Source organism: Psychrobacter coccoides (genome assembly GCF_017498085.1).
GTDB lineage: Bacteria > Pseudomonadota > Gammaproteobacteria > Pseudomonadales > Moraxellaceae > Psychrobacter > Psychrobacter coccoides.
In genome coordinates, this window is the sequence record NZ_JAGBKM010000024.1 from 1 (window position 1) to 49,225 (window position 49,225).

Annotated in this window: 44 protein-coding genes and 2 tRNA genes; 23 read left to right on the plus strand and 23 right to left on the minus strand. The window is 44.6% G+C overall.

Annotated elements, in window-relative coordinates; genetic code table 11:
- The 15 genes from J3492_RS11375 to tpiA all read right to left on the minus strand — a co-directional run.
- On the minus strand, positions 1–612 hold a 612-nt coding region (locus J3492_RS11375), incomplete at its 3' end, for a hypothetical protein (RefSeq protein ID WP_207992174.1).
- Between the two features lie 463 nt (positions 613–1,075).
- A complete protein-coding gene (pnp, locus tag J3492_RS11380) occupies positions 1,076–3,184 on the minus strand; it encodes a polyribonucleotide nucleotidyltransferase (protein WP_207992212.1) in 2,109 nt (702 codons plus the stop codon).
- Between the two features lie 841 nt (positions 3,185–4,025).
- Positions 4,026–4,292: a 30S ribosomal protein S15 gene (gene rpsO, locus J3492_RS11385; RefSeq protein ID WP_207992175.1), complete on the minus strand. Its 267-nt coding sequence runs from the start codon at positions 4,290–4,292 to the stop codon at positions 4,026–4,028.
- Positions 4,293–4,572: 280 nt separating this feature from the next.
- Positions 4,573–4,746: a hypothetical protein gene (locus tag J3492_RS11390; RefSeq protein ID WP_207992176.1), complete on the minus strand. Its 174-nt coding sequence runs from the start codon at positions 4,744–4,746 to the stop codon at positions 4,573–4,575.
- A 154-nt stretch (positions 4,747–4,900) separates the two neighbouring features.
- Positions 4,901–5,062 (minus strand): hypothetical protein, encoded by a 162-nt coding sequence (locus J3492_RS11395; protein WP_207992177.1) that lies wholly within the window; start codon positions 5,060–5,062, stop codon positions 4,901–4,903.
- Positions 5,063–5,105: 43 nt separating this feature from the next.
- Positions 5,106–5,630: a type 1 glutamine amidotransferase domain-containing protein gene (locus J3492_RS11400; RefSeq protein ID WP_207992178.1), complete on the minus strand. Its 525-nt coding sequence runs from the start codon at positions 5,628–5,630 to the stop codon at positions 5,106–5,108.
- A 424-nt stretch (positions 5,631–6,054) separates the two neighbouring features.
- Positions 6,055–7,059: a tRNA pseudouridine(55) synthase TruB gene (gene truB, locus J3492_RS11405; protein ID WP_207992179.1), complete on the minus strand. Its 1,005-nt coding sequence runs from the start codon at positions 7,057–7,059 to the stop codon at positions 6,055–6,057.
- A 9-nt stretch (positions 7,060–7,068) separates the two neighbouring features.
- The gene (locus tag J3492_RS11410; protein ID WP_207992180.1) at positions 7,069–7,458 is read right to left on the minus strand and encodes a ribosome-binding factor A; all 390 of its coding nucleotides are present in this window, start codon (positions 7,456–7,458) and stop codon (positions 7,069–7,071) included.
- Between the two features lie 162 nt (positions 7,459–7,620).
- Positions 7,621–10,341 (minus strand): translation initiation factor IF-2, encoded by a 2,721-nt coding sequence (gene infB, locus J3492_RS11415; RefSeq protein ID WP_207992181.1) that lies wholly within the window; start codon positions 10,339–10,341, stop codon positions 7,621–7,623.
- Between the two features lie 189 nt (positions 10,342–10,530).
- Positions 10,531–12,015 carry a transcription termination factor NusA gene (gene nusA / locus J3492_RS11420; protein ID WP_207992182.1) on the minus strand — a complete coding sequence of 495 codons (1,485 nt, stop codon included), beginning with the start codon at positions 12,013–12,015 and terminating at the stop codon, positions 10,531–10,533.
- Between the two features lie 276 nt (positions 12,016–12,291).
- On the minus strand, positions 12,292–12,792 hold the full coding sequence (rimP, locus tag J3492_RS11425) for a ribosome maturation factor RimP (protein WP_207992183.1): 501 nt from the start codon (positions 12,790–12,792) through the stop codon (positions 12,292–12,294).
- A gap of 416 nt (positions 12,793–13,208) precedes the next feature.
- Positions 13,209–13,285: transfer RNA gene (locus J3492_RS11430), tRNA-Met, on the minus strand.
- 135 nt (positions 13,286–13,420) lie between these two features.
- Positions 13,421–13,505: transfer RNA gene (locus J3492_RS11435), tRNA-Leu, on the minus strand.
- Between the two features lie 195 nt (positions 13,506–13,700).
- Positions 13,701–14,009: a preprotein translocase subunit SecG gene (gene secG, locus J3492_RS11440; protein WP_207992184.1), complete on the minus strand. Its 309-nt coding sequence runs from the start codon at positions 14,007–14,009 to the stop codon at positions 13,701–13,703.
- A gap of 288 nt (positions 14,010–14,297) precedes the next feature.
- On the minus strand, positions 14,298–15,098 hold the full coding sequence (tpiA, locus tag J3492_RS11445) for a triose-phosphate isomerase (protein WP_207992185.1): 801 nt from the start codon (positions 15,096–15,098) through the stop codon (positions 14,298–14,300).
- A 288-nt stretch (positions 15,099–15,386) separates the two neighbouring features.
- On the opposite strand from tpiA, the gene pilB reads away from it, so the two are divergent.
- The 4 genes from pilB (at position 15,387) to coaE (ending at position 20,184) form a co-directional block, all read left to right on the plus strand.
- Positions 15,387–17,096 (plus strand): type IV-A pilus assembly ATPase PilB, encoded by a 1,710-nt coding sequence (gene pilB / locus J3492_RS11450; protein ID WP_207992186.1) that lies wholly within the window; start codon positions 15,387–15,389, stop codon positions 17,094–17,096.
- A 109-nt stretch (positions 17,097–17,205) separates the two neighbouring features.
- Entirely contained in the window at positions 17,206–18,429 is a 1,224-nt protein-coding gene (locus J3492_RS11455) for a type II secretion system F family protein (protein WP_207992187.1), read from the plus strand.
- A 17-nt stretch (positions 18,430–18,446) separates the two neighbouring features.
- Entirely contained in the window at positions 18,447–19,346 is a 900-nt protein-coding gene (locus J3492_RS11460) for a prepilin peptidase (protein ID WP_207992213.1), read from the plus strand.
- 118 nt (positions 19,347–19,464) lie between these two features.
- Positions 19,465–20,184 (plus strand): dephospho-CoA kinase, encoded by a 720-nt coding sequence (gene coaE / locus J3492_RS11465; protein WP_207992188.1) that lies wholly within the window; start codon positions 19,465–19,467, stop codon positions 20,182–20,184.
- Here coaE and rlmB read toward each other — a convergent pair.
- Together rlmB and ppnP are read right to left on the minus strand one after the other, a co-directional pair.
- Positions 20,147–20,917 carry a 23S rRNA (guanosine(2251)-2'-O)-methyltransferase RlmB gene (rlmB, locus tag J3492_RS11470; RefSeq protein WP_207992189.1) on the minus strand — a complete coding sequence of 257 codons (771 nt, stop codon included), beginning with the start codon at positions 20,915–20,917 and terminating at the stop codon, positions 20,147–20,149. The two genes, coaE and rlmB, sit on opposite strands and share 38 nt — an antisense overlap.
- 223 nt (positions 20,918–21,140) lie before the next feature.
- Positions 21,141–21,476: a pyrimidine/purine nucleoside phosphorylase gene (gene ppnP / locus J3492_RS11475; RefSeq protein ID WP_207992190.1), complete on the minus strand. Its 336-nt coding sequence runs from the start codon at positions 21,474–21,476 to the stop codon at positions 21,141–21,143.
- A 519-nt stretch (positions 21,477–21,995) separates the two neighbouring features.
- Here ppnP and recN point away from each other — a divergent pair.
- The 8 genes from recN to J3492_RS11515 all read left to right on the plus strand — a co-directional run bounded on the left by recN (position 21,996) and on the right by J3492_RS11515 (position 29,045).
- Entirely contained in the window at positions 21,996–23,675 is a 1,680-nt protein-coding gene (gene recN, locus J3492_RS11480) for a DNA repair protein RecN (RefSeq protein WP_207992191.1), read from the plus strand.
- 83 nt (positions 23,676–23,758) lie between these two features.
- Positions 23,759–24,322, plus strand: coding sequence for a YqgE/AlgH family protein (locus J3492_RS11485; RefSeq protein WP_207992192.1), 564 nt, complete (start codon positions 23,759–23,761; stop codon positions 24,320–24,322).
- A gap of 168 nt (positions 24,323–24,490) precedes the next feature.
- Entirely contained in the window at positions 24,491–25,000 is a 510-nt protein-coding gene (gene ruvX / locus J3492_RS11490; protein WP_207992214.1) for a Holliday junction resolvase RuvX, read from the plus strand.
- A gap of 68 nt (positions 25,001–25,068) precedes the next feature.
- Entirely contained in the window at positions 25,069–25,560 is a 492-nt protein-coding gene (locus tag J3492_RS11495; RefSeq protein ID WP_207992193.1) for a hypothetical protein, read from the plus strand.
- Between the two features lie 71 nt (positions 25,561–25,631).
- The gene (gene tusA, locus J3492_RS11500; RefSeq protein ID WP_207992194.1) at positions 25,632–25,958 is read left to right on the plus strand and encodes a sulfurtransferase TusA; all 327 of its coding nucleotides are present in this window, start codon (positions 25,632–25,634) and stop codon (positions 25,956–25,958) included.
- Positions 25,959–26,095: 137 nt separating this feature from the next.
- Positions 26,096–27,280: a methyltransferase gene (locus tag J3492_RS11505; protein ID WP_207992195.1), complete on the plus strand. Its 1,185-nt coding sequence runs from the start codon at positions 26,096–26,098 to the stop codon at positions 27,278–27,280.
- A gap of 24 nt (positions 27,281–27,304) precedes the next feature.
- The gene (gene xerD, locus J3492_RS11510) at positions 27,305–28,243 is read left to right on the plus strand and encodes a site-specific tyrosine recombinase XerD (protein WP_207992196.1); all 939 of its coding nucleotides are present in this window, start codon (positions 27,305–27,307) and stop codon (positions 28,241–28,243) included.
- A 181-nt stretch (positions 28,244–28,424) separates the two neighbouring features.
- Positions 28,425–29,045 (plus strand): class I SAM-dependent methyltransferase, encoded by a 621-nt coding sequence (locus J3492_RS11515; protein ID WP_207992197.1) that lies wholly within the window; start codon positions 28,425–28,427, stop codon positions 29,043–29,045.
- A 121-nt stretch (positions 29,046–29,166) separates the two neighbouring features.
- Here the strand turns inward: J3492_RS11515 and lptG are convergent, their stop codons facing one another.
- Together lptG and J3492_RS11525 are read right to left on the minus strand one after the other, a co-directional pair.
- On the minus strand, positions 29,167–30,381 hold the full coding sequence (gene lptG, locus J3492_RS11520; RefSeq protein WP_207992198.1) for an LPS export ABC transporter permease LptG: 1,215 nt from the start codon (positions 30,379–30,381) through the stop codon (positions 29,167–29,169).
- The gene (locus J3492_RS11525) at positions 30,381–31,670 is read right to left on the minus strand and encodes an LPS export ABC transporter permease LptF (RefSeq protein WP_207992199.1); all 1,290 of its coding nucleotides are present in this window, start codon (positions 31,668–31,670) and stop codon (positions 30,381–30,383) included. The genes lptG and J3492_RS11525 overlap by 1 nt, the downstream gene beginning before the upstream one ends.
- A 560-nt stretch (positions 31,671–32,230) precedes the next feature.
- On the opposite strand from J3492_RS11525, the gene J3492_RS11530 reads away from it, so the two are divergent.
- The 3 genes from J3492_RS11530 (at position 32,231) to sstT (ending at position 36,021) form a co-directional block, all read left to right on the plus strand.
- On the plus strand, positions 32,231–33,865 hold the full coding sequence (locus J3492_RS11530; protein ID WP_207992200.1) for a leucyl aminopeptidase: 1,635 nt from the start codon (positions 32,231–32,233) through the stop codon (positions 33,863–33,865).
- Positions 33,866–33,975: 110 nt separating this feature from the next.
- Positions 33,976–34,497: a DNA polymerase III subunit chi gene (locus tag J3492_RS11535; protein WP_207992201.1), complete on the plus strand. Its 522-nt coding sequence runs from the start codon at positions 33,976–33,978 to the stop codon at positions 34,495–34,497.
- 321 nt (positions 34,498–34,818) lie between these two features.
- Positions 34,819–36,021 carry a serine/threonine transporter SstT gene (gene sstT / locus J3492_RS11540; RefSeq protein WP_207992202.1) on the plus strand — a complete coding sequence of 401 codons (1,203 nt, stop codon included), beginning with the start codon at positions 34,819–34,821 and terminating at the stop codon, positions 36,019–36,021.
- Between the two features lie 223 nt (positions 36,022–36,244).
- Here the strand turns inward: sstT and J3492_RS11545 are convergent, their stop codons facing one another.
- Complete coding sequence (locus J3492_RS11545; RefSeq protein ID WP_207992203.1) at positions 36,245–36,568, minus strand: chaperone modulator CbpM; 324 nt, start codon at positions 36,566–36,568, stop codon at positions 36,245–36,247.
- Between the two features lie 80 nt (positions 36,569–36,648).
- Positions 36,649–37,665, minus strand: a complete 1,017-nt coding sequence (locus J3492_RS11550) for a J domain-containing protein (protein ID WP_207992204.1) — start codon at positions 37,663–37,665, stop codon at positions 36,649–36,651.
- 244 nt (positions 37,666–37,909) lie between these two features.
- On the opposite strand from J3492_RS11550, the gene J3492_RS11555 reads away from it, so the two are divergent.
- Positions 37,910–38,272 carry a septal ring lytic transglycosylase RlpA family protein gene (locus J3492_RS11555; protein WP_207992205.1) on the plus strand — a complete coding sequence of 121 codons (363 nt, stop codon included), beginning with the start codon at positions 37,910–37,912 and terminating at the stop codon, positions 38,270–38,272.
- Between the two features lie 73 nt (positions 38,273–38,345).
- Here the strand turns inward: J3492_RS11555 and J3492_RS11560 are convergent, their stop codons facing one another.
- Entirely contained in the window at positions 38,346–40,334 is a 1,989-nt protein-coding gene (locus J3492_RS11560; protein WP_207992206.1) for an ATP-binding cassette domain-containing protein, read from the minus strand.
- 481 nt (positions 40,335–40,815) lie between these two features.
- Between J3492_RS11560 and erpA the strand changes: the two genes are divergently transcribed.
- The 7 genes from erpA (at position 40,816) to J3492_RS11595 (ending at position 47,961) form a co-directional block, all read left to right on the plus strand.
- A complete protein-coding gene (erpA, locus tag J3492_RS11565; protein WP_207992207.1) occupies positions 40,816–41,196 on the plus strand; it encodes an iron-sulfur cluster insertion protein ErpA in 381 nt (126 codons plus the stop codon).
- A gap of 370 nt (positions 41,197–41,566) precedes the next feature.
- A complete protein-coding gene (locus tag J3492_RS11570) occupies positions 41,567–41,923 on the plus strand; it encodes a roadblock/LC7 domain-containing protein (protein WP_201576381.1) in 357 nt (118 codons plus the stop codon).
- A 345-nt stretch (positions 41,924–42,268) separates the two neighbouring features.
- Entirely contained in the window at positions 42,269–43,831 is a 1,563-nt protein-coding gene (gene gshA, locus J3492_RS11575) for a glutamate--cysteine ligase (RefSeq protein ID WP_207992208.1), read from the plus strand.
- Positions 43,832–43,920: 89 nt separating this feature from the next.
- Positions 43,921–44,445, plus strand: a complete 525-nt coding sequence (locus J3492_RS11580) for a disulfide bond formation protein B (RefSeq protein ID WP_207992209.1) — start codon at positions 43,921–43,923, stop codon at positions 44,443–44,445.
- Positions 44,446–44,978: 533 nt separating this feature from the next.
- Positions 44,979–45,515, plus strand: coding sequence for a copper resistance protein NlpE N-terminal domain-containing protein (locus J3492_RS13460; protein WP_341534132.1), 537 nt, complete (start codon positions 44,979–44,981; stop codon positions 45,513–45,515).
- 194 nt (positions 45,516–45,709) lie between these two features.
- The gene (mpl, locus tag J3492_RS11590) at positions 45,710–47,218 is read left to right on the plus strand and encodes a UDP-N-acetylmuramate:L-alanyl-gamma-D-glutamyl-meso-diaminopimelate ligase (RefSeq protein WP_207992210.1); all 1,509 of its coding nucleotides are present in this window, start codon (positions 45,710–45,712) and stop codon (positions 47,216–47,218) included.
- Positions 47,219–47,706: 488 nt separating this feature from the next.
- A complete protein-coding gene (locus J3492_RS11595; protein ID WP_207992211.1) occupies positions 47,707–47,961 on the plus strand; it encodes a GlsB/YeaQ/YmgE family stress response membrane protein in 255 nt (84 codons plus the stop codon).
- A gap of 117 nt (positions 47,962–48,078) precedes the next feature.
- Here the strand turns inward: J3492_RS11595 and J3492_RS11600 are convergent.
- A protein-coding gene (locus J3492_RS11600) for an IS3 family transposase (protein ID WP_424108382.1) occupies positions 48,079–49,154 on the minus strand; the annotation gives its coding sequence in 2 pieces (ribosomal slippage) (positions 48,079–48,905 and positions 48,905–49,154; 1,077 coding nt in all).
- Positions 49,155–49,225 lie beyond the last annotated feature (71 nt).

Below are 49,225 nucleotides of genomic sequence, written 5' to 3' on the forward strand. Positions count from 1 at the left end.
ATTGTCTTTTAATGCATAAGTTAATTCGTCACCATCGGCATCAGTAGCCGCTTCTAATTGACCTGTCGCTACAGTGTCTTCGGTGGCTTCGATGATTGAATCTTTGGAAACTGGTAATTTATTAGCAGGCGGTTTTGGTGAACTATCACTTGAACCACTACTTATAGCTGCTACCCCTAATGCAGCAGCACCAATTGAGCCCAATAAGGCACCATTGCTGATACCTGCAATTAATGAAGTATCACCTAACATTTCCGATACAAGCGTTGTATAAGAAGTTTCTGAAGCTATTTGTGTAGTCACGCCTGTTTCAGCACTTACATAATCAAACTCAACAAAACCTGAATCACTAACTGTACCAATCTCAATATTATCAGTTAGATAATAATCCTCGATAGTAAGTAATGCCTCACCATTTTCATCTGCAATCAGCAAATCATCGGCCACTTTCTTAGCTTTTAATTTTTTAGCGGGTTGACCTGTCTTAGCATCTACTAAACTAATCTGCATACCTTCTTCAGCAGCTATTATAGTAGGTTGGTTACTGTTTAATACTTGACTAATCAAGTTAACATTGTCTTTTTGCAAAATTATTTGAGTTGCTTGTGCCATCATATATCCTTATAAAGCCTTCTCGATAAGCTAAGAAGGCTTGTCTATTTAGAGAAGTTTTTTCTATTTAGAGAAGGTTTTGTTTTAATTAGGTAACACTAACTAACACTAATATAACCTATATTGTTTTAATTTGGTAGTAGAGAATACTAGCAATCTTCGTTTTCTAGCTAATTGCGTGATGATGGTTTAATAAGGAGCAGTTATAGAAATTAGTAACTATGAAGAGAATTAACAGCTGATTTTACTTATTACTTATGATATGTAGTCAAGTATTCAAGTTTTAATTAGGGTACCCCATTTTTTTCCATAAGAGAGATTATATTAGAGAGTCCATAATCTATGATAAAACCTACGATACCTAACACTACAGTTTAAAAACGACCGCTCAACTAATTCAAAAAACAAAAAAACCACCTTGAGTATCAACCCAAGGCGGTTTTTATATTAAGCTTTAGGCTACTTATTCAGCAGCGGCATCCTGTTCAATACCTTTCATAGTCAGCTTAATACGACCACGGTTATCAACATCTTGTACCAAGACTTTGACTGTCTGACCCTCTTTTAGATAATCAGAGACATTCTCGACACGCTCTTCAGCGATTTGTGAGATATGCACGAGACCATCAGTGTTTGGCAAGACGTTAACAAACGCACCAAAATCTACGATACGAGCAACGGTACCTTCATAAGTTTTGCCCACTTCGACTTCTGCCGTTAAGGCTTCAATTCTACCGATAGCAGCTTTAGTTGCGGCTTTGTTCTCACCAAAGATGCGAATCGTACCAGCATCATCGATATCGATGACCGCGCCCGTCTCTTCCGTCAACTGACGAATCATCGCCCCACCTTTACCAATGACGTCACGGATTTTGTCCGGGTTGATCTCAATCACTGCGTAGTTCGGCGCATGGGCATTGATTTCAGTACGGCTCTCAGGCAGTACTTTATTCATCGCATCTAGAATATGGATACGACCGGCATGGGCTTGCTTTAGCGCTTGCTCCATGATGTCTGGGGTGATGCCTTCGATTTTGATATCCATCTGTAGCGCTGTGATACCATCTTTAGAGCCAGCAACTTTAAAGTCCATGTCGCCCAAATGATCTTCATCGCCTAAGATGTCAGATAAGACAGCAAAGCGCTCACCTTCTTTGACCAGACCCATCGCAATACCAGCGACTGGTGCTTTTAGCGGTACACCAGCGTCCATCAGCGCCAAGCTTGCGCCACAAACAGATGCCATAGATGATGAACCATTTGACTCAGTGATCTCAGATACCACACGAATCACATACGGAAAGCGCTCGCTGTCAGGTAGCATCGCTTGCACACCACGGCGTGCTAGACGACCATGACCGATCTCACGGCGCTTTGGAATACCTTCACGGCCGGTCTCACCGACTGAGAAATGCGGGAAGTTATAATGCAGCATGAAATGATCACGAATCGTGCCAGCGAGTGAGTCAATCATATTGACATCACGGCTGTTGCCTAGTGTCGTCGTTACCAATGCTTGTGTTTCACCACGTGTAAATAACGCTGAGCCATGAGTGTAAGGCAATACACCAACCTGTACATCTAGGGCACGGACCGTATCTAAATCACGACCATCAATACGTGGCTTACCTGACAAGATATTGTCACGAACCGTACGGTACTTAAGATCGTTGTAGATCTCTTTTAGCTCAGAGACTTTATCATCATAGTCTTCTGCTTCAGGATCGCCGGCCAGCGCTGCGATAGCGGCATCCTTGACTTCATCAAGCTTAGCATAGCGATCTTGCTTGTCACTAATACTATATGCATCAGCAATTTGTGCACCAAACTGCTCTTTCATACTATTTTCGAGTGTTTCATCATGCTTGGGTGCAGTGAACTCCTGCTTTGCCGTGCCCACTTCTTCGGCTAATGAAACAATATTATCAATGACGATCTGCTGCTGTTCATGACCGTATAGCACAGCACCTAACATCTGATCTTCTGACAGCTCTGCTGCTTCAGATTCAACCATCAATACGGCAGACTTGGTCCCTGCTACCACCAAGTCCAAATCACTGCCTTCTAACTGCTCAATCGTTGGGTTTAGAACGTACTCACCACCAATAAAGCCAACACGAGCACCTGCTACAGGACCATTAAATGGCGCATCTGAGATGGCCAATGCTGCTGACGCACCAATCATCGCTGCGATATCTGCATGTTGTGTTTTGTCTGATGATACTACGGTTGCGGTGATTTGAATTTCGTTGACATACCCTTCAGGGAACAGCGGACGAATTGGACGGTCGATCAAGCGTGAAGTTAAGGTTTCAAACTCACTGGCACGGCCTTCACGCTTACCATAAGCACCTGGAATCTTACCCGCTGCATACATTTTTTCTTGATAGTTTACGGTCAATGGAAAGAAGTTTTGACCTTCTTTGGCTTCAGATTTGACCACGGCTGCAACCAGCACAGTAACGCCGCCCATATGAACCATAATAGAGTTGGCTTGGCGAGCGACACGGCCGGTTTCTAACACCACTTTTTGGTCACCGTACTGAAATTCACGCTTAATGGTATTGAACATTGTTGGAGCTGTCATATAAGTTTCCTAATAATGAATGACGAGATTGATATCAGCAATATAAAGCATGATATCTGTCGTTAAAAATTCTGTTGTGCACTTGATGTGTGCCAATTCCAAAGTAAAACAAAAAACCTGTGTCCTTTGCTACCTATCGCAAACCAAACAAATTTGACACCGGTAATCACAGTCTTTGGATTTGGTAATCATAAATAAGCCTTATTTGTAAGGCCTATAAACACACCTTATTTATCGGTATTACTATTGCATCTTCTTGAGTATACAAATTCGGTTTTATAGATTGGAGCGTCTGCAGCGACTTTGTGCGTTTAATTGAGCCAACGCTTATCACTTTTGTCACGCACCCTAGCATAAACGTCGTAACAGATCTGACAACTATAAAATTCACAATGCACTATTTTACAGGGATTTATAGACGTTGACCAATTAATTACATCTTGACTGTAAACACTTCTGCTTTCTGACGTACTAAACCCCATAACGTTCTAAACCCTTTGTAATCGAAAAAAGTATAATCTACGCCATATAGTCAGCTGAATGTAAAACTGTTATGGATTTAAACGCGCTACTGGTATAAATTTTACTTGCGTGCTGCTCTCCCTAGAGGCTGCGCAACCTATATTATGAACAGAAAGCATCCCAGTAGCGCTATGACATTTTTAGAGTGTATCGACTATAGTCTAAAACAGTGAATAGATAGTTTGCACAAAAAAACGGTGTGAAGTTATTCCACACCGTTTTAATTAAAGCTAAGCCATTAGATAAATATGAGAGGTCTAGTTATCAGACTGCTACTTATTATCTATACCTTACAATCGTTAAATTAACGACGTAGACCCAACTGGCTAATGATTGCGCTGTAGCGACCAAGGTCTTTAGCTTTTAAGTAATCAAGCAATTTACGACGTGTGTTAACCATACGGATAAGACCGCGGCGGCTGTGATGATCTGCTTTATGAGCTTTGAAATGGTCCTGTAGATCATTGATACGTGCGCTTAGTAGAGCGATTTGGACCTCAGGTGAGCCTGTGTCATTTTCGCTACGCTTGTATTGGGCAATGATTTGTTCACGATCAGTATTGGTTAGCATAAGATTTCTCCGGCAATGCTAAAGATTTCAATAGAAGCGTAAAACATCAAACGCTTTTGAAATCAAAAGATAAAGTAAAATAGCCCACGTATCATTCGGGACAACCCTGCATTACTAGAGTTGACCTAGTGAACAGTGAGCTTAATAGATTGTTAGCAATTTCTTGCTATTGACAAGCTGACGATTATAACAAAAAAACACCAAACAAACAGTAATTATCGCTGTTTGTTTTAACAAAATAGCTTAGAGGACTGCTTTAACCATCTTATAGAAATCTGTTTTATTTTTTAGCATCATCTTCAGTAGCATTGCCACCAAGTGCATCATCATCTAATGGCACTGTAGTAGCTTCAGCCACACTATCGGGCACTGTGTCTTCACTAGGGTTAATATCTTCTGCGAGCTCTGCTATTTTTTGCTCTTGTGCATCCATGTTTTGCTTCGAGTTATCCACGATATCCTCCTGTCTTTTTACGCCTATTTTTTTATACTTATTTATACTCAAACCGAGACAGTGTTAACAAAGGTAGAACCTAGCAACATTTTCGCTAGCTTCTACTTTGGAAGTATAAAACTAAAATCATTTAATAAAGGTTCATCATATGATTTTATTGGTCTTTTTTGGCTTCCTCTAAGTTGTCAGCGATACGCTCTGCTGCAGCATCTGTGTCTTTTTCGTAGTTGTCTTCAGTCTGATTCTTTAGCGATGAGACTTCTGATTCAGACTTTTGTTGTTCAAACTTAGTGTCGTTTGGATTAGGCTGTGTCATGATATTATCCTTATTTATTGTGATGAGTAGTGAATTATTAGCATTATGACAAGGCAGTATCAATTGCCTCAACAAAGTTATCAATGTCATCTGGATTGCGTGAAGTGATCAAGTTGCCATCCACTTGTACCGTTTTATCTACAAAAGTAGCCCCCGCATTTTCTAGATCCAACTGTAAGGAATGATAAGCGGTAAGCGTTTTATCTTTAGCAATATCTGTATTGATAAGCACCCAAGGAGCGTGGCAAATAACCGCTAACGGTTTGCCGGCCTCATAGACCGCATTGATTATCTTATGTGCCTCTTTATTCCCTCGTATGGTATCAGCATTCACTGTACCACCGGGTAAGACCAAAGCATCATAGTCAGTCGCGTCTGCGTCTTTTGCAAAGAGGTCTGCCGTAAAAGTAGCGCCTTTGTTGACGTCTTGATTCATTGCTTGTACGTCTTTTTCTTTGTTAGTCGTTATGAGCACTGTTTTATAACCTTTGTTTTTCAACTGGTTATTAACATCTTCATACTCTGCTTGCTCAAAATGATTGTGTAATAAAAAAGCAATCGTTTTCATATGACTCCTTCTCTTATTATAAAAATAGATAATATGTCACTATTTCTTTAGATTTAATTATCTGTTATTTTTAGAGTTTTATTATTCTTCTTAACTCATTCCTCTGAAACGTTTTAGTTATTATCGACTATCATTATTATGTTGTTTTATGATTATTTTATTATTATGATGCAGCTTTCCCTAGCTGACTTAACCACTGTACAAAAAAAGCAGGTTTCACCATAGGCGAAACCTGCAATAAAATGTGACGATATGTGATTAATGTAATGAGCTGGTAAATTCTGCGTTAAAGGAGTGCGCATCATGGCGAGTTTGACAGTATAAGACTCAAACGAGACAATAACCTATCAAGGTTCTTCAAGACAATTGTACTATCAGTTATTGTGTTTCAAGGATTCTTATATCTTACTCTCTATCCAACCACTTATCGTTGAATCAGTTTTTTGGGCTGTAAGCGGCCGTTTAAGCTGACCGAACCCAAACCAATAAACTGTCCTTGTTCATCAGTCAGCCGAATATCGACCGGCATTTCATGTAATAGCAGTTGACTGTCAGCAGATACGAGCTCTTCAGCAGCAAGGGTTGCAATATAGTGTTTTAGGTCTGGGTCTGCCGTCAATTGATTGATGACGTTTAGTCGCTGTCCTTGTCGTACCCGTGTGCACTGCTCTGCTGTTAAAGTAAGCTGTGCCGCAATATCAACGCAGGCATCTAGTGGTAACAGTTGCAAAAACCGATCCTCTAGCGCTTTGTCTTCTAGCTGCGACAAAGTAATGGCATCATCGATGGTGAAATCACCTGTTTTTAAACGCCTTAATGCCGTTAAATGGCCTAGCGTCCCCAACGCTTTAGCAATATCTTCTGCCAAAACACGTATATAAGTGCCTTTGGTACAAACGACGGTTAATTGTACCTGCTGTTCATCTAGCGCTAATAGCTCAATCGCTTTAATGACGATATCTCTAGCCATACGTTCAACCTCGATACCTGCACGTGCGTATTCGTATAGCTTTTTGCCATCTTTTTTTAGCGCAGAGTACATGGGTGGGGTTTGTTTCTGAGCCCCCAAAAACTGCTGAGCGACTTTGGCCAAAGCTGTACTGTTTAGCTTAGGTATGGCCGACTCGGCAATCACCTGTCCCTCTGCATCACCTGTGTCAGTCTGTTGCCCCAGTAAAATTGTCGCTTGGTAAGACTTATCAGCATCAAGTTGATAATGACTGAACTTAGTGGCTTCGCCCAGACAAATAGGCAGTAAGCCGGTGGCCATAGGGTCAAGTGTGCCTGTGTGCCCCGCTTTTTTGCTGTCATGTCTCGGCGATTTGAACAGATACTTAACTTTTGACACCACTTGCTGTGATGTCATCCCCATGGGCTTATCAATCAGGATGACACCTGAGACCTTTTGTTTGGCTGAAGATATCGACATAATAAAAACTTACTCGTCTGCCTCGTTTTGCTCAGTTTTTGTGACAGCTTGATTGATTAAGTCCATCATGTAGTTACCACGAGCGGTTACTTCATCGTAATGAAAACGCAAACGTGGGGTGGTGCGTGTTTTTAAACTATGGCTAAGCTCTGTACGTAAAAATCCAGCCGCTTTATTCAGAACTTCCAGGCTTTGCTCATGACTGTGCTTGGTCATCGCATCGTTAAGCTCTGGCTCCATAATAGTCACATAGATGTCGGCATAACCTAAGTCTGGACTGACTTTGACACTGGAGATGGTGACAAAACCTGTCAAGCGTGGGTCATTGACTTCATCTCGAATAAGAACGGCTAGCTCACGTTGGATTTGATCTGCTAAGCGTTGTAGGCGTTGGCTCATATTATTATCCTATTGTTTAATACTTTTAAATAACTGCTCTATAAGCGTTTGAATGTTCGATAAAAAAGGCCTAGCAGGATGGACCTGTTAGACCTTAGTGCAGTGTGATGACGTATGTTTAAGACCGATATGTTAAGCAGAAATGACACTTAACAAAGGGGCCTAGATGGTACGAGCAAACTCTTGGATTTCAAAGACTTCGATCTTATCACCTACTTCAACATCATAACCACGGACGGCCAAACCGCATTCCATACCTGTACGTACTTCATTGACGTCTTCTTTATAGCGACGTAATGACTGCAACTGACCAGTGAATATCACCTTATCATCACGCAATACACGAATCGGCTTATTGCGATAGATGGTGCCTTCAACGACCATACAACCAGCTGCTGCACCAAACTTACTTGAGCGGAACACCTCACGTACTTCAGCAATACCTAGAATCTTCTCACGATGTTCTGGCGCAAGCATGCCACTCATAGCCGCTTTGACATCATCAATCAAACCATAGATAACACTATAGTAACGGATGTCCATATCAGCAGTATCTGCTTTACGGCGTGCTGCGCTATCAGCACGGACATTAAACCCTAACAACACGGCTTCACTAGACTCTGCAAGCGTCACATCAGACTCAGAGATAGGACCGACACCTGAGCTAATAACTCTCACTTTGACTTCATCAGTTGATAGCTCGTTTAATGCTGCAAGCAAGGCCTCAAGTGAGCCTCGTACGTCGGTTTTTAGCACGATGTTTAGGAAAGACACATCGCCCTGACCCATCTGCTCAAACATATTCTCTAAGCGCATTTTGTTTTGGCGCTCAAGTTGTTGTTCACGCTCACGGTTGGTTCTAAAATCCGCCACTTCACGAGCTTTTTTCTCGTCAGTAACGACTAAGAACTCACTACCAGCGGCTGGCGTCTCAGGTAAACCTAAGATTTCAACAGGAATCGATGGACCAGCTGACTTGATACGTTGACCACGCTCATCCGTCATGGCACGAACCTTACCATAATGCTCACCAGCCAATACTAGGTCGCCTTGTTTTAGCGTCCCTTTTTTGACCAACAAGCTCACGACAGCGCCACGGCCTTTTTCAAGCTTTGACTCAATGACCACACCTTGAGCCGCACCGTCTAATGGCGCTTCAAGCTCCATCAACTCAGCTTGTAAACCGATCAGCTCTAACAACTCATCGATACCATCACCGGTCTTGGCCGAGATGCGTGCCATAGGAGTATCGCCGCCCCAATCTTCTGAGACCACTTCTTTAGTTGTCAGCTCGTTCAACACCCGATCTGGATCAGCACTTGGCTTATCCATTTTGTTGATAGCCACAATAAGTGGGGTACCAGCAGCGCGTGCATGATCAATGGCTTCTTCTGTCTGTGGCATCATACCATCATCAGCGGCGACAACTAATACTACAATATCCGTTGCCTGTGCACCGCGTGAGCGCATGGCGCTAAAGGCTGCGTGACCTGGTGTATCAAGGAAAGTAATGACACCACGGTCCGTCTCAACATGATAAGCACCAATATGCTGGGTGATACCGCCTGCTTCCCCAGTGGCGACTTTCGTCTCACGGATTTTGTCTAGCAATGAGGTTTTACCATGATCAACATGACCCATGATGGTCACTACTGGTGGGCGTGTTTGTACGTTACTACTACGCTCATCAACAGCATCTTGCAGATCGTCCTCAACTTTAGTATCACTTACCAATACAGGGTTGTGTCCCATTTCTTCGACGACTAAGCTTGCGGTTGCTTGATCGATGGTATCTGACTCACGAGCCATCTCACCCATTTTCATAAGCAGCTTGGTCACTTCACGAGCTTTCACTGCCATACGCTGGGCAAGATCTGCCACCGTAATCTGCTCACTGATTTCGACATCATGGAAGATTTTTTCAACAGGTTTTTCAAACTTATGCTGTGAAGCTTGTGTAGAGCGTAAACCGCCTTTACGGTTTCTGATTTCACGTTCGTCTTGGTTTTTACGACGACGTCCACGTGCACCTGTACTACCAGAGCCACGTTTAATCTCACGGCGCTCTTTTTCAAACGACTCTTCTAAAGCATCACCCACTAAGCCTTCGGCTAAAGGTTCGTCTTTACGTACTTCAGCGACTGGCTCACGATCGGTATATTTACCGGCCATTTTACGCATTTGCTCAAGTGTGCGCTTTTGTGCTTCTTCAGCTTGAGCACGGCGTGTCTCAGCTTCGATTTGGCGTAGACGCTCTTCTTCTTTTTCACGGGCAATACGTGCTTTACGCTCGGCGGCCGTTTCGACCTTAGGTTGAGTAGGTGCAACTTTTTTCTTTTCTTTTTCTTTGATCTCAGCAGCTGCTTTGCCGCCTTTTTTGACCACGACAGAGGCAGAGATATCGTCATTTTTGCCGTCTGACTTCTTGCTCGATCCCAGACTGGCACGCATCGCTGCCAAGGTTGCTGCCTGGCGCTCTTCAGCTTCTTTCTTCGCCGCCGCTTTCTCTTCGGCTTCTTTGGCAGCACGAGCTTGTGCTTCAGCCATCGCCTGTTCACGAGCGGCCAGTTCTGCTGCAATCTTCTCTGGATCAGGCTTTTCAAATACTTTCTTTTTGCGCACTTCAACATTGACATTCTTCGATTTACCAGAAGAGCCTGTCACACGCGCAGTACTTGTCGTCTTAGATTTTAGGCTAATACGGCGTTTTTCTTGCTGGCCATGACTTTGTTTTAAATACGCCACCAACTTCTCTTGCTCGCGCTCGGTGACTATGTCATCTGTTGCACGAGCAGGCAGTCCAGCATCCTGTAGTTGCTGTTGTACAGCACTAGCGGTTTTGCCTACCATTTCTGCCAGTTCTTTGACGGTCTTATCTGCCATTTATTATCACCTACTGTCTATTATTTGCTATATGTTCAATTCAGTTGTTGGCTACAAATGATTGGGTTGGGGTGATATAAACGCTGTATATTTTAATTACTGATGATCTCAGTATACTAAATAACGGCTGTTATCTACCCTTTCTTATTAATAGCATATCACTAAAAGACAGTGATATGCAGTTAACGCCTATTCATCGAACCAAGATTCCCGAGCTTTCATGATCAGCTGACCTGCGGTATCAGCATCTAAGCCTTCAATATCTTCTAGATCAAATACTGCTTGCTCAGCCAGATCATCAAGGGTAATGATATCTTTTTGTGCCATTTTATAAGCCCAGCTGACCGTCATACCTTCTAGATCTTGCAGTTCTTGGCTTGGCTCTTTCATATTTTGTTGCTTAACCAACTCGTCCGCAAGTACCACATCTTTTGCACGCTCTTGAATCATATCGATCGCTTCGTCATCCAAACCTTCTATATCATAGAAAGTCTCGACTGGTACGTAAGCCACCTCTTCAATCGTGGTAAAGCCGATATCAACCAACGCTTGCGCCAAATCTTGATCTACCTCTAGACGATCATAAAAAAGCTCGATAAAGGCTTTGGTTTCGTTTTCTTGACGCTCTTGATACTCTTCTTCAAGCATCATATTCAGCTTATAACCCGTCAGTTCTGATGCCAGACGCACGTTTTGACCTTGCGAACCGATAGCACGTGCAAGCTGATCATTGGTGCTAAAGATGATGTCTGCTGTCTGTGCATCTTCATCAAGAATGATACTACTGACATCAGCAGGCTCAAGCGCACTGATGATGTACTGAGCAGGATCATCAGACCAAACGACCACATCGATGCGCTCGCCGTCAAGCTCTTGCTGTACCGCTTGGATACGAGTACCACGCATACCGATACAAGCACCTACTGGGTCGATGCGACTGTCATTAGTCTTTACTGATATTTTAGCACGCGTGCCTGGCAGACGTGCGACGTTACGAATCTCGATAATCTCTTCAGCGATTTCAGGCACTTCTTTTTGCATAAGCGCTGAGAGCATCTCAGGATGCGTACGTGACAACAGTAGTTGTGCACCACGGTTTTCACGATTCACATGATATAAGATGGCGTTGATACGTGATTTAACACGCAGCTGCTCACGTGGCAACATCTGATCACGTGATAAATAGCCTTCAGCATTGTCACCTAAGTCGATGATATAGCCGTCACGAGTTTGTTTTTTTACTTCACCATACATCATCTCACCAATACGTGGCTCAAAAGCATCGGCGACAAGCGCACGCTCTGCTTCACGAATTTTTTGGATGATGACTTGCTTGGCTTGAGTGGCTGCAATACGGCCAAACTCAATCGACTCAATTTGCTCTTCTTTGATATCGCCAATAGACCATTCATCTTGGTCAAGGTCGGTAATGGCAAGCTGACAGGCTGGCATTTCGTGATCTTCATCTGCGACCACTGTCCAATAACGATACGTATCGTAGTCACCAGTCGTACGGTCAATAGATACCCGTACAGCCACTTCTGGTTGTTCGGTGTATACTTTTTTCTTAGTTGAAACCACTAAAGCGTCTTCTATTGCTTCAAAGATATCTTCAGGATTCAAGCCCTTTTCATTACTGACGGTTTCAACTACCGTTAAGATTTCACGACTCATGCTATACCTGTCCTGTCAATTTATAATTAATTGGCTTAAATGTCATCATTTATGTATTGGTGTTATGTTGCAAGGCTGTTTTTAAATGGCTTTATCAGCCAGCTATGTGCATATCGTGTACATATTTTATGTCTATATCGCTATAAGTAGCATAGAGCTAAAAGTAAACACAATACATATTGGCACACTGTCATCAATAACTCTTTCGTAGTCTGAGTATATTAAAAGCGTTGTATCTAAAATACTATGCACTCATAAAATATATTTCTTTAAACACTACGCATCTTCAAATACTAAATTAGCCTTATCAATGTTGCTTAGCGCAACCTCAAACTGCTCGCCATCTACTGACGTTAGCTGTACTGTTTCGCTGTCTATACTGTCAAGCTTTCCTGTCACTTTGCGGCGTTTCTTATCGCCCTGTCCAATCGCTTGTATCAAGCGCAGGCTGATCGTCTGCCCCACATAGTCTTGCATTTGCTCATCTGAAAAAAACATTCTATCAAAACCGGGTGAAGACACTTCTAATATATATTCACCAGCAATCGGGTCATGGACTTCTAGTACGCCACTGACCTGATGGTTGACGGCGGCGCAGTCTTCAATAGTGACTTGCTTGTCTTGAGCTTTGTCTTCTGGCAAAGACTCAATATAAATGCGCAGCAAAGAGCGACGGCCCTGTGGCGCAAACTCTATACCCCACAATGCCACATCACACGCAGCAACTGCTGGCGCAATGATAGTTGTAAGTTCTGCAACTTTGGTCGAAAGTTTCATAATTTATTTTTTGTTCCTATTCACTTATCTATCGTACTTAAAATAATACGCACCTCGGTTCCGGCAGTGGCATTTTTGTATGCTTTAGCTGTCGACAATCTACCTAGGATGGTGTCATATTTATAGTATATATGAGGATATGAGCTTCGAACCTCAAGCTCAAACCATCAAACCATCAAACGTTTTTTATTGTTTTTTAAGCAAGATTATCAACAAAGGAGTGTGGTACAACAGACAATGTCGCTCAAAAGTAACTGCGCATGTGGCCGATATTATCGTACACTATGGGCGTAGAGCTTAGCATAAGTAGGATAGATACCGTGATAACACCGACTAACAGATACAAAAAAACCCACAAACATAATGGTGGGCTAATTGACACTGATAATTTAGTGTACAAAAATCAGTATTAAAAGTGGTAGCGGGGGCTGGATTTGAACCAACGACCTTCGGGTTATGAGCCCGACGAGCTACCAGACTGCTCCACCCCGCATCAATTTAGAATGCACATTGTATGTGAGTTTTGTAGGTCTGTCAATCTTTATTTAAAAAAACTTTAAATTAAAATCTTATCTCTACAATAACTGACGTTACGCTGTACGGTACAAACTTGTTCGATATAAAAACATGGTGCGATTGGGGGGACTTGAACCCCCACAGCTTGCGCCACCACCCCCTCAAGATGGCGTGTCTACCAATTCCACCACAATCGCTTGTTGTTACATCTTACAACTACTTCTCTTACTGGCTGTTCTTTTGCTTAGTGACATTCAACTGTTCTATGTCATGAGGTAGACAATAGGATTGAATGCAGCATCATAAAAACAGGCGTGTATTGTAAAACTAACCTATTAAAATAGCAAGTATTACTTTAACGCCACACTGACATCAAAGATTTAAACCAAACTCTATTGAGGGTTTTGAGTCAAAGGTCGTGGCGACTGTGGTGCAGATACAGGTGCATCTAAGCGAAACTGATCTTCAGCTTGCTCACGAGCTTTGACAGCAAGCGTCATACTGGTGATAAAAAATATAACTGTCAACACCGCTGTCGCCCGAGTCAAAAAGTTGGCCGTACCTGCTGCACCAAAGACAGTACCAGAAGAGCCAGCACCAAAAGAAGCCCCAGCATCTGCTCCTTTGCCATGCTGTATTAAAATCAAGCCAATCATGGCAATGGCCACGATAATATGCAGGGCTAATATAAACGTAAACATGGAGGCCTCTTTTAACGTATTAATGACGGCTGATAACGAAAATTAGATCTTTAATATTTGGTAGCGAGTCGCACTTGATACTGATAACATCATCTATATCAAGCCATTACCCTAATGACTACTCTAAATAAGGCGCATTGTACACGATTGCAAGGGCACTGTTAAACCCACTTATAGCGATTTATGAGCTCTTTTTAGGGGCTATTTGTCTTTACTGACGATATAAAAAAGTAAGATACGATACCCGACTCTCAACGACTCATAAAACTGTTGAGGTAAGCTGTCACTTTACCCTGACTTTTTGGCTCGGGCAAAAGCGTCAGCTATCGCTAAAAAACTCTCCGCTTTTAATGACGCTCCACCTACCAGTGCGCCATCGATCACAGGACTTGCTGCAAAGCTTTCAGCATTGTCTGCGTTGACGCTACCACCGTATAGTACACGAGTTTGGGTCAGCGCTTCAGAAAAACCAGCCAAGGTTGTCTTTATATAGTCATGGGTGGTACTGACTTCGTCTACCGTCGGCACCTTACCTGTACCAATTGCCCATACTGGCTCATAAGCGATAATCAAGTTATCTGCTATGGTTTTAGCCAGATGAGACGCTTTATCTAATAAATCTTTTACAACAGCCAATTGATCGTTCAGTACCTCAAGGGTTTGTTTATTATCATACTGCTCTTGTGTTTCGCCGACACAGAATATGACCCCTAAGTTTTGAGTAAACGCATGCTTGAGCTTATACATCAGCGCATCATGCGACTCTTGGTGGTATTGACGACGTTCAGAGTGTCCCACGATCGTCCATGAGGCACCCGCATCAGCCACTTGCTGAGCCGAACAGTCACCTGTATAAGCGCCCGTACTATCACTATGAGCGCTAATGTCTTGGGCGGCACATAGGATTGGTGTGTTTTGCAACCGTTGGCCAACCGTGGCAAGATGCACACAACTTGGCGCCACCATTAACTGACAGCTGGTGCGATCACTATCATCAGTGACAGTGGCTAGCAGTGTCTCTAATAAAGCATTGACCTCACTCATCGTCGCTGGATTTTGCTTCCAATTCCCAATTACCCAAGCTTGCATCGCTCATCTACCTTATGTCATTTGTCATTGCCATTGTGGCTATTATGCGCGTCAGTATAACAAATATTTATCCAGTGCTATAGTATAGCGCAACGACCTAGTCGTTAGGGTGTGTCTTCAATGCAATCGATATTACCCTACTGCTATTCATTATTCACTTCATATTCTGCGAGCAAGGAAGCTTTTATGATAGCCATATGTTGGGCACGCTAAACTGTCATGATTCTTGCATGTTATTGGTATAATTATCAATGTGTATTAGTCTAGTTAGTATTGAGGAGAGGGTCGATGTCTACCATGACCAATAAATTCGGCAGCTTATCACAACAGCTTATTCACGCTGGTGTGGTTAACGAAGAAAACATAAAAAAAGCGCAAGCCGAGGCCCTACAACAACAAGTCAGCTTGGTCTCATATTTAGTAGACAATAAAATGGCCAGCGCCTATCAAGTGGCAAAACTACTATCAGAGGCCTTTGGCGATCCTTTGTTTGATATCAATGCACTCAACAACGATCACATTCCAAAAAACCTGGTCGATGAAAAAGTAGTACGAAAGTTCAATGCGCTGCCTATATTCAGACGTGGACAACGAGTGTTTGTGGCGCTAAGTGACCCTACCAGAGTCGATGCGATTGATGCGATTGCCTTTAACTCGCAGTTGGCAGTTGAGACAGTGGTGGTCGAGGAAGATAAGCTCAAAAAGCGTATTGACAGTGTTTATGCTGACAGTATGCAAAACTTCGACAGTTTCTCTGATGGCGACTTTAATGTTGATCTAGAAGATACAGAGGCAGAGGATGGTGAGACCAAACTCAGTGATGGTGTCGATGAAGCGCCTGTAGTGAAATTCGTCAATAAAATGTTAGTTGAAGCCATTCGTATGGGTGCGTCTGACTTACACTTTGAGCCTTACGAAAAATCCTATCGTGTACGCTTTCGGGTCGATGGCGTGATGGAAAAGATGGCCAGTCCACCCATTCAACTTGCCAGCAAAATCGCTGCACGACTCAAAGTGATGTCACAAATGGACATCTCTGAGCGCCGTATCCCGCAAGATGGTCGCATTAAGCTCAAGCTGTCCAAAAATAAAGCCATCGACTTCAGGGTAAACTCCTTACCTACTTTGTTTGGTGAAAAAATAGTCCTGCGTATTTTGGACCCTTCATCAGCGATGCTTGGTATTGACGCTTTGGGCTATGAGCCCGATCAAAAAGAGATGTTTTTAGAGGCGCTTCACAAGCCTCAGGGCATGCTGCTCATCACTGGTCCTACTGGCTCTGGTAAGACGGTTTCTTTATACACAGGTATCAACATACTAAATACTGGCCTCACTAATATTTCTACCGCTGAGGATCCCGTTGAGATCAACCTTGAAGGCATCAACCAAGTCAACGTCAACCCCAAAGTCGGCCTAAACTTTGCAAGTGCCCTAAAGTCCTTTTTGCGTCAAGATCCAGATATTGTCATGGTTGGTGAGATTCGTGACTTAGAGACTGCTGAGATCGCTATTAAGGCGGCTCAAACAGGTCATATGGTGCTCTCTACCTTGCACACCAACTCTGCACCTGAAACCCTTACCCGACTGCGCAATATGGGTGTGGCTTCATTTAATATTGCCACCTCAGTAAACTTGGTTATCGCTCAGCGCTTAGCACGGCGGTTGTGCAATAACTGTAAAACAGCCATCGACATTCCAAGACAAAGCTTACTTGAGCTTGGCTTTACCGATGACGATTTGGACAATCCTGATAATGTCATTTATGAGCCTGTCGGCTGTGATGAATGCCGTGAGGGCTACAAGGGCCGTGTGGGTATTTATGAAGTGATGAAGGTCAGCCCAGATATTTCTCGTATCATCATGGAAGATGGTAATGCCATCGATATTAAAGATGCGGCGCTAAAAAACGGCTTTCGTGATTTACGGCGTTCAGGTATCTTAAAAGTATTACAAGGGGTGACCAGTATTCAAGAAATGATGCGAGTGACTTCTGAATAGCTTTTTAAAACATCACATCTGATGGCTTAGCAATAACAATCAACACAGCAAAAACTATCGTACTGCGCTGATAAGCACATAAAGACTGGCAAAACTTGAGGGTAGGAAAATGGCACAAGCTAAGACCGATGCATTACTAGACTTTGTTTATGATGGAGTCAATCGACGTGGGCAAAAAGTCAAAGGTGAAACAACTAGCCGTAACTTAGAGCTGGCGAAGGCGACGTTGCGTAAACAAGGTATCACGGTCAAAAGTATTAAGAAAAAACCCAAGCCTTTATTTACTTTCAAGAAATCCATCAAGCCGATGGACATTGCCATATTTTCACGGCAACTGGCGACCATGATGAAAGCTGGTGTTCCTTTAACTCAGTCGTTTGAAATCGTGGCTGACTCATTAGACAACCCCAGCATGAAAGAATTGGTATTAGAGATAAAGGGCGACATCGAAGCAGGGGGTACTTTTGCCTCTGCACTGCGAAAACACCCCCGTTACTTTGATGATCTTTTTTGCTCCCTTGTTGACTCTGGTGAGCAAGCGGGTGCGCTTGAGACGATGCTAGAGCGAGTGGCCACTTATAAAGAAAAAAGTGAGCTACTCAAAGCCAAGATTAAAAAAGCCATGAAATACCCCATTGCTGTCATTGTCGTGGCCATCATTGTGACAGTTATTCTGTTGATTAAAGTGGTTCCTGTGTTTGCAGATTTGTTTGAATCTTTCGGCTCAGAGCTGCCTGCGTTTACTCAGATGGTTGTCGGTATGTCAGAGTGGATGCAATCATGGTGGTTTGTATTGATCATCACTATTGGTGCGGCTGTCATTGGTTTTTCTGAAGCCAAAAAACGCTCAAAAAAGTTTCGTGACTTTTTAGATCGTGCGGTATTAAAGGCGCCTATATTTGGCAATATCGCTTATCAAGCAGTGATTGCTCGCTTTGCCCGTACACTATCCACTACCTTTGCTGCAGGGGTGCCACTAATCGATGCTTTAGACTCTACTGCAGGGGCGACCAATAACGTGGTGTTTTATAACGCCACTCAGCAAATAAAAAATGACGTGTCTACTGGTCAGCAGTTGCAGTTTTCTATGCGCTCAACCAACCTGTTTCCTAGTATGGCCATTCAAATGGTTGGTATTGGTGAAGAGTCTGGTAGCTTGGAAGAAATGCTGGATAAAGTTGCGGTCTATTATGAAAACGAAGTAGACAATGCGGTTGATGGCTTAACCAGCTTGATGGAGCCGCTGATCATGTCAGTACTTGGGGTACTGGTCGGTGGCTTAGTCATTGCCATGTATTTACCAATCTTCCAAATGGGCTCAGTAGTAGGCTAAGAAAGGACCGCAACTTGATACAATTTATAGAGTTATTACAAGGCAATCTGTCCTTGACACTGGTGCTGTTTGCACTACTTGGTCTTTGTGTAGGCAGTTTTTTGAATGTGGTGATTCATCGCATACCACTGATGATGGTCGCAGAGTGGCGCCAAGAGTGTAGCCACTTTATGTCACAGCAGGCAGATATGCCAAATCAGCATACCTCAGCGCTTATGCAAATCGTCGCTGCTGATACGCCTATAAGCTTAAGTATGCCCGCTTCGAGTTGTCCACACTGCACTCATAAAATCAGGTGGTATGAAAACATACCCTTGATAAGTTGGCTGATACTACGTGGACGCTGCTCAGACTGCAAAACACCAATTAGTATCCGTTATCCTATCGTAGAGCTTGTCACTGCCCTCCTGTCTGCGTTGGTCGTTTATCAGTTCGGAGTGACGACTGCAGGGATGGCTGCGCTCGTATTAGTATGGACACTGATTGCCCTAACTGGGATTGACTTTGATACTCAGCTGCTGCCTGATCGCTTAACCTTTCCGCTTGCAGGCTTAGGGCTGGCAGTCAATTCACAAAGCTGGTTTGTCTCACCTACCCAGTCAATTTGGGGTTTACTATTAGGCTTTTTATCCCTGTGGGTGGTGGTTAAAATGTTTTATCTGCTGACTAAAAAGCACGGCATGGGTCAAGGTGACTTTAAGTTATTGGCAGTGATGGGCGCTTGGCTAGGCCCGTTGATGCTACCGCTGATCATTCTTTTGTCTTCTTTATTAGGCTCCATCGTCGGTCTTATTTTGATGAAAAAACAAGGGGAAAGTCAGCCTTTTGCATTTGGCCCCTATATCGCCATCGCAGGTATCATCGCCCTATTATATGGCTCAGACATCGTTAACTGGTATTTGGCGATGTACGCTTAAAGTACGCCCTAACGACTGGCGCTTATATAATAAGCGCTTTATCAAGCGTTTGGTTAGTGATACATTATAGCTAGGTATGCTACCCCTCCTTACTTTATCAGCTTAATAAGTCACTATTATGTCAATAAACAACGCATCAACAGACTCTGGTTTAGACTCTCAGTCTGCCCTTAATAATAACCGTCCACAAACCATTAATACCAGCAAAAGCAAACGGCTGGTGGTGGGTTTGACAGGTGGCATTGGTAGTGGCAAATCTGCTGCCAGTGATTGGTTTGCAGAGCAAGGGATAGACATCATTGATGCAGATGTGATCGCACATACTGTGGTCGCTAAAGGTAGCCCTACCCTACGTAAGATTCAGAAAAAGCTTGGGGACTGGGTGGTGGATGCAGAAGGCCATATGGACCGTGCTGCGGTACGTACGCATGTGTTTGCAAATCCAGCGGCGCTGATCAAGCTTGAAGAGATTACCCATCCTGCTATCCGTGAAGCGGCAAAGTCTCAGCTAAAAGCAAGCACCTCACCTTATGTGATTTTATCTGCACCGCTATTAATTGAAGCAGCCGAAGCAGGTCTTGCCAACCTATGTCAACGCATCTTAGTCATCGATGTCAGTGAGGATACCCAGCTGGCACGCGCCAGTCTACGTGACGAGCAAAGCATGATCAAAATAAAAGCCATTATGGCCAATCAGCTTGATCGTGAGGAGCGTAATCGTCATGCTGATGATATCGTGGTAAACAATGCAGACCTAGCTGCGTTATACCAGCAACTAGAGCCCTTACATCAAAACTACCTTACGCTTGCCCAGCAGTTGAAGTACGCTGTCGATTGACCTCATAAAGTGCCATACCTGTAGCCACGCTCACATTCAAACTTTGCAGATGTCCATGATCGTTGCCTGACATAGGGATATATACCAGCTCGTCACAACTCTCGGCAGTCAGACGGCGCATGCCTTCTCCTTCTGAGCCCATGATTAAAGCGCTCTTACCTGTCATATCTACAGTATGGATAGGCTTAGCATCTGCATTTAATGCCGTTCCAAATACAAAGACGCCCGCTTGCTTAATGTGGGATAAGGTTCGAGCCAAGTTGGTTACACTAATGACCGGCATCATCTCTGCAGCGCCCACAGAAACCTTGGCAACTGTTGGCGTCAGACTGGCGGCATGATGCTTCGGACAAACCACGGCATCCACACCCATCGCTACAGCGGTACGTAGACACGCACCAAAATTGTGTGCATCTGTAATCTGATCGAGTACCAATAATAAGCAGCGCTCGTTTGCAACGAGGGTATCTAGCAAGCTTTCGTTAGTGAAGCTGAGTGGGCGAGCATGCAGTACGACGCCTTGATGCTGCGGGCTACCACACAATTGCGTGAGCTTGTCTTTTTGAGTGGGTTGCACACTGACGCCATTTGCTTGGGCAGCACTGATAATGTCTTGAACATGGCTGTCGCTCTCGCGGCCTTGCTGTACAAATAGGCTCAGTGCATCTAGTGGACGATGGGTAAGTAAGGCTTCAATCGCATGAATGCCATAAAAATAGCTGGGTTTTGCCATAGTAGATCAACCTAATAAAAAGTCCAAATAAGAGAACTTTAATAAAAAAGAAACAAATAAAATCTATAGGATATTATTTGTTTCTTGATTGTAGTGTAACCAGTTGCCTTGTTTTGAGCGTTATCGTTAGTGTCTAATATCAAGGTACTCTAAATATCAACGTACTCTAATCAAAACATCTTTTGCTCAATACAGACCTGTTTATGAGATACTCAAACTGGCCTTAGCCTTCTAGGTGGCAAACATATTGCACAATCTCATCCGTACGTAGATTGAAGCTACTATTGCCTTGCACCACGAAAGACTGACCTGCCCGATAATAGCTAAACTCTTCATCACCATTAATCTTCACTTCACACTCCCCGCTAATGATCTCGATACGCTCAGAGGTATTGGTGCTGAACTGATACTGCTCGATGGTATTGTCGCAGGGTAGAATAACGCCTAAAGTCTTGTGCCGCCCATCCTCAAACATAATGGTATGGCTAGAACAGCGACCATCATAAGATATTGTGGCCTGAGCATTGACTGTCACATTGGTAAACTGTGCCGCTGACATAGTGGCTTCCTTATCAAATAATTATTGCTAAACTAAAAAATAAGACGACTATTTTAGGCTGATAAAGCTTGCTGCTGTACACGTCTGTGACGCATTAAACCCGCTTATCCTTATCATTAAAGCAATGGCTTCTTAATAGATTGCTTCTTGGGTATTTAGCACGACACCAACACCTAAAATATTGATTTTACTGCCTAATCTTATGGTAAAATCTCAACATTCTCGAACTAAACCATGGTTTTTGGCGTGGACATATGTATGCTGTGTCGCCAGATATGGTGATTAGGTAAGATTATGCTACCACATTATATCTATAAAGTTTGTTACAGCAGAGCAGTAAATGATGAGTAATATGTCGCATAAAAGTACCAAAAAATAGATTATTATATCGTGCCTTATGGGACTGCTTTGGGCACAAATAGACTTTTTAAAGATAAAATTTATAGCGGGTCAGTTTTGATACTATATACTGACTGCTAGTCTGTATACAATATTAACCGTCTACCACGAGAGGCCTTGATGCTGTTATCACTAACCTTATATCAGTTCGCACTCATCGATGAGCATGAGCTGAGTTTTGCTGAAGGCTTTAATGTCATTACTGGTGAAACAGGTGCTGGCAAGTCGTTACTGCTCGATGCGATGGCGTTATGTGCTGGCGCACGGGCAGACAGTGCGATGGTCAGGCATGGGGCAGCGCACGCTGATATTTATGCACAGTTTGATGTGGCGGACAACCCTATAGTGGCAGAATGGTTTGCTTCTCATGAGCGCTCTTTAGAGGAGCCAGAGGTGCTGATTCGTCGACAGCTGAGCAGTACTGGCCGCTCAAAAGCATGGTTAAATGGGACGCCTATAAGCTTAGCAGAATTAAAAAGCTTAGGGGCACTGCTCGTCAACATTCATAGTCAACACGCCCAGCAAGCACTTCTTAAGCCTCAATTCGTGGTTGGGTGGCTTGATGAGATGGCGAAGCTGACCCCACTGGCAGCTCAGACAGCCAGTAGCTACCAACACTATCAGCAGCTAAAGCGCCAAGCCGATGAGATTATCAGCCGAGAAGCGCAGCGCCAAGACCGTATCGAGCTGCTCCAAAACCAGCTGGCAGATATCGAGCCCTTACTGGCTGTCGACTATACAGAAGTCGAAGCTGAGCATGAGGAGCTGTCCAATATTGAAGCTTTAATGATAGAGGCCAGTCGCAGTCTACACTTGTTGGACAGTGATACTGATGAGCCCGATGTCATGACCTTGCTTGGTCAAGCCATCAAACTGTGCGACCATCAAATCGATGTCAGTCAAACCTTTCATCAAGCCTCAGAGCAACTGCATCTGGCGCAGCAGCAAATCACAGAAGTGACCGTGCTATTAGCAGACTATGCCGAGCAGCAGTTGCCTGACCCTGAGCGCTTGCAAGAGTTAGACAATCTTATCAGCCTCGGTCATCGTCTCTCACGCAAGCATGGCTTGCCAGCAAATGATTTGATAGCAGAAGCCAATGTCTGGCAACAGCAACTAGAAGAGCTAGAAAATGAGCCTAGCAGTGACGCTTTAGCGGCCCAAATTGAGGAGGCGTGGCAAACGTACCTTGAGTTGGCAACGGCGCTAAACGACCAACGCCAAAAGGCCGCCCCGGCGATTAGTCAACAGCTGATTGAGCAGCTACAGCCACTTGCCCTCCCCAATGCTCGCTGTGAGTTTGTTTTTACCAAAAAATCAGACCCAAGCCTCTATAATGCTCAAGGCTGTTTTGATATAGATCTGCTGTTTAGTGCGAACGTCGGCATGCCGATGCAACCGTTACATAAAATCGCTTCAGGGGGCGAACTATCAAGGATGGCTTTGGTCATGCAAGTGCTACAAGTGACCAATAGCGATAACAATGCCGCTAAGCCAATGTTGGTCTTTGATGAGGTCGATGTCGGTATCAGTGGCGGTACTGCGCAAGTGGTCGGTGAGCTGTTACGCACGCTAGGACAGACTCAACAGCTATTAGCCATCACCCATCAAGCACAGGTCGCAGCGCAAGCGCATCAACATATTTTGGTACAAAAGCATCACGACCAGCAAACCCAAAGCGAACTGATTGTGTTGGTTGATGATGCGCAGGTCAACGAGCTGGCACGTATGTCAGGTGGTGTGACCATCACTGATGTGACCCGTGACCATGCACGCAGTCTACTGAGCGATATCAAATAGCCACCCTACCCAACCTCGGTTGATTTTGTGTAGATAATCACCATATAGTAGGGTCCCATCTTCTTTAAACTGTATCTGTATCTATGTCTAACGCTAATTTGACCCATCACTTCTTGATTGCAACGCCGCAGCTGCCAGACCCACGGTTTGAGCAGGCGCTGATCTATATCTGCCGCCATGACAAGCAAGGCGCACTGGGGCTTATGGTAAATCGTCCCCTTGAGCAATCACGTGTTGGCAAACTACTAGAAGACTTAAGTATTGAGGTGACTGACCCGCAAGTGATGGAAGATCTGGCGCTACAGGGTGGCCCGGTGTATCCTGAGGTTGGCTTTGTGCTCCATACTGGCCAGCCTGAATGGGCGTCTTCGTTTGCGATATCAGAAAATGTCTGTATCACCACCAGTCAAGATATTCTCAAGCGTATCGCTGCCGGTCAAGGTGTGGGACATTATCATCTGTGTTTAGGCCATGCCAGCTGGGGCAAAGAGCAGCTCGAACGGGAGCTGGCTAACGGTGATTGGTTGGTGTGTCCAGCTGATCTGAACTTATTATTTGATACGCCATTTGCAGAGCGTTGGCAGTCCGCTGCAGACAAGATAGGCGTCAACTTTGACTATTTAAGCAGTGATATTGGTCACGCCTGACAATGCCTTTGACCGTATAAAACCCACTGCTTTTGCTAAAACTCAATCCACCACATCATATTTAGCATTATTGGCTCAATGACTCATCGCCGCAATGACTAAAGGGAAGCCGTTATTATGGTCGACAATACTGGCAGCACAGACACTAAGACAGCTACAGAGACGGACATGTCCGCTGAGCATGCAACGAATACTTGTCAAACCGATCCAACCCCAAAAGAGCATTTGATTTTGGCATTAGATTACGGTGTCAAAAAAATGGGGATGGCGCTTGGCAACACCATTACTGAGACGGCTCGTGCTTTTGATATTTTGGCAATGGATAATGGGCAACCGGATTGGGATAATCTGTTAGGCATCATAAGAATATGGGGCGTCACCCAAGTGTTGGTTGGGCTACCGCTGAATATGGATGGCAGTAGCTCTATGTTGTCCAAACGTGCTCATAAGTTTGCACGCCGGCTAGCGCATCGACTAATGGAGCGACACTTACCCGTGAAAGTAAAATTATGTGACGAGCGCCTGACCTCTGTGGCAGCTCGTGAGTTGGCATGGGAGCAAGGCTGGATTCAAGATCCTCGTGACCCCATTGACGACATCTCTGCCTGCATACTGCTGTCTACCTACTTCTCTGACCCAAATAGTGCCATCGCCATTAGTGCCATCAAAGCTGAATAAGTAAGCTTGTGGCTCACAGTATTTTATTACCACCGCACCATCACCCACTGATAGAACGACTGACTGTTATGACCAATGCTTCAGAACGCCCTTTGCACAGCAAATCGCAATATGGCTTTGCGCCGCTTGCTATTGCTCGTATCAAAGGCGCACAGCGTGCCAATCAAGTAGCAATCTATCTTATATATGCCGCTATCATCGCTTTTATCGTTTTTGGTACTGTCGCTAGCATCAAAGCATTTCATGATAATCAGCTGCTGTATCAATTGTTTTATAACTTACCTTACGCTTTGATCGCACTCACCATTCCCATCAGCCTTTATAATGCCTTTATCATCTATCGTTATCGCTTAAATCAGTCCTCGATGGTGGTTATGACTGTGGGCGTCTCAGCCATTGTCCTTATTGGTGGGTTGTTATTTGCTGATACGGCTTGGCTGGGATTGGCTTGCTGGGTAGGTGTGGCTTTTTTGTTTAAAGTGAGTTTTAAGCGCTTTTTTAATTTTTTGGCCGCAAAGCAAGAGGACGATAGTGTCGAGGCGACCACTAAAAGGTCATAAAGCATGTTAGATCCGCTTATCCGCCTTGAGTAATACACCACTTTAACTTATTTAATCGACTTAACAAGACTATGACTACTTCTATATCTGACTCCAGCATACAGCACCATCTAGACACTCAAGGACTGATTTGTCCTGAGCCTGTGATGATGCTGCATCGTATGATTCGTCGTGCTGATGCAGGTGATGTGATCGAAATCCTTGCCACCGATCCTGCGACCACTCGTGATATTCCTAATTTTTGTCGCCATTTGGGGCACACGCTTGTCCATCAAGAGACACTGGCTGAAAATGTGAGCATCGATGTTGATCCCGACGAGATCACTGTTGCAGACGATGATGAGCTGCCTACGAGCGCTACCCTGTATCGGTATGTGGTCAAGAAAAAAGACGTTTAGGGCCTCCTTAGGACCTCAACGCTTGAATAAGACAGCGTACACTCATTAGATAACGAGTATGGTCGCCACCCTGTCTGGGTGTGATAGCATTTTTTATGTTCAACTGACTGTATCTCATCGGCAAAAAGGTAAACCTCGTGTTAGCAGCCAAAAAACAGTACGTAGAATGGTATGAAAACGACAGCTTGCACCAAACTCGTTGGTTGTCTGAGAGTGGTCATAAACCGCCCACTCGCATCGTTTTGGTCGACGATACCACAACGGCAGATGAGGCCTATCGTCTAGCTTGTGCAGGTACGTCGATGCTGTGGCGAGGTGACTTTCACAATGGGCGGCAATTACTACAAGCCCTCAATCGGCGTATCGACCGTGCTGAAGCGCGGGCCAAGCTGCGTCAAGAAAAAAAAGCAGCCAACAAATCTAATATTAAGCCAGACAATCAAGCGCTACCAAATCTATTTCATCAGCAGCGCCAAATGACCGCCCAGCGCTCACGTCTATTAAGCCGTTTATTATTGGAGCTGGATGCTGACTATAGCAGCCAGCTGCGCCGTGCCCCTGAGGTCAGTACGGCTTGTGTGGCAGCTTTTGGCTCATTGAATGAGCCTTGTCTGCTGTCATTTCGTGACCTACAAGGAGCGTTAGGGGCAGCAGGATGGCGAGAAAAAGGCGTACCGATTACAGGCTTAGAGCTATCCATTTATCCGCATTATGGTGTTTTTGCACCGACTCGTCATGAGTATGTGCAACTGCTACTCGATGCACCGTTGCCTGAAGCTTGTGATGTCGCCTATGATATCGGTACGGGCACGGGCTTATTGGCTATTGTCTTAGCCAAACGTGGCGTGCAGCAAATCATTGCTACAGATGTAAATCCTCGTGCTTTGGCTTGTGCCAGCGACAACCTGACCCAGCAACAGCTTACTAACGTGCAGTTACAGCAAGCGGATTTGTTTCCGAAAAATGCACCGCCTGCAGATCTCATTGTCTGTAATCCACCTTGGCTCCCCACCAAACCAAGCTCGCCACTTGAGTACGCTGTCTATGATTATAACAGCCTCATGCTGCGTGGTTTTTTGCAGGGGGTGAAGGCACATTTAAGCGAACAAGGAGAGGTCTGGCTGATCTTGTCAGATTTGGCAGAGCACCTACAACTGCGTACTCGTGATGAGTTATTAGGCTGGTTTGCGGATAACGATTTAGCAGTGAAATACCGTCTCGATACCAAACCTAAGCACGGTCGCAGCCAAGACCATACTGATCCCTTGTATGCTGCTCGCAGTGCGGAAATCACCTCGCTGTGGTGTTTGCAACCTGCCTAATATATAACCGCTGAGTACCTAATTATGAGCCGTGACCGTGCCCTACAGCAGCGAGAGCCAAAAGCACTCGCCGTCGATGACGAACCCGCTTATATGACTGAATTTCGTCAAGCGATGCTGGCACGAGGTCTGGCGACACGTACACGCAATGCTTATATTCGTGATCTGCGTACTTGTGAGCTGACCAGCAAAGCCCCTTTGACCAAATGGCAAGACGATGACGTGCTGCACTGTCTCTCAAGTCTTGCCGCCGACAATAAAACGCCACGCACCCAAGCACGTATGCTATCAAGCTTGCGCCAATTCTACTTATGGATGGTCGCCAGTAACTTACGTGAAGACAACCCTTGCGAGCGTATCAAAACGCCTAAGCTTGGTCGTCCTTTGCCAAAGGACTTAAGCGAAGCAGACATCGACAACCTACTCGCCGCACCGGATACCAGTACAGCGCTTGGTCTAAGAGACAAAGCCATGCTTGAAGTGCTCTATGCTTGCGGTTTACGTGTTAGTGAGCTTATCAATTTAGCGCTTGAGCAGGTCAATCTGAATTCAGGCTGGCTGCAAATTACGGGTAAAGGCAACAAAACCCGTCTTGTGCCACTGGGTGAGTATGCAGCAGATGCATTAGAGGACTATCTGACGCATGGTCGTAGTGATCTGATTGCGCACCTTAAATCAGGTAACTGCCAAGCGGTGTTTTTGACAGCACAAGGCGGTTATATGACGCGGCAAAACTTTTGGTATTTAATCAAAAAATACGCCAAAGTCGCCAGTATCGATAAAGAGCTATCTCCGCATACTCTACGCCATGCCTTTGCCACGCATCTGCTAAACCATGGCGCCGATCTTCGTAGCGTGCAGTTACTGCTTGGGCATAGCGATTTGTCCACCACGCAGATTTATACCCATGTGGCGACAGCGAGATTACAAAAGCTGCATGCCGAACATCATCCGCGGGGGTGAGATTCTTATCTGATAATACTAGGGCGTGTCCTCAAGTATCAAAACGAGGACACGTCCTAGATTCGTCAAACAACCCCCACACGCCTTTTATGGCTGTAGAGTGCTGCAAACCTACCCTTTTGTCGTTACAATAGCTGTCATAACTTATTAACCTTCTACTCATCCAATATCCGAGAACTCCATGAGCCACTCTACAAATCATCGTCCCCCTGCTGATTTACTTAAAAACGCTGAACATTGGCGTGAAGACATTCATTTTCGTCAAGACGTACTGGGCAAGCCGTTTGACTTTACCACCACCTGGGGGATTTTTTCACCGCAAAAGCTCGATGAGGGTAGCCTGATGCTACTCGATTATGTGGATTTTCAAGCGGACGATGATTCGATAGATCTGGGCTGCGGCTATGGCGTGCTGGGTATGACTGCAGCTCGTGAATGTCCAGACGGTCAGCATACCCTAATTGATAAAGATTTCATGGCTGTAGAATATGCACGCCGTAATTGTGCGCAAAACGGTCTCAAAAACGTCGACGTGCATTTATCCAATGGCTTCAATCATGTGGCAGCGGATAAAGACTTTAGCCTTGTGATGTCAAACCTACCTGCCAAAGTCGGTAAAGAGCAGCATTATCTATACTTCCTCGATGCTTATGCGCGCATGCGTCAAGGTGGGCGGTTTTATGTGGTGACTATTAATGGCTTGCGTCAGTTTATGAAACGCTCTTTTATTGAGGTGTTTGGCAATAGCGAGAAGGTCAAACAAGGCAAAACCTATACCATTACCATGGCGATTAAAGAATAAGCATGAAAGTTGCACAAAAAATCCCGCCAACATGTTGATGTGTTAGCGGGATTTTTTTTATTCTCTTGCTTGATCTTATAGTCAATTCGATATAAAAAATACCGTAAGATGAGAAGTTGTCTTACATCTGCCGTTTTATCAGATAAAAACCCAATGCAGCACTACCAAGTATCGGTAATAACACCATCAAGAGTGGCGAAAACCCTGTAGCAAGCGAGACAAAGCCGACCAAATCCTGAATATAACTGAATAATAAACCAAACAACAATGCCACTACGATACGTAGGCCCAAGCTATGCGTACGCAGTGAGCCGAAGACAAATGAGCAAGCGACGATCACCAGTGACAAAATCGACAGCGGTGATAGTAGCTTTTGCCAAAATGATAGCTCATGCTCTAACGAGCGATTGTTTTGTCCTTGCATCAGTTGTCGATGATCATACAGCTGAGTCAAAGATAAGTCCTCTGCTTTTCGGGTCAATAAATATACCGATTCAGGTGCAAAAGGCAGGGTTAGCGTGTCAGATGCGCTTTTGGTTTGACTGCTCTCAAACCCTTGGTTGATCGTCAACTCAGTCATATCATTTAGCTGCCAGACATAGCGATATTGCTGTCTTGTCTCAGTGCTGGCAGTAGACGGCACTGCAATACGCTCGCTATAGCGCCCTCCTGCCGCATGAATGGCGGTTTGTAGTCTACCCTCATCATCCAAATACCAGCGTTTGACCTCACCAATATTGCCCTCAACATCAGCATAGTCAATATACAAGACGTCACTACCATCAGACTGAGTAGCGCCATCGGTCCCACTGCTGAAGCGTGGCTGCACGGTCCAATAACCACGTACAGATGTGACCAGTGAGCGGCTATCTTCGCTATTAATTTCTTTTGCCAACTGGTTAGAGTGAGGCAATACAAACTGATTGATTCCTAAGGCGAGCAGCACAAAAATAAAAGCAGGCTGCAGTACCCAACCGACGATGCGATAGACACTCACGCCAGCGGCGCGCATGACCACCAGCTCGCTTTTATTGGCAAGCAACCCTAAGCCGACGACAGCGCCTAATAACGCCCCTGTCGGGATAAATTGCTCCAAAAAATAAGGCGAGCGGTAAAAAATATACTTAATGGCGTCAGCCATGGTGTAGCTGTCAGTTAGGTCCTCAAGCTCTGATAAATAGGTGAACAGCATCTGCAGCGCCCATAGCCCGACCACGGCTGCGATGATAGCTAGAAGAGCATTGGTTTTGACATAACGGCTCAGTACTTTTAGGTTGCCTGAACGTTTTGGCACAGAGTGACGCTGAGTGGAGGTCACTTTAGGCAGCGAGCGCATTATAGCTTCCCTCCAGATGCACCGTGGTCTGTCGACGCCAACGCTTTGTCTTGGATACGCACACGTACTCGGTGCTGCATACGACTACCCCAGTTCATATAAAGCGCCAATGCCATAAAACCTAATATCAGCCATGCATACGCCCAAACACTGACGCTGCCTTTGCTCACCGCATTCTTAAGAGAAATGATGCCCAAAGCACAGCTGACAAACAATAAAATGGAAGGAAACAGGCGTAGCCAGCGACCTTGACGTGGCCGCACTTGTGCCAATGGTACTGCGAGCATGGGGGCAATAATCATCAGCCAAGGCAGCGCAAAACGATAGCCTATCTCGCCTTGTGCAGCTCGTAGTGTATCGATACTGACATCTTGCCCGCCACCACTCGCAATTTGCCACAACGGGCCTATCTTTTGGGTTTCGATATTGTCTTCAGTGACGACCTCTTTAGAAGATTCAGTCAAAGTAATACGGTAACGCTCAAACCCTACCTGATTATACTTCAGGCTCCCTGCCCCCACCTCATAACGCCGACCTTGAAACAAATCCAACTGGGTCACACCGCTATTGCCTGTATCCACTTGTTCGGCACGTTTGGCGAGCGTGATGGTGTCTTTACTGATATCGTGACTCACGAGCGTATCTGGTAGCTCTGGAATATCTAACTGTTCAGCAGCCTCAGGGTCAATGGTGTTTTGCACATCAACGGCATGACTTTTATCCATATCATTTGTAGGCGGCGCATGATTGGCTTTCTTGCCTTTTTTGGCAGGTTCAGTTTGAATGAGTACCACATCTTGTAGTTGTTTTTTATCATCACTGAGACTGCCAACATACAGATGATAGTTGCCACTACTGATAAACGCTTTGGGACGAATCAAATCAAAGGCACTGGTCAAGGCCTGTTGCTGCCAGACTGAATCTGAAGCACGTACGCCCCAAGGCTTTCCCACTATTGATAAGGCGGCTTCACCGACAAACAAGGCGAGTATCAAGGGTGTCATTAGCCGTGCCAGCTTACCACGTGACACCCCACTGGCATTGATAACTGCCATTTCTTGATCGACATAAAGACGTCCAAACACCAACATGAGCGCAATAAAAAATGACAGTGGTAAAATAAGCTCTAAAAAATAAGGCAAATTATAGCCAATAATGGTAAATAGCAAACTGATATCTAGGTTGCCCTCAGCGGCTATGCCAAAGTAACGTATCAGACGGCCGCCAAGCATCATCACCACCAAAAACCCCAATACCAAAGCAGTGGTCGAGGCAACTTGACGAGTCATGTAGCGGCGTAATATCACAAATAAGTACTCTTTGCAGGTGGCAGCCACACTTATGGTAAGTGCCGCAGTTTGTATCAAAAAACTCAGTCAGGCGCTTTAGCTTTTGTAGATGACGAGCGTAACCGATAATACTAGCATGTTTTTGTAAATACTGGCCGTGAAATGTGTTTGAAAACATTACCAAACCCTTACTGACTGCGTAGTTATCGCCTGATATGCTACACTATAATCATAGCCCGATAGGCTAACTTTTTTAACTTATACATCTGTTTAGCGTCCGTAATTTTTTATCCTTGTCGTTGTCTGATACTGTCATTCAACCTCTAGGTAAATGATTACAGACTGCTATTTTTTATTTGTCACCACACTAGGGCGTGTCCTCATTTTGAAAATGGTGATAAAAATGAGATAAATTGCCGTCAGACAAGGAAAATAATGCAGGTAATATCAGGATATTGCCCAATTATTTGACGCTGTATGACAAAATTTAGCCATTTTTAGCCCATTTAGATATTATCGTTCAGATTGAGGACACGCCCTAAACTAATAAGGATAATTATATGAATATTAAACTGACTCAACACTTACCAAAAACCCATACCCAAAAAATCCTAAAAAAAGAAGCAAAAGATAAGGATGAAGCTTGCTTGGTGGTATTGGTCGACGATAAAAAGAACATCCTTGCCGAATCTGTGTTGGCAGACTATAAAGCTCGTATTGAGCAGCTCATTGAGGTATCACATTTTAATGGTAAAGCCTGTGAGACTGTCGCTGACTATGCGTTGGCAGGGGATAAAAAAACTGCCAAACAAAACCCAGTTCAGCTATTGCTAGTCGGGGTTGGTAATGTTGATAAGCTTAATAATACTGTCTTACAAAAAGTCGCTAACACCATATATAGCAGCACCCAAAAGCGTGTTGCTTCAATTACCGTTGCCCTCGGCGATACTTTAGAAGAAAATCATTTCGGTCAGTTTGCACTAAATCTACTGGCAGCAAGCTATCGTTTTGATAAGTATAAGTCTGAGCAGACCACCCCTGTCCTCACCGATGTTTATCTACTGGCTGATGCAGCGCTTGAATCTGCATTGGACTTTGCCCAGTCAGTGTTTATCGGTCAAAGCCTGACCCGTGACGTGGCCAATGAGCCAGGCAATATTTGTTTTCCAGCGTATATGGCAGAGCAAGCTCAAGAGCTGGCAAAAGCTTACCCTGATCTATTAAAAGTCACCGTACTGGGCGAAGACGAGATGTCAGCACTGGGTATGGAATGTTTTTTAGCTGTGGCTAAAGGCTCGACTAAAGAAGGTCAGCTGGTACTTATGGAGTACCAAGGTAAATCAAAATTTGGCACAAAAGAGACCAGCAGTGCCAAAGTCAGCGGCGGCCTAAAAGCCTTGGCTGATAAAATACCAGCCAAACTGCCCAATAAGAAATCAGCAAAACATACCGATACAGACTCTGCACCTGTCGCAAATGATGAGGCCCCTATTGTATTGGTCGGCAAAGGCGTCACCTTCGACTCAGGCGGTATCTCAATTAAACCAGGAGCTGCCATGGATGAGATGAAGTTCGATATGGGCGGCTCAGCAGCTGTACTTGGTACCATCAAAGCTCTATGTGAAGCCCGTCTACCGATCAACGTCGTAGGCGCTCTAGCATGTGCAGAAAACATGCCATCAGGGGATGCTACTCGCCCTGGAGATATCGTCAAGGCGATGAATGGTAAATCTGTCGAAATCTTAAATACCGATGCTGAAGGACGCTTAGTATTGGCAGATACCTTATGCTACGTACAGCGTTATCAGCCCAAGGCCATCATCGATGTGGCGACGTTGACTGGCGCCTGTGTGGTGGCATTGGGTCATGTTCGCTCAGCGGTGTTCAGTAATGATGAGGACGTGCTGTTTGAGCTTGAAAATGCCAGTAATCAATCAGGCGATCTGGTCTGGCACATGCCGTTAGATGACGCTTATCAGTCGCAGCTTGACTCGCCTATCGCTGATATGCAAAACATCGGTGGTAAAGGCGCAGGTGCGGTCACTGCAGCATGCTTTTTATCACGCTTTGTAGAAGAAGGCCAAGCATGGGCACATTTAGACATTGCGGGTACGGCGTGGAATTCAGGTAAAGAAAAAGCGGCAACCGGTCGCCCTGTCCCTTTATTTATGCAATATCTAAAAAACAATGCATAAAAACGATATCTAAAAGCAATATTGAAAGGCAGTGACTCTGCCTTGATTTAGAGGTGACTTAAGCGTTTGGCTATTGTGTGCTTAAACGCCCCATATAGAGTGTTTATCGCATGCAAATTAGCTTTTATGTATTAAGTGAGAATAAAGCCCAAGATATCTTGGGCTTTATCTGTCAACTGACCCAAACGGCCTTAAATAAAAGCAGTCAATCTGTACTGATTTTAAGCCACGATGACCATCTAGTTACCAAGCTTGATGAGGCGCTATGGACGCATGATGCCAGTGGTTTTATTCCACATCAGCGTCTGCCTACGCGTGCCAAGTCTGATATGGCAAGTGAGCAGGGTAGCGACATGAGTGGGATGAGCAGTGCAGCGATTGAGGATAGTGCTGAGACAGCAACCAAGCTCGCTCCGGTACTACTCAGCAGCTATCTGCCTATCGACTTTAAAGGCATCGTGCTCAATACGACTGCTCAACCTGTCAATGACTTTATGGCAATGGCAACGGGTGCACAGCCCACTCGTGTGCTTGAGATCATCAGACCTGATGAAAAAAGTATGCAAGAGGGTCGCCACAAGTATAAGCACTATCAGCAGCTTGGATATCAACTGACACACTTTAAAGTATAGGGTCTGCTAGGGTCTGTTATTGACTCAGTCAACCGTCAAATAGACCCTTAGCCGCCATGTTTTTTTATCACAGCCAAGTGCAAAATAAGCGCTTGGCTTTTTTATTTTTTGGCGCTGACCCAAACCGATTGCATGTCACCTATATCATGACAAACGCAAAAAATCAGACGAGTACAATTCCTACCCTGAGTAAACTCAGTGACTCTGATACTGTTGGTCATATTTTTGGGTTTGATAGCGGTAGGAGAATATATAAAAAAATGCTAATATCCATCCATTTGCCGTACGGTTTTTATCATTTTTTTAGGTTAAGGATGGAGTATGCGTTCATTAGTTGCGATGTACCAACGTATAGGGTTGGTGCCGCTGATTATTATCGGTTTGGTACTAGGGGTATTGATTGGCTGGCTAGCGCCTAGTATCGGTATTGCCTTGGGGCTGCTCGGTACGTTGTTTGTCGGTGCTTTAAAAGCGGTGGCGCCTGTGCTGGTTTTTACGTTGGTCATGGCAGCGATTTGTCAGCATCGAAGTGGCAATGAGGTCTATATCAGACCAGTACTATTAATGTATGTTTTTGGCACGTTTTTGGCAGCGTTGACAGCGGTTGGGGCCAGTTTTTTATTCCCGACCGAACTGGTACTGATGAATGCCACCATTGAGCAGGTCCCGCCAGCCAACCTAAAAGAGGTCTTGACCAACCTGCTCATGAACCTTGTCGCCAACCCCGTCGAAGCGGTGGCCAATGCCAATTACATCGGTATTTTAGCTTGGGCGATCATTATCGGCTTTGCTTTACGTCAAGCAGGTGACTCCACACGTAATATGGTAGTGGACTTTTCTGACGCCATCTCACAAGTGGTCAAGTGGGTCATTGCCCTAGCCCCATTTGGTATTTTGGGTTTGGTGGCCAATACCGTCGCTGAAACTGGCTTTGCAGCATTGGCCGGTTATGCTCGTATCCTTATGGTATTAGTCGGCTGTATGTTATTTATTGCGTTGGTCGCCAATCCACTAATTGTCTTGGTTAAAACTGGCAAAAACCCCTATCCCTTAGTATTCACCTGTCTGCGTGAATCAGGCATTACTGCCTTCTTTACGCGTAGCTCAGCGGCTAATATTCCGGTCAATATGAACCTTGCTGACAAGCTCGGTCTGCATAAAGATACGTACTCAGTTACTATTCCATTGGGAGCGACGATTAACATGGCAGGAGCGGCGATTACCATCAACGTCTTAACGTTGGCTGCTGCTCATACTCTGGGGATAGAAGTCAGCTTTGCATCCGCATTACTGCTGAGCTTGGTGGCAACGATTAGTGCTTGTGGTGCCTCTGGTGTCGCTGGTGGGTCGTTATTACTCATTCCTCTGGCTGCCAGCTTATTTAGTATTCCCAACGACATTGCTATGCAAGTGGTCGCCATCGGCTTTATTATCGGCGTGATTCAGGACTCTGCTGAAACCGCACTCAACTCATCGACTGACGTGCTATTCACTGCTGCAGCAGACCCTAAGTATTCTCGCTAGGCTGCAAACCATCGTTTGTTCCTTATGCAATCACACACTTAACCGAAAAACGCCACTGACATGAGTGGCGTTTTTTATTATATAGTATGCTCAATTTAAAAGTGTTACAGCGCTACTGGGATGAATTTTGCGCAGCCTCTGGGAACGCAGCAAGCAAGGAAAATTTATACCAGTAGCGCTTTTGAATTTATGATAGTTTTGTTTTCAACTGACTATATGTCATTTACTTAATGTGGCGCACGTCTACTTCCACTGTTGGTGCCTCTAACTCCCATTGACGTTTGAATTGCCGCAGCTGCTCCAGCTCATCTAACAGCTCAAGAATCAAACCAATCGCAGGTACGCTGGCTTCAAAGTCACGGCTCAGCCTAGAGGCACGGCGAACGGTGGTCAATTGATAGCCAGTAAACTGTTGTCGTTCTGGCACATCATATTCAATGATGTTTTCTTCAATCAGTGCCAGTACCCAATGATGATCTTGACCACAAGCAGCCACGAGTTCATCTAAACTCAACACAATATCGTTTAATTCGGGCGAGTGTTTCATAATTATCATCCTCGTTGTCTCTTTATTTTTATCGCTTCAAGTGTCTTATCCTATATGTCTCTGCCACAGCAGCACCACTATTAGCGATTGATGGTAGTACCAGCAAACGCTTGCTTTAGACTCTCATAAGCTTGCTGCTCTGCCTCAGTACTGACATCAGGGTTAACAATATTTAGAGTTAAATAAAGATCGCCCGCCTGTTTGGCCGGAATGCCTTTGCCTTTTAGGCGTAAATTACTGCCAGATTTACTGTTTTTTGGAATACTCACCCCCAGCGTGCCAGCTGGCGTGGTGATATTTACTTTTTCGCCAAGCGCTGCCTCCCAAGGCATGATATTGACAGTTTGATAGACATCTGCGTCTTCTAAGCGGATATTGTCGGCATGGCGAACTTTTACCTTCAAAAACAGATCGCCATTTTTACCGCTGCCTATGCCAGCGGCACCTTGTCCGGCCAGACGGATCTGCTTGCCATCAGTGATGCCCTTTGGAATCTTAATTTTGAGGGTTTTGTTTTCATAGTCGACGCTGCCATTCGGCTGACGCACGGGGACATTGAGCTTGATACTATAGTCATCACCGCTATATACAGACGCTAAATCAACTGTGATTTCTGCGTGCTGGTCTTGACCTTGACTGTCTTGCGCACCAAAACCACCACCAAACTGATCAAAACCAGAGCTATGAGTGCGGCCGCCTGTTTGGCCCCGGGCACCGCGACCAAAGGCCGAAAAAATATCATCAAAGCGAAAACCGCCATCACCAAAAGCTTCGCCATCACCAAACTGACCTTTGATATCTTCCCAGCGAAACCCTCCTTGACCGCCTGCTGACTGACCACCGAAACCACCAAACCCACCAGCGCCACCTTGAGAGGCAAATGGGTTGTCTAACATAGCGTCATACTCTGCTCGCTTGTCTTTATCTCGTAGTGTTTCATAAGCGTTGTTGATCTCAGCAATCTTGCTATCAGCATCTGGATCATCACTGACATCAGGGTGATATTGACGTACCAATTTACGGTACTTCTTTTTGATATCGGCATCTGAGGCGTCTTTTTTGACCCCCAAAATATCGTAATAGTTTTTTTCTGCCATGTTTTTTTCCTTTTATTTGGGCTCTGCTACTATGTTAAGACTGTTTTTATATTTTCAATATTTTCGCTTGTTTTATCAAATACTTATCATACGCCCGTAACTAGATTCCGAGACTTAATAACACTATAGTAAGAATACAGTAACCTTACCACCGTATAATACGCACATTATTCATACTCATAGGGAGTATGAATATCATAGGCAAGAGTATCTGTCTATTTTATAAATTATTCAAAGGTATTACATGTCTTATTTAATCAGGTCTTTGGTTATTACCCTATCCCTATTATTGACTACCGCAGCTTTCGCTGGCAACACCAGTTACTATGGTAGTAAGTTTCACGGCAAACGCACTGCCAGTGGTAGCATCTTTAATATGAATGCGATGACTGCAGCACACAAAACGTTGCCTTTCGGAACAGAAGTAGAGGTGACCAATCCAAAGACCAAACAGAGTGTGATCGTCAAAATTACGGATAGAGGTCCTTTTACGCCAGGGCGTGTTCTTGATTTATCGAAAGCAGCTGCTGGTAAGATAAACTGTAAACTGTGCAATACCACCATGAAGATTTTATCTTATGGTGATGGTAAATACCGTAAGCAATGATTTACTAAAATGTAAAAAAGGAGAGCTGATGCTCTCCTTTTTTTATGGATAAAGGTGCTGCTGTTAACCGACCTTACTCAAAGCTGGCTTCCATCTCTTCTAGGTTTGTCATCGCAAGCAACAGTTTTTCTTCATGATCACTGTGCTGCTGCTGTAGTGCTGTTTGCTCATCGAGCAATGTCAAAAGCTCAGATTTTCGGCTGTCCTCATAAAGCGCAGTGTCAGCAAGCTGTTCCTCAAGAGTCAACAACTGCGTTTCAATCTTACTCAACGCTTTTTCTGTATTTTCAATCTCACGGCGGATGGGCGCTGTACGTTTGCGCTGTTCTGCTGCCAATCTGCGCTGCCCTTCTTTGCTGACCTCTTTGACTTTGCCAACTTGAGCGTTTGTTTTTGTTTCATGTGAAACAGCTCCTTCGCTGTTTTCTTTGCTTGCGCTTTCAAGGCTGTTTTTATTAGCCATGTTTTCTTGTTTACGCTTTTCACTCAGCCATTTACCATAATCACTGATATCGCCATCAAACTCATCGACTCGGCCATCATGCACTAGGTATAGCTCATCACAGACGTTCGCAATCAGCTCACGATCATGCGACACCAGTACCACTGCGCCTTCAAACCCTTGTAATGCAATGGTTAAGGCTTGGCGCATCTGTAGGTCTAGATGGTTGGTGGGCTCATCTAGCACCAACACATTTGGACGCTGCCAAACAATTAACGCCAGCGTCAAGCGGGCACGCTCGCCACCTGAAAACAGCTCGCTCGGCGTGTCGATACGCTCACCACGAAAGTCAAAGCTACCCAAAAACGAACGCAGCTCTGCATCTGAAGTCTGACCGGCAAGGCGGCGCAGCATCTGCATCGGTGTCGCCGCTGCATCTAACGCATCCATTTGATGTTGATTGAAGTAGCCAAGTTTGAGACTATCAGAGACTCGATAACTCCCTGATAAGATATCAAGCTCGCCCACCAAAGCTTTGATTAAGGTCGACTTACCAGCACCGTTCATACCCAGTAAGCCCAGACGAGTATCAGGGGTAACTTGAACATTGGCATTGTATAACAGTGGCGTATCACTGTAGCCAATATTAGCTTTGGTCAGCTCAATCAGCGGAGAGCTCATGTGCGCAGGCTCATAAAACTTAAATGAAAATGGGTTATCCGCCATCATAGGTGACAGCTCGCTCATACGCTCCAGCTGCTTGATACGGCTTTGGGCTTGTTTGGCCTTACTGGCTTTGGCACGAAAACGGCGGATGAAGTCATCTAGATGCGCCCGAGTGGCTTGCTGCTTTTCATAGGCTTGCTGCTGCTGCGCCATACGCTCATGGCGAGTACGCACAAACTGCTGATAATTTCCCGTATAGAGGGTGATTTTTTGTTGTTCCACGTGCAAGATATACCCAACTGTCGCATCCAAAAATGCTTGATCGTGCGAGATGACGATGACCAAACCATTGAAATTATTGATCCAAGTCTCAAGCCAAAGAATCGCATCTAAATCCAAATGGTTGGTCGGCTCATCCAAGAGTAGTAAGTCAGCACGGCTCATCAAGGTTTTGGCCAAGTTCAAACGCATACGCCAGCCACCAGAGAAACCTGCTACCGGCAGCTCATGTTGTGTGGTGTTAAAGCCAAGGCCTGCCATGATTTGTGCTGCTTTGGTTGGTGTACGATAGCCGTCTATCTCATCAAATCGCTGATGCAGCACCCCGATTTGCTCATCGCTGACCGTACTCAAGTCGCTCATGGCTTCATTGAGCTCATACCACTCTTCGTCACCACTGAGCACATAATCGATTGCAGTCTGGCTACTGGCACCCACTTCCTGCGCCATATGCGCCACCTGCCAACTATCAGGGATACTCACCTCCCCTTTATCTGGCGTCACTTCGGTATCACCTGTGCCCATGTGCGTGAGTAACAAAGCAAACAAGGTAGACTTACCTGTACCATTGTTACCCGTTAGCCCTACCTTGTGACCTGGATGTAGCTGAAAGCTCGCCCCAGAAAACAACTCACGGCCATCACGGCGCACACTAACGTCTTTAAATTCGATCATAGGTTTTTTTTCTCAATGTGTTTGTAACTAAGGTGTGTATGCAAATATTCGGCATAGGGTCGATGCACTCTAAAATGACCTAGCGCTGTTGGAGAGTGTGGGCTATTATTTCAAACACATCTCCTATAGGCAAACGATTAAAAAAGTATTTCAAATCCAAGCAGTTATTATCTGTCGTCTGCGCTATGGTATCGCACAATCGGCTAAACGCCACCTATTGACAAATCCACGTAAACCCCCATTATGATATACTGTTAGGACACGATGACTGTGAGCAGCTGAGCTGTTTTTATATCGATAAAAAATAGATTTGGCGTCTTTCCTAGCTTTTTGTAGTCTTATAACAAAACGAAATAATCACAGCAATGACACGACAGTACCCATCCGAGTCCATCACATCGCCACTAATAGATTGTCGTCACTAACGCTGCCAATCATACCAAGACGACGATGGCATTTGATATTAGTAACCGAGGTAGATATGAACACACAAACTAATCAGTACGATCCCAGCGCCAGCCAGCCTGTAGATCCCACTGTCTTAAACCTAACCGATAGTGCCGCCCAAAAAGTACGCCGACTGCGTGAAGAAGAAGGCGATAACAGTTTGATGTTACGCGTTTATGTCACAGGTGGTGGCTGCTCAGGGTTTTCTTACGGCTTTAACTTTGCCAATGACTTAAACGAAGACGATGCCGACTTTGATAATGGTGACGTCACTTTGGTTGTAGACTCGCTCAGTTATCAATACTTGCAAGGCTCTACTGTAGATTATACAGAGGGACTTGAAGGTGCACGCTTCATAGTCACTAACCCCAACGCAACAACGACTTGTGGCTGCGGATCATCATTTTCTATTTAAGATGAATATTCAGTTGCTATAAGCTTTAGTCATTGGTTATGCGCTAACAGTGCGCCATTCACTCTATTAGCGTGAGCGTTTATTGATATCGATACTGACCAAAACTATGGCACTATAATTGCAGTAATTAAAGGGTCTTAGATTAAAACCTTAAGACATCCCGATAAAACAATGTAGTAATTGGCTTAGTGAGTCGCCTGTTTGGCTCTTTATATAGCACGTATAATTTAAATAGCGCTTGTCCTTGAGCGCCCATAAGAAGTGCTCATCGTGATGTGACTATCACCATAAGCAAGCAACTATGCGTTATAGGCTTTGCCCGTTATAGATTGTTACTCTGTTATAGTTTTTATAGTTAAGGAATAATAGTATGGCTAAGTTAACACTTGATGCACTAAATGAAATTGACGGTTTTATGGCAGCCGCTCTGGTTGATAGCGAATCAGGCTTAGCGCTTGCAACTCTTGGCACAGGCATCGACCTTGAGCTTGCGGCTGCAGGAAACACTGAAGTCCTACGCTCTAAGCGCAAAGTTGCTGACGCTTTGGGTCTTGACGAGAGTATCGAAGACATTCTAATCACGCTAAGCAAGCAGTATCATTTGCTACGTCCATTAGTGCGTAATAGCAATTTGTTTTTATACTTAGTACTTGACCGCCAAAAGTCCAACCTAGCTATGGCTCGTCATAACCTAAAAAGCTTTGAAACTGAGCTCGACTTTTCATAAGCTGCTGAAAGAACCACTCAGCTTTTGTCCAATATAGATAAAGCAGTATAGACAAAAAGCTGATCGTAAAAGCATCTACTCACTTCTGAGTAGGTGCTTTTTTGTATTAACCACTCGGCTTATGAATACTCAAAAGTAGCAGACAGCACCCTGACATCACTGTCGTTAAATCAGCGTAAATCATTGAGTTGGCTGAAAGCAAAGGTTACTGATTTTGTAATTGTGCATAGTTTTTAAGCCCACTTTGGGCTAAACTGACAACATTCTTAACACCAAGCATGGTAGGGTCTATTCCTATAAGCTGTGCTGCCTCCTATCATAACGAATAACAATAGATGACTGACTATGAGTGACTTTACCCAATTTCAAATTCCAGACTGGCTAAGCAGTCAGCATTTAAAGGGAATGCTGCGTGGTATCGAAAAAGAAGGACTGCGCATCAAGCCAGATGGATATTTGAGCCGAAAGCCGCACCCCAAGAAACTTGGATCAAAGCTGACGCATCCGTTTATCACCACTGATTACTCAGAAAACCTACTTGAGCTGGTCACAGATCCTAGATTATCGCCAAAAGACACGCTCATGGTATTGCGCCAGCTGCATGTATTGGTCTATAGAGCCCTACCTGAAGAAGAGCTTATGTGGCCACTGTCTATGCCCTACATGCGCTCAGCCGAGGACGAGGATATTCCTTTAGCGGACTTCGGTAGCTCTAATACGGGTAAACTAAAAACCCTTTATCGTAGTGGCCTAGGTGTCCGCTATGGTCGCCGAATGCAGTCCATTGCAGGCTTACATTACAACCTATCATTTGGAGATGGCTTCTTTAAATCCTGGCAGGCACAAACGCCAGATGCCAATGAGCTGACCCTCACTGAATTCAAAAATGACAAATATCTGGGGCTGATCCGTAACTTTAAGCGTTTAACCAGCTTAGTGCTGTATTTACTAGGCGCCAGTCCAAACGTTTCCCCGTGCTTTTTGGCGGGTCGTGAGCATGATTTGATTCTGCAAAATGACTCAACCTATTACAAGCCTGCGGCCACCAGCTTGCGTATGAGCAGACTTGGATACACCAATAGCGTGCAAGAAAATCTAGATATTCGTTACAACAACCTGCCTGAATACATCACAGGTTTGCGCCGCGCCATTCAAACGCCGCATGAGAGCTTTCAAGAGCTTGGCTTAGATGATGCTGATGGCAACCCGATTCAAATTAACGACCATATCTTACAGATAGAGAACGAATACTATAGCCCTATTCGTCCCAAACAAATCGCTGAGCGTGGAGAGACACCAACAGAAGCATTAGAACGTCGCGGCATTGCTTACGTTGAGTTTCGAGCCATTGATCTTGATCCTTATAGTGATATAGGCATTCGTTTATCTAGTGCCTGCTTCTTAGAGATTATGGCATTGTATTGCTTGTTGAATAACTCGCCTGACCTACTGCCCGCAGAAGATGAAGAGCTGGCGATAAATCTTGAGCGAGTGGTCAATGAAGGTCGCCGTGACAATCTACATATTCTAAATAATGGCCAAGAAGTACCTTTAGAGCGTTGGATGGTTGAGCATTTAAATAACATGCTACCACTAGCAGCTTTGCTAGATGCGCACTATGGTGGCAATGACTACCGAGCTGCTTTGGCACTTATGCAAGGAAAAGCCATTCAATCCGAGTCAACCATCTCAGCTCAAGTCAACGCTGATAGTGAGCGTTTGGGCGGTATGTGGCAACTTGGGTTTACGTTAGCGCAGCAGCATCGTGATACGTTACTCCAGCAAGCGTTTAGTCCAAACACCCAAGCTAAGTATGAAGTGCTTGCTGAGAAGTCTGTCCTACAACAAGCAGAAATTGAAAAGGTAGAAACCGAAGACTTTATGGACTTTTTACAGCAATATCGCTAGCATTTTATAGGCATTAGGCCTATCGCTTATTACTCAAACAAGCTTAATCATTAAAGCCAGACCAATTACTTTACAAGAGTGCGTATTAGATGCAAAGACTCACCACTTATCGCTACCTACAAGTGTTTTTGGTCATGATGACTGTAATCGGAATGAGCTTTGCATTGTTCTTTTTACAGCGTTATATGGGGTTCTCGCCTTGCCCGTTATGCATACTACAACGCATAGGCCTTATGATAATGGGCGGTTTTGCATTGATTGCCGCCTTCTTCAACCCTAAGAGCAAAGCCATCAGACTGTTGTTATGGTTGGGTAGCTTGGCTGGAATTGGATGGGCAGCAGGCATCGCAGGACGTCATGTATGGCTACAGCATTTACCAGCAGATCAGGTACCGAGCTGTGGGCCTGGTCTTGATTATTGGCTAGACACCTTGCCGATGCAACAAGTTCTAAATGAGATACTTTCAGGCTCTGGAGAGTGTGCGACGATAGACTGGACGTTTATGGGACTGAGTATACCTGAGCAATCGCTGATATTTTTTAGCGCATTGATTGTGGTACATCTTGTGATTCTTTGGCGCATTATACGCCCTACAGCAGCCCATCATTCTTAAGCCCTTAAGTATGCTTATTTATATCTGCATGATATGTTGACTATCAAAGTAAAGGACTGTCAACATCTTGTATTGATAACCGACTTATAACAAAAAACCCACATACCATCTAAGTCTATTTGCTATATTGTCCGCCGTTCATCGACCTATAGATACCGACTGTCCGATAAATTCCTAGATATACGCCTTCCTCTTCTTGAAACTGTCAGATAATTGATCTCAGTGGTCAATATTGCGCCATAGAAGCAAGAGTGATAGGGTATGTCAAATCTGTTTGTTGTAACACTTTTACTATGATTCATAGAGCGATTAACGCTACTATGATACAGACCGTGCTCAGTCAAATACTGTACGTCGTTTACGTTGCCACTGTTCGTCTAAACCTAGCTGATTGTTTGGTGTGTTAAATGAGTTTTTTTGGGCCCATCTCTCCTTCCTTGACTCCTTCTATAAAACGTCTAAGTCGTTTATTACTACCTCTACCTCTTTGTCTTTTATTTATAGGCTGTGATAAGCAGTCCTCTACCAGCAAAGTGAGCCATAAACCGGCCATACAACAATCAGCGACCAGTAACGAGGCTACTACTGATACCTCGACTGAGACAGAGGATACTAAGCGCTTAATAGACGCGGCAGATACGGTGACTGTAGATACAGAGCCTGCAGAAGAAAGTGACGCTGGCCTGTCACTTATGGTAGCAGCAAAGCCCGACAGCCTAGCAACATACTATCACTCATCTGTGGCCTCAGACTCACTATCTGACGATACGCTACAAGCCACTCTAATTGGTGATTATGCAGGCATGTTGCCCTGCTCTTTTTGTGACAGTATATCAGTGACACTCAATTTGCTCCCTGATGGTTCCGTCATAAAAACAAATATCTATGAAAACCCCGAAACCCCAAGAGTGCCTCTAGTTGAGCATGGTCTTTATCGTCAAGATAATGACGTCATTACCGTCGTCTATGACAATCAAGATATTGAAGGGTATAGTATCCAAAACAGTCATTTGATTATGATCGATGATGATAAGCAACCCATCACTGACTATACCCTAGCACGCAAATAGAGTCTGATAAGCTCAGTCAACGCCTCTTTGTCAGGCGTTTTTTGTTGGTTATCTATTCAGGTTTACTTTACAATAAGCGCTGTTATAGTGAATTCAACTGTCTATAGTAATAGATGATAAGCAGTTTTTATGCACTCACATTACTCATTACCCCCTTCTTTATTAACTATTATCTATCCGAGCGTGGAACATCTATGCATATTCATATTCTTGGTATCTGTGGTACCTTTATGGGCTCGTTGGCGCTATTGGCGCGTGCACTTGGGCACGAAGTCACAGGCTCAGACGCCAATGTCTATCCGCCAATGTCAACCCAGCTTGAAAACGCTGGTGTCACTATTCAAGAAGGCTATTTGCTAGAGCATCTACAACCAGCACCAGATTTGGTGGTGGTTGGCAATGCTATGAAGCGTGGGATGGATGTGGTCGAATATATGCTTAATGAGGGCTTGCGCTATACTTCAGGGCCGCAGTTTTTATCAGAGCAGGTATTGCAGTCGAGACATGTGATTGCTGTCGCTGGCACGCATGGCAAGACCACCACCACTACCATGTTGGCTTGGATATTACACTACGCTGGCATTGATACTGGCTTTTTGATTGGTGGGGTACCTTTAGTCGATACCGATGATGCACACTTGCAGCAGGTCTTCGCTCACAGTAGTTATTTGGGGACAAATACAGTAGCTAAACACTCTGATAACTCAGAAGCAAAAACGACGGCCTCTACCAAGCCAGGTTACTTCGTCATCGAAGCGGACGAATACGACTCTGCGTTTTTTGATAAACGCTCAAAGTTTGTCCATTATCGTCCCCGTACCGCTATCTTAAATAATTTAGAGTTTGATCACGCTGATATCTTCGCTGATCTGGATGCCATTCAAACTCAGTTTCATCACATGATACGTATGATTCCAAGCAAGGGTAAAATCATCATGCCCGCAGCGACAAGTAGCCTGGAGGAAACTTTAGCTAAGGGCTTGTGGACGCCGGTCTGGCGTACCGCAGTGACTGAAAGCTCTGATAAGACACATAAAGGCGATGACGATCATGCCCATAAAAGTGCCTGGCAAGCCGAGCTGATTGCAGACGATGGCAGCCAGTTTAAGATTGGTTTTGATGGCGATACACAAGCCACTGCTATGGTTGATTGGACGATGAGCGGTATTCATAATGTCAACAATGCCTTGGTCGCCGTCGCTGCTGCTTATGATGTCGGTGTGGACGTCGCCACTGCCTGCACGGCATTATCAGCCTTTGCTGGTATCAAGCGCCGTATGGAACTAATCGGTGATATTAATGATATTTTAGTGTTTGACGACTTTGCTCATCATCCGACCGCCATTACGACAACTCTAGACGGTGCAAAGAAAAAACTGACCGGCAGACGCTTATGGGCGATTATAGAGCCCCGCAGCAACACCATGAAAATGGGTATTCATCAAGACAGTCTGGCGCAGTCAGCAGCGCTGGCCGACCACACATTATGGTATGAGCCAGCTGGCCTTGAGTGGGGGCTAAAAGAAGTCATTGAAGGTGCCGACCATCAGGGTCAGCAGCAGGTTGTGCGCAGTACAGATGCCATCATTAAGCAGATCACGGCACAGGCAAAGGCGGGTGATGCCATTATCATTATGTCTAATGGCGGCTTTGAAGGTATTCATCAGCGACTACTAACTGCACTAGAGACCCAAACCACCTAATATAGTCAGCTGAATGTAAAACTGTTATGGATTTAAACGCGCTACTGGTATAAATTTTACTTGCGTGCTGCTCTCCCTAGAGGCTGCATAAAATTCATCCCAGTAGCGCTATGACATTTTTAGAGTGTATCGACTATAGCGTTTTTATCGTCTTCTACTAGGGCGTGTCAAAAAAACAGCACCGCTTTTATATATAGAAGCGGTGCTGTTTTTTGTCATCCTTTCAGCTTTTGCTGATAGATATATGGTAATAGCCCTAATGCTCCATACCGCTCACTTTCCTTTTGTAACTTTCTATTTACTTATCTTATCCAGTTAATAGCAAATAGCTGCTATTTCTCACACAGCCCCTACACTGGTAACATTTAATGCTTACTTTTTATAGCACTCAATGTTTAAAATAGCCTTATCAGACTCAGAGACAACACGTTAATATTAACTATAAAAATAGTTTGTTTATATTATTAATAAAAATTAGGAGAAACCTCATGGGATTTATTTGGATGATTATCGTTGGTCTGGTGGCTGGTCTGTTAGCCCGAGCGATCAAGCCTGGTAACGACGCTATGGGTTGGATCATGACTATCGTACTTGGTATCGTTGGTGCCATGGTAGGCGGATTCATCGCTAACCTTATCGGTATTAATGCTGACGGTGGGTTTATCGGTCTGGTATTCTCAGTGATTGGTGCTATTATCTTACTGTTCTTATATGAGATGATCGTGAGCAAACGTGGGGTATAGCTTTTTATAAGCCTTTCTATAAAACACCCACCTTCATAGACGGTATCGAGATTCGACATTTATATTGACGATGTCGTGTAAATACCCCACTCTTAACACAACATCATCGTAGAATAATTAAGCCACCTGCCTGTACTCAGCAGGTGTCATATCATTAAGTGAATCATGGGGTCTTTCAGTGTTATAAACCTTGATCCATTCCTCAGTAAGCTTACTGACTTCATTTAAATCATTGAATAAATAACAATCCAAAACCTCATTGCGGTAACTGCGATTAAACCGTTCAATATAAGCATTCTGATAAGGACAGCCAGGCTCGATATAATCAATATAGATGCCATGAGCTGATGCCCAATCAGTAAATATGCTGGATGTAAACTCACTGCCGTTATCCACACGAATTTGCTTAGGATAGCCATGCCACTCGGCTAGCTGGTCAAGGTAGCGAATTACTCGGAGTGAAGGCATACTGGTACCAATATCAATGCCTAATACTTCACGGTTGTAATCATCAATCACATTAAAGGTTCGAAAGCGAATATTGTTGTGCAGCTTATCGCTCATAAAGTCCATAGACCAAGTATGACCCAATGCGTTTGGCACACTTAGCGGCTGGGGATTACGTGTTGGTAGCCGTCTTTTAGACTTACGGCGTAGGTTTAAGTTTAACGCTGTATAAACACGGTGTACTCGCTTATGATTCCATGAATAGCCAAGCTTGCGTATACGCTTAAAACACTTTGGGAAACCCCAACGATTGTGCTTGTCAGTAAGCTTGTTTAAGACATCGATAATCTCACTATCATCAGATAGTTTAGATTTATAGTAGTAAGCAGTTCGACTCATGCACACGACCTGACAGCTCAATGCAATACTGACACCATACTGCGCCTGTAATTCTTGCGCCCAGACTTTGCGCTCGGGTACAGGCGCTATAGCTTTTTTATGATATCTTCTTGCATTTGCGCTTTAAGGCTTAAATCAGCATACATCTGTTTGAGTCTACGGTTTTCTTCTTCAAGCTCTTTTAAGCGTTTGACGTCAGAGGCTTCCATACCACCATACTTGGAACGCCATTTATAGAAAGTCGAGCTAGCAATCCCGTATTTACGACACAGCTCTTTAGCAGGTATCCCAGCTTCTGCTTCTTTTAATATCGATACGATTTGGGTCTCAGTCATTCGTTTGCTCATATCAAAACTCCTTATGGGTATTTTATAAGAAATTCTACGTTTGAGCTGTGTTAGTTTAGGGGATAGTTACA

Excerpts from the sequence above, each read along its gene's own strand:
- erpA (WP_207992207.1), top strand. The coding sequence starts at position 40,816 with ATGAACACACAAACTAATCAGTACGATCCCAGCGCCAGCCAGCCTGTA.
- J3492_RS11400 (WP_207992178.1), bottom strand. The coding sequence starts at position 5,630 with ATGAAAACGATTGCTTTTTTATTACACAATCATTTTGAGCAAGCAGAG.
- J3492_RS11495 (WP_207992193.1), top strand. The coding sequence starts at position 25,069 with ATGACCAATGCTTCAGAACGCCCTTTGCACAGCAAATCGCAATATGGC.
- lptG (WP_207992198.1), bottom strand. The coding sequence starts at position 30,381 with ATGCGCTCGCTGCCTAAAGTGACCTCCACTCAGCGTCACTCTGTGCCA.
- infB (WP_207992181.1), bottom strand. The coding sequence starts at position 10,341 with ATGGCAGATAAGACCGTCAAAGAACTGGCAGAAATGGTAGGCAAAACC.
- J3492_RS11515 (WP_207992197.1), top strand. The coding sequence starts at position 28,425 with ATGAGCCACTCTACAAATCATCGTCCCCCTGCTGATTTACTTAAAAAC.
- J3492_RS11570 (WP_201576381.1), top strand. The coding sequence starts at position 41,567 with ATGGCTAAGTTAACACTTGATGCACTAAATGAAATTGACGGTTTTATG.
- J3492_RS11485 (WP_207992192.1), top strand. The coding sequence starts at position 23,759 with ATGTCTAACGCTAATTTGACCCATCACTTCTTGATTGCAACGCCGCAG.
- J3492_RS11580 (WP_207992209.1), top strand. The coding sequence starts at position 43,921 with ATGCAAAGACTCACCACTTATCGCTACCTACAAGTGTTTTTGGTCATG.
- tpiA (WP_207992185.1), bottom strand. The coding sequence starts at position 15,098 with ATGCAAGCTTGGGTAATTGGGAATTGGAAGCAAAATCCAGCGACGATG.
- J3492_RS11395 (WP_207992177.1), bottom strand. The coding sequence starts at position 5,062 with ATGACACAGCCTAATCCAAACGACACTAAGTTTGAACAACAAAAGTCT.
- tusA (WP_207992194.1), top strand. The coding sequence starts at position 25,632 with ATGACTACTTCTATATCTGACTCCAGCATACAGCACCATCTAGACACT.
- gshA (WP_207992208.1), top strand. The coding sequence starts at position 42,269 with ATGAGTGACTTTACCCAATTTCAAATTCCAGACTGGCTAAGCAGTCAG.
- J3492_RS11410 (WP_207992180.1), bottom strand. The coding sequence starts at position 7,458 with ATGAGCCAACGCCTACAACGCTTAGCAGATCAAATCCAACGTGAGCTA.
- secG (WP_207992184.1), bottom strand. The coding sequence starts at position 14,009 with ATGTTTACGTTTATATTAGCCCTGCATATTATCGTGGCCATTGCCATG.
- J3492_RS11545 (WP_207992203.1), bottom strand. The coding sequence starts at position 36,568 with ATGAAACACTCGCCCGAATTAAACGATATTGTGTTGAGTTTAGATGAA.
- rlmB (WP_207992189.1), bottom strand. The coding sequence starts at position 20,917 with ATGGCAAAACCCAGCTATTTTTATGGCATTCATGCGATTGAAGCCTTA.
- truB (WP_207992179.1), bottom strand. The coding sequence starts at position 7,059 with ATGTCGATATCTTCAGCCAAACAAAAGGTCTCAGGTGTCATCCTGATT.
- ppnP (WP_207992190.1), bottom strand. The coding sequence starts at position 21,476 with ATGTCAGCGGCACAGTTTACCAATGTGACAGTCAATGCTCAGGCCACA.
- J3492_RS11535 (WP_207992201.1), top strand. The coding sequence starts at position 33,976 with ATGCAAATTAGCTTTTATGTATTAAGTGAGAATAAAGCCCAAGATATC.
- recN (WP_207992191.1), top strand. The coding sequence starts at position 21,996 with ATGCTGTTATCACTAACCTTATATCAGTTCGCACTCATCGATGAGCAT.
- J3492_RS11555 (WP_207992205.1), top strand. The coding sequence starts at position 37,910 with ATGTCTTATTTAATCAGGTCTTTGGTTATTACCCTATCCCTATTATTG.
- J3492_RS11560 (WP_207992206.1), bottom strand. The coding sequence starts at position 40,334 with ATGATCGAATTTAAAGACGTTAGTGTGCGCCGTGATGGCCGTGAGTTG.
- J3492_RS11595 (WP_207992211.1), top strand. The coding sequence starts at position 47,707 with ATGGGATTTATTTGGATGATTATCGTTGGTCTGGTGGCTGGTCTGTTA.
- coaE (WP_207992188.1), top strand. The coding sequence starts at position 19,465 with ATGTCAATAAACAACGCATCAACAGACTCTGGTTTAGACTCTCAGTCT.
- J3492_RS11550 (WP_207992204.1), bottom strand. The coding sequence starts at position 37,665 with ATGGCAGAAAAAAACTATTACGATATTTTGGGGGTCAAAAAAGACGCC.
- J3492_RS11525 (WP_207992199.1), bottom strand. The coding sequence starts at position 31,670 with ATGACTCGTCAAGTTGCCTCGACCACTGCTTTGGTATTGGGGTTTTTG.
- ruvX (WP_207992214.1), top strand. The coding sequence starts at position 24,491 with ATGTCCGCTGAGCATGCAACGAATACTTGTCAAACCGATCCAACCCCA.
- pilB (WP_207992186.1), top strand. The coding sequence starts at position 15,387 with ATGTCTACCATGACCAATAAATTCGGCAGCTTATCACAACAGCTTATT.
- rpsO (WP_207992175.1), bottom strand. The coding sequence starts at position 4,292 with ATGCTAACCAATACTGATCGTGAACAAATCATTGCCCAATACAAGCGT.
- J3492_RS11455 (WP_207992187.1), top strand. The coding sequence starts at position 17,206 with ATGGCACAAGCTAAGACCGATGCATTACTAGACTTTGTTTATGATGGA.
- pnp (WP_207992212.1), bottom strand. The coding sequence starts at position 3,184 with ATGTTCAATACCATTAAGCGTGAATTTCAGTACGGTGACCAAAAAGTG.
- nusA (WP_207992182.1), bottom strand. The coding sequence starts at position 12,015 with ATGAGTCGTGAAATCTTAACGGTAGTTGAAACCGTCAGTAATGAAAAG.
- xerD (WP_207992196.1), top strand. The coding sequence starts at position 27,305 with ATGAGCCGTGACCGTGCCCTACAGCAGCGAGAGCCAAAAGCACTCGCC.
- J3492_RS11530 (WP_207992200.1), top strand. The coding sequence starts at position 32,231 with ATGAATATTAAACTGACTCAACACTTACCAAAAACCCATACCCAAAAA.
- mpl (WP_207992210.1), top strand. The coding sequence starts at position 45,710 with ATGCATATTCATATTCTTGGTATCTGTGGTACCTTTATGGGCTCGTTG.
- sstT (WP_207992202.1), top strand. The coding sequence starts at position 34,819 with ATGCGTTCATTAGTTGCGATGTACCAACGTATAGGGTTGGTGCCGCTG.
- rimP (WP_207992183.1), bottom strand. The coding sequence starts at position 12,792 with ATGAAACTTTCGACCAAAGTTGCAGAACTTACAACTATCATTGCGCCA.